Annotated in this window: 52 protein-coding genes (2 of these 52 only partly in view); 18 read left to right on the top strand and 34 right to left on the bottom strand. The window is 68.2% G+C overall.

What is annotated here, in order from left to right; all coding sequences use genetic code 11:
- Both ACFVWL_RS14410 and ACFVWL_RS14405 read left to right on the top strand, forming a co-directional pair.
- On the top strand, positions 1-714 hold the 3' portion of the coding sequence (locus ACFVWL_RS14410; protein WP_387184053.1) for an acyltransferase family protein. Its footprint begins 417 nt before the window's first position; the window shows 714 of its 1131 coding nt (coding positions 418-1131); its start codon lies beyond the left edge, outside the window; its stop codon occupies positions 712-714.
- Between the two features lie 23 nt (positions 715-737).
- The gene (locus tag ACFVWL_RS14405; protein WP_387184050.1) at positions 738-1613 is read left to right on the top strand and encodes a serine hydrolase domain-containing protein; all 876 of its coding nucleotides are present in this window, start codon (positions 738-740) and stop codon (positions 1611-1613) included.
- A 4-nt stretch (positions 1614-1617) separates the two neighbouring features.
- On the opposite strand, the gene efeB is transcribed toward ACFVWL_RS14405, so the two are convergent.
- Genes efeB through efeU form a run of 3 tightly spaced genes read right to left on the bottom strand, consistent with a single transcriptional unit; the run spans position 1618 to position 5134 of the window.
- Complete coding sequence (efeB, locus tag ACFVWL_RS14400; RefSeq protein ID WP_387184048.1) at positions 1618-2922, bottom strand: iron uptake transporter deferrochelatase/peroxidase subunit; 1305 nt, start codon at positions 2920-2922, stop codon at positions 1618-1620.
- A gap of 38 nt (positions 2923-2960) precedes the next feature.
- Complete coding sequence (efeO, locus tag ACFVWL_RS14395) at positions 2961-4193, bottom strand: iron uptake system protein EfeO (RefSeq protein WP_387184046.1); 1233 nt, start codon at positions 4191-4193, stop codon at positions 2961-2963.
- A complete protein-coding gene (gene efeU, locus ACFVWL_RS14390; RefSeq protein ID WP_387184043.1) occupies positions 4190-5134 on the bottom strand; it encodes an iron uptake transporter permease EfeU in 945 nt (314 codons plus the stop codon). Before efeU ends, efeO begins: the two co-directional genes overlap by 4 nt.
- A 151-nt stretch (positions 5135-5285) precedes the next feature.
- Between efeU and ACFVWL_RS14385 the strand changes: the two genes are divergently transcribed.
- Complete coding sequence (locus tag ACFVWL_RS14385) at positions 5286-6290, top strand: isopenicillin N synthase family dioxygenase (protein WP_387184040.1); 1005 nt, start codon at positions 5286-5288, stop codon at positions 6288-6290.
- An 8-nt stretch (positions 6291-6298) separates the two neighbouring features.
- On the opposite strand, the gene ACFVWL_RS14380 is transcribed toward ACFVWL_RS14385, so the two are convergent.
- The 3 genes from ACFVWL_RS14380 to rpsO all read right to left on the bottom strand — a co-directional run bounded on the left by ACFVWL_RS14380 (position 6299) and on the right by rpsO (position 7918).
- Entirely contained in the window at positions 6299-6628 is a 330-nt protein-coding gene (locus ACFVWL_RS14380) for a transcriptional regulator (protein WP_387184037.1), read from the bottom strand.
- Positions 6621-7490 (bottom strand): hypothetical protein, encoded by an 870-nt coding sequence (locus tag ACFVWL_RS14375; RefSeq protein ID WP_387184034.1) that lies wholly within the window; start codon positions 7488-7490, stop codon positions 6621-6623. Before ACFVWL_RS14375 ends, ACFVWL_RS14380 begins: the two co-directional genes overlap by 8 nt.
- Positions 7491-7648: 158 nt before the next feature.
- Complete coding sequence (gene rpsO, locus ACFVWL_RS14370) at positions 7649-7918, bottom strand: 30S ribosomal protein S15 (protein ID WP_387184032.1); 270 nt, start codon at positions 7916-7918, stop codon at positions 7649-7651.
- 184 nt (positions 7919-8102) lie between these two features.
- On the opposite strand from rpsO, the gene ACFVWL_RS14365 reads away from it, so the two are divergent.
- The gene (locus ACFVWL_RS14365; protein WP_387184029.1) at positions 8103-9395 is read left to right on the top strand and encodes an MFS transporter; all 1293 of its coding nucleotides are present in this window, start codon (positions 8103-8105) and stop codon (positions 9393-9395) included.
- A gap of 33 nt (positions 9396-9428) precedes the next feature.
- Here the strand turns inward: ACFVWL_RS14365 and ACFVWL_RS14360 are convergent, their stop codons facing one another.
- The 4 genes from ACFVWL_RS14360 to ACFVWL_RS14345 all read right to left on the bottom strand — a co-directional run bounded on the left by ACFVWL_RS14360 (position 9429) and on the right by ACFVWL_RS14345 (position 12870).
- Positions 9429-9983: a YceI family protein gene (locus ACFVWL_RS14360; RefSeq protein WP_387184026.1), complete on the bottom strand. Its 555-nt coding sequence runs from the start codon at positions 9981-9983 to the stop codon at positions 9429-9431.
- A 181-nt stretch (positions 9984-10164) separates the two neighbouring features.
- Complete coding sequence (locus tag ACFVWL_RS14355) at positions 10165-10533, bottom strand: FKBP-type peptidyl-prolyl cis-trans isomerase (RefSeq protein WP_387184023.1); 369 nt, start codon at positions 10531-10533, stop codon at positions 10165-10167.
- A 260-nt stretch (positions 10534-10793) separates the two neighbouring features.
- Positions 10794-11474, bottom strand: coding sequence for an alpha/beta fold hydrolase (locus ACFVWL_RS14350; protein WP_387184020.1), 681 nt, complete (start codon positions 11472-11474; stop codon positions 10794-10796).
- A 64-nt stretch (positions 11475-11538) separates the two neighbouring features.
- Positions 11539-12870 carry a PrsW family intramembrane metalloprotease gene (locus ACFVWL_RS14345; RefSeq protein WP_387184018.1) on the bottom strand — a complete coding sequence of 444 codons (1332 nt, stop codon included), beginning with the start codon at positions 12868-12870 and terminating at the stop codon, positions 11539-11541.
- Positions 12871-12958: 88 nt separating this feature from the next.
- Here ACFVWL_RS14345 and ACFVWL_RS14340 point away from each other — a divergent pair, with 88 nt between their 5' ends.
- Entirely contained in the window at positions 12959-13828 is an 870-nt protein-coding gene (locus tag ACFVWL_RS14340; RefSeq protein WP_387184015.1) for a fumarylacetoacetate hydrolase family protein, read from the top strand.
- 63 nt (positions 13829-13891) lie between these two features.
- On the opposite strand, the gene ACFVWL_RS14335 is transcribed toward ACFVWL_RS14340, so the two are convergent.
- The 4 genes from ACFVWL_RS14335 to ACFVWL_RS14320 all read right to left on the bottom strand — a co-directional run bounded on the left by ACFVWL_RS14335 (position 13892) and on the right by ACFVWL_RS14320 (position 18120).
- Positions 13892-15352 carry an aspartate ammonia-lyase gene (locus tag ACFVWL_RS14335; protein ID WP_387184012.1) on the bottom strand — a complete coding sequence of 487 codons (1461 nt, stop codon included), beginning with the start codon at positions 15350-15352 and terminating at the stop codon, positions 13892-13894.
- Positions 15353-15413: 61 nt separating this feature from the next.
- The gene (locus ACFVWL_RS14330; protein ID WP_387184010.1) at positions 15414-16334 is read right to left on the bottom strand and encodes a phosphodiesterase; all 921 of its coding nucleotides are present in this window, start codon (positions 16332-16334) and stop codon (positions 15414-15416) included.
- 56 nt (positions 16335-16390) lie between these two features.
- On the bottom strand, positions 16391-16726 hold the full coding sequence (locus tag ACFVWL_RS14325) for a peptidase (RefSeq protein WP_387184008.1): 336 nt from the start codon (positions 16724-16726) through the stop codon (positions 16391-16393).
- Entirely contained in the window at positions 16723-18120 is a 1398-nt protein-coding gene (locus ACFVWL_RS14320; RefSeq protein ID WP_387184005.1) for an anion permease, read from the bottom strand. Before ACFVWL_RS14320 ends, ACFVWL_RS14325 begins: the two co-directional genes overlap by 4 nt.
- Positions 18121-18276: 156 nt before the next feature.
- Here ACFVWL_RS14320 and ACFVWL_RS14315 point away from each other — a divergent pair, with 156 nt between their 5' ends.
- Positions 18277-20376 (top strand): S9 family peptidase, encoded by a 2100-nt coding sequence (locus ACFVWL_RS14315; protein WP_387184003.1) that lies wholly within the window; start codon positions 18277-18279, stop codon positions 20374-20376.
- Between the two features lie 65 nt (positions 20377-20441).
- On the opposite strand, the gene ACFVWL_RS14310 is transcribed toward ACFVWL_RS14315, so the two are convergent.
- From ACFVWL_RS14310 to truB, 6 genes are all read right to left on the bottom strand, one after another.
- Entirely contained in the window at positions 20442-21470 is a 1029-nt protein-coding gene (locus tag ACFVWL_RS14310; RefSeq protein WP_387184001.1) for a 6-phosphofructokinase, read from the bottom strand.
- Between the two features lie 202 nt (positions 21471-21672).
- Positions 21673-23817: a DEAD/DEAH box helicase gene (locus ACFVWL_RS14305; protein ID WP_387183998.1), complete on the bottom strand. Its 2145-nt coding sequence runs from the start codon at positions 23815-23817 to the stop codon at positions 21673-21675.
- A gap of 237 nt (positions 23818-24054) precedes the next feature.
- Positions 24055-25005: a bifunctional riboflavin kinase/FAD synthetase gene (locus ACFVWL_RS14300; protein WP_387183995.1), complete on the bottom strand. Its 951-nt coding sequence runs from the start codon at positions 25003-25005 to the stop codon at positions 24055-24057.
- Positions 25002-25439, bottom strand: coding sequence for a hypothetical protein (locus tag ACFVWL_RS14295; protein ID WP_387183992.1), 438 nt, complete (start codon positions 25437-25439; stop codon positions 25002-25004). Before ACFVWL_RS14295 ends, ACFVWL_RS14300 begins: the two co-directional genes overlap by 4 nt.
- A 57-nt stretch (positions 25440-25496) precedes the next feature.
- A complete protein-coding gene (locus ACFVWL_RS14290; protein WP_387183990.1) occupies positions 25497-25865 on the bottom strand; it encodes a hypothetical protein in 369 nt (122 codons plus the stop codon).
- Positions 25862-26755 (bottom strand): tRNA pseudouridine(55) synthase TruB, encoded by an 894-nt coding sequence (gene truB, locus ACFVWL_RS14285; protein WP_387183988.1) that lies wholly within the window; start codon positions 26753-26755, stop codon positions 25862-25864. Before truB ends, ACFVWL_RS14290 begins: the two co-directional genes overlap by 4 nt.
- A 128-nt stretch (positions 26756-26883) precedes the next feature.
- Between truB and ACFVWL_RS14280 the strand changes: the two genes are divergently transcribed.
- The gene (locus ACFVWL_RS14280) at positions 26884-27750 is read left to right on the top strand and encodes an A/G-specific adenine glycosylase (protein ID WP_387185313.1); all 867 of its coding nucleotides are present in this window, start codon (positions 26884-26886) and stop codon (positions 27748-27750) included.
- 58 nt (positions 27751-27808) lie between these two features.
- Here the strand turns inward: ACFVWL_RS14280 and ACFVWL_RS14275 are convergent, their stop codons facing one another.
- The 5 genes from ACFVWL_RS14275 to nusA all read right to left on the bottom strand — a co-directional run bounded on the left by ACFVWL_RS14275 (position 27809) and on the right by nusA (position 34736).
- Positions 27809-29887: a LuxR C-terminal-related transcriptional regulator gene (locus ACFVWL_RS14275; RefSeq protein ID WP_387183985.1), complete on the bottom strand. Its 2079-nt coding sequence runs from the start codon at positions 29885-29887 to the stop codon at positions 27809-27811.
- A gap of 162 nt (positions 29888-30049) precedes the next feature.
- A complete protein-coding gene (gene rbfA, locus ACFVWL_RS14270; RefSeq protein WP_387183982.1) occupies positions 30050-30475 on the bottom strand; it encodes a 30S ribosome-binding factor RbfA in 426 nt (141 codons plus the stop codon).
- Positions 30476-30570: 95 nt separating this feature from the next.
- Complete coding sequence (infB, locus tag ACFVWL_RS14265) at positions 30571-33342, bottom strand: translation initiation factor IF-2 (RefSeq protein ID WP_387183979.1); 2772 nt, start codon at positions 33340-33342, stop codon at positions 30571-30573.
- Positions 33343-33436: 94 nt separating this feature from the next.
- Positions 33437-33691, bottom strand: a complete 255-nt coding sequence (locus tag ACFVWL_RS14260) for a YlxR family protein (RefSeq protein WP_105668474.1) — start codon at positions 33689-33691, stop codon at positions 33437-33439.
- A gap of 61 nt (positions 33692-33752) precedes the next feature.
- Positions 33753-34736: a transcription termination factor NusA gene (nusA, locus tag ACFVWL_RS14255; protein ID WP_387183977.1), complete on the bottom strand. Its 984-nt coding sequence runs from the start codon at positions 34734-34736 to the stop codon at positions 33753-33755.
- 131 nt (positions 34737-34867) lie between these two features.
- Between nusA and ACFVWL_RS14250 the strand changes: the two genes are divergently transcribed.
- A complete protein-coding gene (locus ACFVWL_RS14250; protein ID WP_387183975.1) occupies positions 34868-36223 on the top strand; it encodes a flavin monoamine oxidase family protein in 1356 nt (451 codons plus the stop codon).
- Here the strand turns inward: ACFVWL_RS14250 and ACFVWL_RS14245 are convergent.
- Positions 36192-37232: a TIGR00730 family Rossman fold protein gene (locus ACFVWL_RS14245; RefSeq protein ID WP_387183973.1), complete on the bottom strand. Its 1041-nt coding sequence runs from the start codon at positions 37230-37232 to the stop codon at positions 36192-36194. The two genes, ACFVWL_RS14250 and ACFVWL_RS14245, sit on opposite strands and share 32 nt — an antisense overlap.
- Positions 37233-37285: 53 nt before the next feature.
- Entirely contained in the window at positions 37286-38443 is a 1158-nt protein-coding gene (locus ACFVWL_RS14240) for a P1 family peptidase (RefSeq protein ID WP_387183970.1), read from the bottom strand.
- Between the two features lie 158 nt (positions 38444-38601).
- Here ACFVWL_RS14240 and ACFVWL_RS14235 point away from each other — a divergent pair, with 158 nt between their 5' ends.
- From ACFVWL_RS14235 to ACFVWL_RS14225, 3 genes are all read left to right on the top strand, one after another.
- Complete coding sequence (locus tag ACFVWL_RS14235; protein WP_387183967.1) at positions 38602-40062, top strand: APC family permease; 1461 nt, start codon at positions 38602-38604, stop codon at positions 40060-40062.
- A gap of 21 nt (positions 40063-40083) precedes the next feature.
- On the top strand, positions 40084-40683 hold the full coding sequence (locus ACFVWL_RS14230; protein ID WP_387183964.1) for a TetR family transcriptional regulator: 600 nt from the start codon (positions 40084-40086) through the stop codon (positions 40681-40683).
- 121 nt (positions 40684-40804) lie between these two features.
- Positions 40805-41308 (top strand): pyridoxamine 5'-phosphate oxidase family protein, encoded by a 504-nt coding sequence (locus ACFVWL_RS14225; protein ID WP_387183962.1) that lies wholly within the window; start codon positions 40805-40807, stop codon positions 41306-41308.
- 18 nt (positions 41309-41326) lie between these two features.
- Here ACFVWL_RS14225 and ACFVWL_RS14220 read toward each other — a convergent pair whose 3' ends face one another.
- Both ACFVWL_RS14220 and ACFVWL_RS14215 read right to left on the bottom strand, forming a co-directional pair.
- Positions 41327-43087, bottom strand: coding sequence for a proline--tRNA ligase (locus tag ACFVWL_RS14220; protein ID WP_387183959.1), 1761 nt, complete (start codon positions 43085-43087; stop codon positions 41327-41329).
- Between the two features lie 42 nt (positions 43088-43129).
- The gene (locus ACFVWL_RS14215) at positions 43130-43900 is read right to left on the bottom strand and encodes an isocitrate lyase/phosphoenolpyruvate mutase family protein (RefSeq protein ID WP_387183956.1); all 771 of its coding nucleotides are present in this window, start codon (positions 43898-43900) and stop codon (positions 43130-43132) included.
- Positions 43901-43981: 81 nt separating this feature from the next.
- Here ACFVWL_RS14215 and ACFVWL_RS14210 point away from each other — a divergent pair, with 81 nt between their 5' ends.
- Positions 43982-45397: an RNB domain-containing ribonuclease gene (locus tag ACFVWL_RS14210; RefSeq protein WP_387183953.1), complete on the top strand. Its 1416-nt coding sequence runs from the start codon at positions 43982-43984 to the stop codon at positions 45395-45397.
- Positions 45398-45425: 28 nt separating this feature from the next.
- A complete protein-coding gene (locus tag ACFVWL_RS14205) occupies positions 45426-46118 on the top strand; it encodes a nucleotidyltransferase domain-containing protein (RefSeq protein ID WP_387183951.1) in 693 nt (230 codons plus the stop codon).
- Positions 46119-46120: 2 nt separating this feature from the next.
- On the opposite strand, the gene ACFVWL_RS14200 is transcribed toward ACFVWL_RS14205, so the two are convergent.
- The 3 genes from ACFVWL_RS14200 to ispG all read right to left on the bottom strand — a co-directional run bounded on the left by ACFVWL_RS14200 (position 46121) and on the right by ispG (position 48551).
- On the bottom strand, positions 46121-46987 hold the full coding sequence (locus tag ACFVWL_RS14200; RefSeq protein ID WP_387183949.1) for a hypothetical protein: 867 nt from the start codon (positions 46985-46987) through the stop codon (positions 46121-46123).
- Between the two features lie 62 nt (positions 46988-47049).
- Complete coding sequence (locus ACFVWL_RS14195) at positions 47050-47382, bottom strand: nuclear transport factor 2 family protein (RefSeq protein WP_387183946.1); 333 nt, start codon at positions 47380-47382, stop codon at positions 47050-47052.
- 17 nt (positions 47383-47399) lie between these two features.
- The gene (ispG, locus tag ACFVWL_RS14190; RefSeq protein WP_387183943.1) at positions 47400-48551 is read right to left on the bottom strand and encodes a flavodoxin-dependent (E)-4-hydroxy-3-methylbut-2-enyl-diphosphate synthase; all 1152 of its coding nucleotides are present in this window, start codon (positions 48549-48551) and stop codon (positions 47400-47402) included.
- Positions 48552-48611: 60 nt separating this feature from the next.
- Between ispG and ACFVWL_RS14185 the strand changes: the two genes are divergently transcribed.
- On the top strand, positions 48612-49238 hold the full coding sequence (locus ACFVWL_RS14185) for a pyroglutamyl-peptidase I (RefSeq protein ID WP_387183940.1): 627 nt from the start codon (positions 48612-48614) through the stop codon (positions 49236-49238).
- A gap of 171 nt (positions 49239-49409) precedes the next feature.
- Positions 49410-51293 carry a chorismate-binding protein gene (locus ACFVWL_RS14180; RefSeq protein WP_387183938.1) on the top strand — a complete coding sequence of 628 codons (1884 nt, stop codon included), beginning with the start codon at positions 49410-49412 and terminating at the stop codon, positions 51291-51293.
- A 40-nt stretch (positions 51294-51333) separates the two neighbouring features.
- Here ACFVWL_RS14180 and ACFVWL_RS14175 read toward each other — a convergent pair whose 3' ends face one another.
- Positions 51334-52647 (bottom strand): M50 family metallopeptidase, encoded by a 1314-nt coding sequence (locus ACFVWL_RS14175; protein ID WP_387183936.1) that lies wholly within the window; start codon positions 52645-52647, stop codon positions 51334-51336.
- A gap of 64 nt (positions 52648-52711) precedes the next feature.
- Between ACFVWL_RS14175 and ACFVWL_RS14170 the strand changes: the two genes are divergently transcribed.
- From ACFVWL_RS14170 to ACFVWL_RS14160, 3 genes are all read left to right on the top strand, one after another.
- Entirely contained in the window at positions 52712-53299 is a 588-nt protein-coding gene (locus ACFVWL_RS14170; protein ID WP_387183933.1) for a hypothetical protein, read from the top strand.
- Between the two features lie 101 nt (positions 53300-53400).
- Positions 53401-54075, top strand: a complete 675-nt coding sequence (locus ACFVWL_RS14165) for a YcnI family protein (RefSeq protein ID WP_387183930.1) — start codon at positions 53401-53403, stop codon at positions 54073-54075.
- Between the two features lie 94 nt (positions 54076-54169).
- Positions 54170-55792, top strand: a complete 1623-nt coding sequence (locus ACFVWL_RS14160; protein WP_387183928.1) for a Mur ligase family protein — start codon at positions 54170-54172, stop codon at positions 55790-55792.
- Between the two features lie 56 nt (positions 55793-55848).
- Here the strand turns inward: ACFVWL_RS14160 and dxr are convergent, their stop codons facing one another.
- A protein-coding gene (dxr, locus tag ACFVWL_RS14155) for a 1-deoxy-D-xylulose-5-phosphate reductoisomerase (RefSeq protein ID WP_387183925.1) crosses the window boundary here: on the bottom strand, positions 55849-56833 show its 3' portion. 98 nt of this gene lie beyond the right edge of the window; the window shows 985 of its 1083 coding nt (coding positions 99-1083); its start codon lies off the right edge, out of view — the gene reads right to left on this strand; it ends in the stop codon at positions 55849-55851.

Genomic DNA, 56833 nt, shown 5'->3' with positions numbered 1-56833 from the left:
CCCTACCTCGCCCTGCTGCGCTGGCCCTTGCTGTGGACCGTCGCGATCTCGGTCGGCGTGGGTTACCTGCCGAACGTGGACAGCACGTTCTCGCTCTCGCGCACCCTGGGGCTGCTGCCGTTCTTCACCCTGGGCTGGTGGCTGCGCGAGCATGACGTCGTCGATCGGTTCCGGCTCCTCGACTTCCGCCCGTGGTGGCTGCGCGCCGGAGCCGTCGCGATCTTCGCGGGCGTCGGCTGGGCCGCGTGGAACTGGCTTCCCGTGTGGCAGGCGACCGATCTGCGCCACTGGCTCTTCTACGAAGACTCCTACGCCGACCTCGGTGGCGAGCAGTGGTGGGCCGGCGGCACCCGCGTCGTCCTGATGCTGCTCGCCGTCGTGCTCAGCGCCGCGTTCTTCGCCCTCATCCCGCGGGGCGCGCATTGGTGGACGACGTTCGGCCAGTACACGATGTACGTGTTCCTGCTGCACTCGTTCGTCCTGTACCCGTTCCGGGAGAGCGGAATCCTGCGCGATCTGGAGCCGACGTGGATCTGGTTGCCGCTCGTGACCGTCCTGTCGGTGCTGGTCGCCCTCGCCCTCGCCACGAAGCCGATCAGACGGGTGTTCCGGCCGCTGGTCGAACCCCGACCTGGCTGGCTGTTCGCCGATCCGACGCTGGCCTCCAAAGAGGGCCGCCGGAACGACCCGACAGGGTCTCGGCGTCCGCGCTAGAGGCAGACGATAGCCTCGGGAGGGTGACCCGAGCGCAGACCGTCCGAGACCGCATCGTCGATCAGGTGGAGACGTCGGGGTTCGTCGCCCACGGCCTGCATGTGCGCGTGGCGTCCGACACGGCGGAGCACCGGTGGACCGAAGACGTGCGCGAGGACATCCATTCCGTCGCGAAGGGCGTATGCGTTCTGGCCGCGGGGATGGCAGCAGACGAGGGCGCGGTGTCGCTCGACGAACCCGTGTCGACGTATCTTCCCGACTTCCAGCTCGGAGACGGCGCCGACGAGGTGACTCTGCGGCATCTGCTCACGATGACGAGCGGCATCGATCTGCCGTGGTCCGAGACTCTGATGACCGACTGGCCCGACCTCGCCCGAGAGTTCCTGCGACGCCCGTCGAGTGGACGGACCTTCCAGTATTCGAACGCGAGCACATACACCGCGATGACCGCGCTGGCCGCACGTGTCGGCGACATCGGCGACTACCTCGCACCCCGTCTGTTCGGCCCGCTCGGCATCGACGACGTGGAGTGGGAGCGTAGCCCCCAGGGGCGCATCGCGGCCGGAGGCGGCCTCTCTCTGCGCACCGAAGAGCTCGCCCGGCTCGGACTCCTGATCAGAGATCGCGGGGTGTGGAAGGACCGACGGGTGATCACTTCCGGGTGGGTCGATGCGATGCATACGAATTGGGTCGTCGCCGGGGAGAGCCCCACCTATGACCGCTACGCGCTCGCGGGCTGGGGCGGACCTGGACCTGCGTGGCGCCTGCACGGCGCTCACGGTCAGCTGCTCATATTCCTCGACGATGCCGTGGTCACGATCACCGCCGACGACCACTTCGGCGCCGACGACGTCGCCACCTTCGCCGTCGAGACGCTCATCGCCGCCCGCGAGTCCTGACGGGTCAGGCGAACAGCGCGGCTCCCACATAGGATCCGGGCTTCGCCCCCGCCGGCACCGCCCAGATGCCTGAGCCGACGTGTCGGATGTACTCGTTCATCAGGTCGGTCGACAGCCGACGCTGCAGCGAGATGAACTGCGCAGGGTCGCGCTGGTACGACAGGAAGAAGAGTCCGGCGTCGAGGCGTCCGAGGGCGTTGTTCCCGTCGACGTAGTTGTACCCGCGGCGGAGGATGCGGATGCCGTCGTTCTGCTCGGGATGGGCGAGACTCACGTGGCTGTTCTCATCGATCTTCTTGCCGTGGAAGTCCGGTGCCGTGAACTCGTCTCCGCCGGAGAGCGGCGCCCCCTCCCCCTTGTCGCGGCCGATGATCGTGTCCTGCTCCGACAGCCGCACGCGATCCCAGGTCTCGATCAGCATCGCGATCTTCCTGGCCACGAGATACGACCCTCCGCTCAGCCAGACCGGCTCATCCGTCGCGGACACCCACACATGGTCACGGAGAGCCTCCGTGTCGTCGGCCAGGATGTTCGCGGTGCCGTCCTTGAACCCGAAGAGGTTGCGCGGCGTCGCCTGCGCCGCCGTGGTGCGCGACGTCTTGCCGAATCCGAGCTGCGACCAGCGCAGACGCGCCCGTCCGAAAGCGATGCGGCTGAGGTTGCGGATGGCATGAACCGCGACCTGCGGGTCGTCGGCGCAGGCCTGGATGCACAGATCGCCGTGGGAGGTCTGCGGATCGAGGTCGTCGCCGAGGAAGGCCGGCAGGCGTTCCAGCCCTGCGGGCCGCTGCGCGGCGATGCCGTAGCGGTCGCCGTCCTCGTTCTCGAAGAGTCCCGGCCCGAAGCCGAACGTGATCGTGAGGCCGGCGGCGGGGAGACCCAAGGCCTCTCCCGTATCGTCCGGTGGCGCCTCCGCCGGCCCGCCGACGGCGCCGGTGGCGCTGACTTCGAGGCCCTGAACCATGCGCGAGGCCGCATACGACCAGTCCTGCAGCAGCGAGATCAGGTCTTCCCGATCGGTGCGCGGCATCATGTCGAAACTGGCGAAGTGCAGATGATCCTGTACCGGCGTGGTGATGCCCGCCTGATGCTCTCCGAAGAACTCGTATGCGGAGTGCGCGTCCTCGGCCGCCCGTGCGCGCCCGAGGGCCACGCCGCCGGCGAGGCCCGCCCCCGTCCCGACGGCGAGTCCCGCGACGCCCCCGCCGATGGCCAGTCCGAGGAGGCCGCGCCTGCTCAAACCGGCAGGAGCGGATGCCCCGCCCGTCGATGGTTCGTCGGGTAAGGCATCCGCTTCTGGTTCGTTCACGTCCGTGATGGTATCGGGTCAGTGCAGCACGAGGCTGATCAGTCGAGCACCGTGCTGGTGAGCTGCGACAGCGGCTCGGCCAGGGCGTTGATCAAGTCGGTGAACTCCCGCTTGTCGGCCTCGGTGAGCTCGGAGTAGCCCACGAACCCGCCGGCCAGCGAGCCGTGCGCGGCGAGAGACTGCTCGAGTGCCGTGTAGCCCGACTCGATCTCGGCGACCAGAGCCTTGCCGTCGTCTCCCTGCGCGACGGCGAAGTCCTGCACGAGCGAGAACGCCATCTTCGACCCCTCGACGTTCGCGGCGAAGTCGTAGAGGTCGGTGCCCGACCACCAGTCCTCCTCGCCGGAGATCTTGCCGGTTGCGACCTCGTCGAGCAGCGCGATCGCTCCGTTGGAGATGCCGCCGATGCCCTGGTCGTCGAGCGCGGTGGTGAAGTCGTCGGAGTGCACGTAGTCGTAGAGCTCCTGCACGTCGGCGAGCAGGAGGTCGCCGTAGTCGGCGCGCTCCTCCGGCGTCGAGGGCGCCCAGTCCTGCCAGGCCGGGCTCTCGCCGTCGGCGTTCAGCGCGTCCTGAGCCGGGACCCACAGGTCCTTCTCGATGCGATGGAAGCCCGTCCAATCCAGCCCCTCGGCCACGGCGTCGACCTCGCGGTAGTCGATGCGCGGGTCGAGGTCGCCCAGTGCCTCGGCCACAGGCTCGATGCGCTCGTAGAACGCGCGGGTCTGAGGGAAGAGCGTGCGCGCGGTCGCGTCATCACCCGACTCGTAGGCGGCGACGAAGTCCTCGACCGCGGGCACGAGCTGTCCTACCTGGTCCTTCACGAACGCACCGTAGAGGTCGACGGCCTTCTGCTTCTGCTCAGCGTCGGGGCCATCGACCTCGACACGATCTCCGGTGACGGTGAACGCCGTCTTGCCGACGCCATCGCCGATCATGCCCGGCTTGCAGAGCGTGAAGTAGTCGCCCGGCTGTGCGACCACGGTGAGCGTGCGCGATGCAGCGGGCGCGATGTTCTCGACCTCGCCGACGATGCGTAGTCCGTCGTCGGCCAGCAGATAGAACTCGGAGACCTGGTCGGTGTCGTTCTTGACGTTGAATGTCAGGGTCCCGCTCTTCGCGGTCGCCGCGGAGACCGTGCAGTCGCTGTCGGTCGACGAGACATCGAAGGCCGCAGCGGCCTGGGCGTCGCTCTTCGCGACACAGCCGCTCAGGACGAGGGCGGCGGCACCTGCCGCGGCCAGCGCCCCCAGAAGACGGTGCGAGGTGGTCATGCTGCTCCTTGTGGTGAGAGAGAGGGGGAATCAGGAGAGGGTTCCGTCTGGCCACGTGGCTTCGACGGACGCCTCGAACGGAGACCGCGGACGTAGAGCCATCCGACGATCGACATGTAGAGCGCCCAGGCGACCACCTGCAGCCAGGTCATCGCGGGCATGAATCCGATGGTCGCCTGCAGGATCGAGGCCAGGGGCCCGCCCGGGGCGATCGTCGTCGAGACGTCGAACGCCCAGCCGAAGGGAAAGGCGGCCCACCCCACGGCCACGCTGCCGGTCACGGAGTCGATGGGCGCCAGCGCCGTGAACGGCCCGGGAAGGGCCCCCGCCTCTTGCAGGTCCATCAACGCGTAGGCGAGGACGCCGGCTGCGACGATCACGAGGAACCCGCCCGTCCAGGCGAAGAAACGGCGCAGGTCGAGACGCAGCGCGCCCCGCGAGATCAGCCAGCCGACGATCACGGCCACGATGAGTCCGAGCAGAGCGCCCAGGAGTGCTGACGGCGCATCGCCGAACGACTGCACCATCGACCACAGCAGCAGCGTCGTCTCGATACCCTCACGGGCGACGGAGACGAAGCCGATGGCGATGAGCGCCCACAGCCCGCCCGCGGTGAGAGCGCGATCGATACCGCCCTCCAGCGTCGCCTTCATCGTGCGGCCGGCCCGCTGCATCCAGAAGATCATCCAGGTGACCATCGCCACCGCGAGCAGCGACAGCCCGCCGCCGATCAGCTCCTGGGCCTGGAACGTGAGCTCGTAGGCGCCGAAGGTGAGCACCGCGCCGATGCCGAGCGCCAGGGCGATCGCGAGGCCGACACCCGCCCACATCTTCGGAAGAGCGTCCTGCCGTCCGAGGCGGCGGAGGTAGGCGACGAGGATGCCCACGACGAGTGCGGCTTCGAGCCCCTCGCGGAGACCGATGAGAAAAGTGGCGAGCACGGAAGAACACTCTCTGGCGATGACTGAGGTAAGGCAGCCCTTACCGAAGGAGACTTTAGCACCGTGATCGACGCGCTCCGAACATGCGGGTCGGAAGTAATGGAGCGCAACACAAGATCCCCCCTTTTGCCGTGCGACGTAGCCTCGGTCCATGGCTGACCTCTCGCTCCCCATCCTCGACCTCTCCCAGCTCGACGAAGGCCCCGACGCCGCGGCACGATTCCGCGACGAACTCCGGGCGGCGACGCACGACGTCGGCTTCTTCTATCTCACGGGCACGGGCATCTCCCCCGAGCTCGAGAGGCGGCTCCACCAGGCCGCCCTGGACTTTTTCGCACTTCCCGAAGAGGACAAGCTGGCGATCGAGAACGTGAACAGTCCGCACTTCCGCGGCTACACCCGCATCGGTGGCGAACGGACGCAGGGAAAGGTCGACTGGCGCGAGCAGATCGACATCGGCCCCGAGCGCGCGCCCGTCGACGACGGTCCCGCCTTCAACCGCCTCATCGGACCGAACCTCTGGCCGCAGGCCCAGCCCGAGCTGCAGGATGTCGTCGCCGAGTGGCACGAGACCCTGTCCGAGGTGGCCCGCAAGCTGCTGCGCGCCTGGGCGCAGACCCTCGGCGCGGACCAGTCCTACTTCGACGAGCACTTCGGTGAGCCGTCGACACTCATCAAGATCGTCCGCTACCCCGGAACGCACGAGCCGGAGCCGCAGCAGGGCGTGGGCGCGCACAAGGACTCCGGCGTGCTCACCCTTCTCTGGGTGGAGCCGGGCAAGGGCGGTCTGCAGGTCGAACGCGACGGCGCCTGGGTCGACGCTCCCCCGGTGCCCGGAGCATTCGTCGTGAACATCGGCGAGCTGCTCGAGTACGCGACGGGCGGCTACCTCAAGGCGACGAACCACCGCGTGGTGTCGCCGCAGGCACCGGACGAGCGGATCTCCATCCCGTTCTTCTTCAACCCCGCGCTCGACAAGCGCCTCCCGTTGATCGAGCTGCCGGAGGAACTAGCGGCGGAGGCGAAAGGGGTGACGGACGACCCGAGCAACCCCATCCACGCGCTCTACGGCGAGAACGCGCTCAAGTCACGCCTGCGCGCCCACCCGGATGTCGCGGCGATCCACCACGCGGATCTGGTGGGAGCCTCCGCCTGATCGGAAGGTCACAGCGATCGTCCGCCCCCGAGGGCGACGATCTCTCGCAGCGCCTGCAGGTGAGCGGCGAAGGCGTCACGGCCCGTCTTCGTCGATCGCACCCAGGTGCGCGAACGTCCCCCGACGACACCTTTTCGCGCCAACACGTAGTCGGCCGCCTGCAGGTGGGTGATGGCCTTGCTCAGAGGCGAGTCGCCGCACTGGAGGATGTCGCGCAGGGCGGGGAAGTCGAGCTCCATGCCATCGCCCAGCGCCGCCATGAGCGAGAAACGGATGGGGGACGCGAAGTTGTCGTCCAGCTGCGTCCGTGGATGAGGCCTGGCGGCTGACTCAGCCACGGCTCTGCCGCCCCGGGACGAACGAGATGGCGGCGAAGAGCACGACGATGGTCGCGCCCCCGACGACGCCCGAGAGGCCACGGTCGCCGAGAACGTCTCCCCCGGATACGAGCCCCACGGGGATGCAGGCCGTTGCGAGGAAGGTGGCGACATGCGGCCAGCGCCACGAGGCTCCGACGGCGGGGAGGCCCACCGGGGTGCTGAACGCCACGATCCAGGCGAGGAGCGCCATCATCACCAGGAGCGTGATCACGCTCCTCAGTACGCCGTCGGGTGCTCCGGCGAGCATGGTCAGCACACCGAGCGCGAGGCCGACGAGCAGGGTCCCCCACCGGGCCGAGGCCGGCAGCGAGATCCGTGAAGGTCGCGCGGGTCGCGGATCACCGGAGGCACGGATGAGCTGAACGACCCCGTGCCCTCCGATCCCCAGCAGGACCATACCCGCCGGGATCAGCACCATGCCGACGGGGAGCGTCGTGTCCAACCCCACGAGTCCGAACACGACGACGGCACCGACGAGCACGACGCCACCGCCGAGAAGGAGAGGCCACCGCGAAGAGCTCCAGCGCCACTGCATCCCGTTACGCTGAGCCATCCCACTCGCCAGCTGCCCCCACACCAGGAAGGTGAACAGGATCACCTGCGAGGCCAGGACGTCGCTCTGTCGCAAGACGAGGGCGAAAGCAACGAGATATCCGGCCGTGATCGCCGCATTCAGGATCTGGAGCCGGGCCAGCGCCCGTCGGTCGATAGCGCGGACGCGGCGCCCCACGACCGCATCCGCCGCATCCAGATACCGGCGCGCGACGTCGGCATCGGGCGGGACGAGGGCATCCTGACCGGCAATCGGCTTGTGCTCCATGTCGGACCTCCTTCACTTTCCAGGCGGAAAGCTTTCTACTTTCCTATCGGAAAGTGGGAGACGGGTCAACCCCTCGCGGACATGACGAAGGCCGCCCCACACCGTGGGACGGCCTTCTCAAGAATGTTCTGCGCGATTGAACGCAGGATCGCAGTGCCTTAGCGGCGGAGTCCGAGACGCTCGATCAGCGCGCGGTAGCGCGCGATGTCGATGTCCTGGAGGTAGCCGAGCAGACGACGGCGCTGACCGACGAGCAGGAACAGCCCACGACGCGAGTGGTGGTCGTGCTTGTGCTCCTTGAGGTGCTCGGTGAGGTCCTTGATGCGCTGCGTCAGCATTGCGACCTGCACCTCGGGGGATCCGGTGTCACCGGGGTGCGTCGCGTACTCTTCGATGATCGCCTTCTTGACGTCTGCTTCCAGTGCCATAGATTCGATCCCCTCTCTGCTTGTTGCGCGGCGCCCGACGCCTGATACGTGGGCTCTCTTTATCCGCGGCCGATCAAACGGCAACCTGACGAGTCTACCAGCCGGCGACCCCCTCCGGTGACACCGGCTGCGGGGGCCCCGTGCGGTTGAACTAGTCTCGAAAGGTGCAGAAGAAGTCCGACGAGTGAGCGCGCGCCGCGGTCATCTGATCGACCTCTCCCCCCTGAAGTCCAGTCCGGCGTTCGCCCGGATGTGGATCGGCTCGACCCTCGCCGGCATCGGCGGTCAGCTCACCATCGTCACGGTGATGCTGCACGTGTTCGCGCTGACGCAGAACACCTTCGCCGTCTCCATGATCGCGGTCGCCGGACTCGTGCCGATGATCCTGGCAGGGCTGTACGGCGGCATGCTCGCCGATGCGTTCGACCGACGCCGAGTGGCCCTGATCGCGGCGACCATCACCTTCGCGTCCACCGCCCTGCTCGCCGCCCTCACCTGGACCGGCATGGAGACGATCTGGTGGCTGTACGCCCTGAGCATGATCAACTCAGCCGCCAATTCCGTGGGCATGGCCACACGCACGGCCATCGTCCCTCGCCTCATCCCTCGCGAGAAGCTCGCGGCCGCATCCGCACTGAACGGCGTGGCCTTCGGCTTGACGGTGATGGCAGGCCCGGCACTGGCGGGCCTGCTCGTCGCCCTCACCGGCTACGGCTGGACCTACACGATCGACGTCGTCCTGATGCTGTCGATGTTCCTGGGACTGTGGACGCTCCCGGCGCTGCGCCCGGAGGGGGAGGTCGTCCGCCCCGGCCTCGAGTCGCTGGTCGACGGCTGGCGCTTCCTCCGCAGAGCGGGCAACATCCGGATGCAGTACATCATCGACATCATCGCGATGACGTTCGGACAGCCTCTCGTCCTCTTCCCCGCCCTCGGCACGGTGCTCCTCGGCGGCGGTGCACTCACCACCGGCATCCTCACTGCTGCCGTGGCCGTCGGGACTTTCGCGTCGAGTCTCTTCTCGGGCCGCGTCGTGCAGTACCGCTGGCACGGCCGCGGCATCGCTCGAGCAGTGGAGGCGTACGGCGCGTCGATCCTGCTGTTCGGGCTCGTGCTCCTCATCGGCGCCTTCTCGGCGCCCGCGAGCGAATCCGCTCCGCACGTGGGACTGATCGTCGCCGCGTGCATCGCGCTCGCCCTGTCGGGAGCCTCCGACAACGTCAGCTCGATCTACCGCAACACCATGATGCAGGCCGCGGTCCCGGACGCGATGCGCGGACGCCTCCAAGGACTGTTCATCGTCGTGGTCGCCGGCGGCCCGCGCGTCGGAGCGCTGTACGCAGGAACCCTCGCGACCCTGACCAGCCTCTGGTTCCCTCCCCTGCTCGGCGGGGTGCTGGTCATCGCGCTCGTCGCGATGCTCGCCCGCCGCAACCGCCGGTTCCGCGACTACGACGCAGAGAACCCCGAGCCCTGACGGGCCCGGGGTTCCGGTGACTGTCCGACGACGTCAGTCCTGCTGCAGGGCACCCTGCAGGTCGAGGCTGATCGTGATGTCCTTGCCCACGAGCACGCCACCGGTCTCGAGCGCCGCGTTCCAGGTGAGGCCGAAGTCCTCGCGGTTGATGACCGCCTTCGCAGAAGCGCCGGCCTTGTAGTTGCCGTACGGGTCGGTGCCGAAACCACCGAAGTCGAGCTCGAAACTGACCGGCTTGGTGACGCCGCGGATGGTGAGATCTCCGTCGACGAACAGCTCGTCGCCCTTGACGCGCGCGCCGGTGGACACGAACTCCATGGTCGGGAAGTTCTCGGTGTCGAAGAAGTCGGCCGAGCGCAGGTGCGCGTCGCGGCCCTCGTCATTGGTGTCGACCGAGGTCACGTCGACGGTTGCTTCGACCTTCGCCTCGAGCGGGTTCTCGGGAGCGATCAGGGTCGCGTTCTTGACACCGAAGGTGCCGCGCACCTTCGAGATCATCATGTGACGCACGCTGAAGGTGACCTCGCTGTGCGAAGGGTCCAGAACCCAGGTGCCAGGACGGTAACCGGGGATTTCGATAGTGGTCATTGCTTCTCCTCTGAAGACTTCAGCCGCTGCTGCGGCAAGGGACAGGGGCCGCGTTACCACGACCACTGTGACAACTTACATTCATTCGCATGTATTCCCCTGAATGAAAGATCTTTTCCCGGACAGCACGAGGCGCCCCTCTCCCGAAGGAGAGAGGCGCCTCAGGGAAGCGAGACCGAAGTCAGCCGACGGCGACCAGATCGATGATGAAGATCAGCGTCTTGCCGGAGAGGAAGTGGCCTCCGCCGACCGGACCGTAGGCAAGGTGCGGGGGGATGATCAGCTCACGACGCCCGCCGACCTTCATGCCGGGGATGCCGTCCTGCCAGCCCTGGATCAGGCCGCGCAGCGGAAACTGGATGGTCTCGCCGCGACCCCAGGAGGAGTCGAACTCCTCGCCGGAGTCGAACTCGACGCCGGCGTAGTGGACCGTCACCGTGTCGCCGGGCTTCGCCTCGGCGCCGTCGCCCTCGATGATGTCGCGGACGACGAGGTCGACCGGAGCGGGGATGCTGGGGGCGTCGAACTCAGGCTTTGTGCGTTCAGTCATGCTTCCATCAAACCCGAGGTCGACGGACGGGGTCAACGCGCACGCACCTGCTCACAGCGAACACCTCACAGCGAACCCCCACGACGTCTCCGCCCGGGCTTCGCCCCGGAGCCTCATCCCGCACGCTCACCAAGAGGCTCTTGACACTCACGCGGGGCCGGGTGCACCCTGTTTACAGATCAACTCAGCGCCCGGGAGACTCGCAGGCATCGCCGCAGCACCGGGCGCTGAGTCTTGCCACGGGCGAGTCCCTGGCATGCTCAGCCGACGTAACCGGACAGCAGTTGTGCGACCTCGGCCGGGTGGCTCAACATCGCGCAGTGACCGCCGGGGAGCTCATCCGCGGTCACCCCCAGACGCGTCGCGGCGAGATCGCGCAGAAACGCGGCGGGGAAGAATCGATCATCGATGAACACCACGAACCTCGTCGACACCTCAGGCCACGCGGCGAGCGGCCACGGCGTCTCCATCGCGGCCTGCGACGGGTGCGCGCGCTCCCGCCGCAGCGCCTCCTGCGCCAACTTCTGCGGGACACCGTTGTAGAAGCTGACGTAGGGGTCGTCGTTGCCCGTGAGACCGTCGTCGCGCGCGGACTGGTCGGCAGACGCGACGACATATCCCGAGTTCGCCCACCACAGATCAGGCGACTCTCCCGGCAACGGGATCATGCCGGCCATCAGCACGAGCATGTCGGCGGAGAGGCGTTCGGCGACCAGCGGCGCGGTGAAGGCACCGAAGGAGTGGCCGACGACGACCACGCCCGTCCGCGCACCGACATGCTCCACGACGGCTGCGGCATAGTCATCGAGCGTGAGCGCGTCGTCGTCGGCGGGAAGATCGGGCGTGAACACCTCGTGCCCGCGCGCTCGCAACTCGGCGGCCACCAGATGCCACGACCATCCGACATCACCGCCACCGTGGATCACGACGAAGGTGCTCATCCGCCCACCCGCCTTCCTTCCGAGAAGGGTACGCCGTCGGGCGCCGCGTCCGCAGGCCAGAAGATCAGTAGGCCAGAAGAGCGGCCCTGGTCGCCCTGGTCCGGATCAGGAGGGCACGCTCGTCGTTCACGGCCATGGGGTCGCGGCCGGTGATCGCACGCTGTCGCACGGCGGCGAGCTCGGTCGCGTCCTTGATGAACGCCCGCATCAGGGGGCGTCGGTCCCCGCGCAGCTGCGACGCCCAGGCGAGTCCCACCTTGCGTCCGGCGGGGGTCGCCAGCATCGTGACCTCCTCCGGCGTGAACCACCCCGCCGCGGCGTAGTCCTCCAGGCGCGCTCTCGTGAGTCTGGCTTCCTCGCGACGAAGCGCCACGATGCACAGGATGAACCCGATGAACAGCGGCACCTGGAGCGTGAAGTAGAGCCCGAAGAAGTCCGCGAACGTCGCTGACCCGTTCCAGAGGGCGTGGAGCAGGATCGCTCCGATCAGCCCCACACCTCCGGCGCCGAACGCCGCCCGGGCCGAGCCGTGCCGGCGGGCGACCAGGCCGATCGCGAACCCGGTGATCGCGGTGAACATGGCGTGCGCGAACGGCGAGAGGAGCCCACGCACCACGAACGTGACGGTCAGCTGCTCTCCGCCGCCCTCGATCAGACTCACCCCGAAGTACTGGATGTTCTCGGTGAAGGCGAAGCCCGCTCCGACCAGTGCGCCGTAGACGATGCCGTCGACCGGTCCGTCGAAGGCCCGTCGAGCGAGCAGGAAGATGAGGAAGACACCGAGCCCCTTCCAGAGCTCCTCGACGATAGGGGCCTGCACCACGGCGGTGAAGTCCTCCGAGCGGATGTCGAGCAGGAGCGTCAGCGCGGTGTCGACGAGCAGGGTGAGCCCGACCGCCGCAACGGCACCCCAGGCGATCGCGAACGCCACGAGCCGCTTGGGTTCGGGCTCCCACCGATCGATGAGTCGCACGCCGAGGAACACGATCGTCAACGGGATGAGAGCGAGGACCAGACCGACGACCGACGCGAACGATCCGAGCGCCCAGACGAAGTAGCCCACGAGCGCGATCAGCAGGAAGCCGAGCACCCCGAAGAGCCAGAGCGACACCGTGCGCCCTTTCCTGGTGGGCACGGGCAGCGCCGGAAGCGACTCCGCCGGCGAAGGTGCCACCGGAGCCGGTGGGGTGTACGGAGTCGGCTGTGCGAGCGAGGATGCGTACCCCGTGACGGAGGGGCGCGCCGCAGGCGACGAGAGCGGGCTCGAGTACTGGGGCGGGACGTAGGGCGACGGCATCTGCTGCGCAGGCGTCTGCTGCGGAGGTATCTGCACCGGCGCGGGCGGAGGAGCGTACGGCGAGGGCTGCTGCGGCTGGGACGGTCCTCCGGAACTCATAGGCAAAGCTTATGGGCACAACGCAGACAGTCCGGATCTGGCGACGCCCTCCACCCGGCGACAGTCACCCACCCGGTAGCGTAGAACCATGCGGTTCGCTCACCTGCGCCGTCCTGACTCCCCCCTCGCGGTTCTCGCCGTGGTCGAGGGCTCGGACGCCATCCTCGTCTCTGATCTCCTGACCGACCCTCCTGCCACGCTGCAGCAGCTGATCGAGCGAGGGGACGACGCTCTCGCGGCTCTGCGCGCAGCGCTGGCTGACAGCGCTGCTCCGCGACACCCGCTCGGTGAGTGGGCCTTCGCCTCGGCCGTGCTCGCTCCCCCGGCCGTGCTGGCCGTCGGGCTCAACTACGCCGCGCACTCGAGCGAGCTGGGCCTGAAGACGGACGCAGCGCCCACGGTCTTCACGCTCTGGCCGAACTCGCTCACCGGACATGACCAGACCACGTCGTGGCCGCGGGCGCTGAGCGAGGCCGTCGACTACGAGGCGGAGCTCGGCGTCCTCATCGGCTCCCCCGCGAAGGATGTCCCCGAGGCCGAGGCGCTGTCGCACGTCTGGGGCTACACGGTGGTCAACGACATCACCGCCAGGAACATCCAGTTCTCCGAGGCGCAGTGGTCCCGCTGCAAGTCCTTCGACGGCTTCACCCCGACGGGACCCTTCGCCGTCACGGCGGACGAGATCGGCGACCCGCAGGACCTGCACATCTGGACCGTCGTCGACGGCCACACCGTGCAGGACGCGAGCACCGATCAGATGGTGCGCTCGGTGGCGAAGCTGATCGCGCACCTCTCGCAGTCGCTCACGCTGCTCCCCGGCACACTCATCTCGACCGGCAGCCCCGGCGGCGCCGGCTACTCGCGCGATCCGCAGATCTTCCTCCGTGACCACTCCACGGTCACAGTGGGGATCGACGGCATCGGCGAGCTCACCACCCACTGCCGCATCACCGACTGACCTCACCCCAGACAGAGAGGGACGGATGCCACCGCATCCGTCCCTCTCTTCGTGTCCGTGCGATCAGATCTCGATCAGGTCCTCCGGCGAGATCACCGGGATCGCCGCTGTGATGGTCTCGAGGCCGGACAGACGCGCGGGCGACAGCTGCTTGACGACCTCTTCGCGAGACATCAGACCGGCTTCGACCACGAGGTCGGCCACGCTGCGGTTGGTCAGCAGCGCGGTCTTCGCGAGGGCGGCAGCGGCCGCGTAGCCGATGAAGGGCGTCAGCGCGGTGATGACGCCCACCGAGGCGCCCACCATCGCACCCAGTCGGTCGCGATTGGCGGTGATGCCGTCGACGCAGTTCACACGCAGGGTCCACATGGCCTGACGCATCCAGGTGATCGACTGGAAGATCGAGTGCGCGATGACGGGCTCGAAGGCGTTCAGCTGCAGCTGTCCGGCTTCCGCTGCCATCGTCACCGTCATGTCGGCACCGGCGACGGCGAACGCCACCTGGTTCACGACTTCGGGGATGACCGGGTTGACCTTGCCGGGCATGATGCTGGAGCCCGCCTGCATGGCCGGCAGGTTGATCTCCCCGAGCCCCGCCTGCGGCCCGGACGAGAGAAGACGGAGATCGTTGCAGATCTTCGACAGCTTCATCGCGTTGCGCTTGAGCGTCGAGGAGAACGACATGAACGAGCCGGTGTCGCTGGTGGCTTCGACGAGGTCGCCGGCCGTGCGCAGGTCGAGCTCGGTGATCTGACGCAGGTGCTTGAGCACAGCCGGCGCGTAGCCGGGGTGCGTGGTGATCCCCGTGCCGATCGCGGTGGCGCCCATGTTGATCTCGAACATCAGCGAGGCGTTCTCGGTCAGGCGGGTGTGGTCGTAGCCGAGCGTGGTGGCGAAGCCGTTGAACTCCTGGCCCAGCGTCATGGGTACGGCGTCCTGCAGCTGCGTGCGCCCGACCTTCAGCACATCGTGGAACTCGCGCGACTTGCCCAGGAACGACAGTCGCAGCAGGTCGAGCTCCTCGAGCAGCGAGCGCAGCGTCAGCGAGAGGCCGATCTTCACCGCTGTCGGGTAGACGTCGTTCGTGGACTGGCTGCGGTTGGTGTGGTCGATCGGCGACAGGAAGGCGTAGTCGCCCTTCTCGCGGCCGGCCATCTCGAGCGCGATGTTGGTGATGACCTCGTTCGCGTTCATGTTGGTCGAGGTCCCGGCACCGCCCTGGATCACGCCGACCGTGAACTGCTCGTGGAACTCGCCGTCGATCACGCGCTGAGCAGCACGGTCGATCAGGTCCGCCCGCTCGGGGTCGAGGACGCCGATCTCACGGTTCGCCCGGGCGCTCGCCTGCTTGACCATCGCGAGGCCGACGACCAGGTCGGGGTAGACCGAGATGGGCCGCTTCGTGATCGGGAAGTTCGCGTCGGCGCGGGCGGTATGGATCCCCCAGTACGCGTCGACGGGAATCTCCATGCTCCCGAGCGAATCGGTCTCGGTGCGGGTCAGGGTAGGCGCGGCAGAAGCCATGTCACATCCTCGTGGGTCGTGGCGGGTGAGAAGGGTGGGGGATGCCTTCAGTCTACGCCGCTCAGCGCCCGGGTTTGCGGGAGAAGGCCTCGAGTCGCCCTTCCGGGCCGAGCTTCGCCATCCGCTCCAGCCATGCCTCGGAGAAGTAGTTCCCGGTCTCGGCCCCGGTCACGGGGACCACGGTGTGGGTGATGGTGTCGGGGTAGACATGGACGAGCTGGAACGCCTGCGCGGCGTCCATCCCGTTGACGTCGCCCGACGGTCGCGCGACATTCATCGTGTAGCAGGTCGCCGACGCGACGCTCACCGGGACTCCGGTGAAGGCCCCGTGAGACGAGTAGTGCAGATGCCCCGCGAGGATGCCACGGACATCGCTTCCGCGGAGGATGTCGGCGAGCTCGTCCTGATGCCGCAGCTCCAGGATGTCGAACAGCGGCAGATGACTCGGGAGCGGCGGGTGATGCATGGCCAGCAGTGTGCCGTGAGGGGCGGGTTCGGCGAGGACCTCGGCCAGCCACGAGAGCTGACCGTCATCGAGATCTCCGTGGTGCCAACCGGGGACGCTGGTGTCCAGCGCGATGAGGCGGAGGCCTTCGAGATCCCATACGCCCGTCACCGGCTCCTCTGTCGGCTCCAGGTCGAGCAGCCCGGCGCGCAGCGCCGGACGCTCATCGTGATTGCCTGCCACCCAGATGACCGGCGCCTCCAGCTCCTCGGCCACCGGTTCCACCGCCGCGCGGAGACGACGATACGCATCGGGTTCACCCAGATCGGCCAGATCACCCGTGACGATGATCGCTGTCGGGTGCGGATGCACCGCGCGGATCGCCTCCAGTGTCCTGGCGAAGTTCTCCTCGACGTCGTAGCGTCCGCCCAGCCGCACTCCTCCCGCGAGGAAATGCGGGTCGCTGACATGGATGAGCACGTGCGATGCGGGCTCGTGCGTGCCGAAGACGTACGGAGTGCCGGTTCCTGCGGACATGACGTCAGCCTATTCGCGGACACCGACCTCGAAGGTGCGGAATCCCCGTGTCCTCATCAGTGGCCGATGACGAGGAGCAGGATGCCGCTCACCACCGCGGCGGCGCAGAGCGCGAAGCAGGCATAGGCCCCGACCAGGGCCAGCGACTTCTGCCCTTCGGTCAACGGACTCTTGCGTGCCGCTTTCGCGGCCTGCTTCTCGGCGCGTCTGAGTTCCTTCTCGGTGATCACGGTGATGGCATCCGTGAATTCCGCAGGGCTCACCACCGGTGCGCGGCCGCTGCGGACGAGCAGCCGGAGACCCAGCGCGTAGAACGTGACGATGGCCGCGGCTCCGATGAGGGCTGCCGCGAACACCTGCAGGAACGCGAGCCAGTCGATCACGACGTTCATTCCGAGTCCCCGTTCCGGTCGGCGTCGGCCTTCTTCGTCGAGACCGCAGGCTTCGACGCGCCGGCGCTCGCCTTGGCCTTCTTCTCGGCCTTCTTCTCCGCCTTCTTCTCTGCTTCCTTCCTCGCCTGGGCCTTCGCCTGGCTCTTCGCCTTCTCCCGCGCCTCGGCGCGGGCCCTGGCCTCGGCCTTGGCCTGCTCGATGCGCTGCTGGCGACGCGTCGGCGGGGGCGTATCGGGAAGCTCGATGGCCCGGCCGGACTCGGCGACATCGCTCATGGCGTTCGCGGGCGTGACGGCGTTGCGACGCGAACGCATGAAGAGGCCGAGGATGATCAGGACCGCGATGACGGCATCGATCGCGACGCCCCAGTTACCCAACCAGACTACGAGCAGCGCAGCGAGGGCTCCCACTCCACCGGCGGCGGGGAGCGTCAGCAGCCAGCCGATGCCGATGCGGCCGGCCGTCCGCCAGCGGACGGTGGAGCCGCGGCGGCCGAGACCGGAGCCGATGACCGAGCCGGAGGCGACCTGTGTCGTGGAGAGCGCGAAGCCGAGGGCGCTGGAGGCGAGGATGGTGGCGGCCGTCGAGCTCTCGGCTGCGAAGCCCTGCGCGGGCTTGACGTCGGTGAGTCCCTTGCCGAGGGTGCGGATGATGCGCCAGCCGCCGAGGTACGTGCCGAGCGCGATCGTGAACGCACACGCGATGATGACCCACAGCTCGGGCTCGTGGTGAGCGCCCGACTGCCAGCCGATCGTGATCATCGCGAGGGTGATCACACCCATCGTCTTCTGCGCGTCGTTGGTGCCGTGCGCGAGTGCGACGAGGGAAGACGTGAAGATCTGCCCCCACCGGAAGCCGTCGCGGCCGTCGGGCTTGCCGTCGTAGCGACGGGTGATCGAGTAGGCGATCTTCGTTGCAGCGAAGGCGATCAGACCGGCGGTGACGGGCGCGATCAGTGCCGGGAGCACGATCTTCGAGAGCACCATGCCGAAGTCGATACCGCCGATCCCGGCGCCGACCAGCGTCGCACCGATGAGTCCGCCGAACAACGCGTGCGACGAGCTCGACGGGAGGCCCAGGAGCCAGGTGAGCATGTTCCAGGTGATGGCACCGATCAGACCGGCGAAGATCAACGACAGGAACAGGTCGGCCCCGGCGTCGATGATCGCATCCTCACGGATGATGCCCCCGGAGATGGTCTTCGAGACCTCGGTGGACAGGAATGCGCCGACGAGGTTCAGCACCGCGGCGAGGAGGACGGCGGTCTTGGGCTTCAGCGCGCCGGTGGCGATCGGCGTCGCCATGGCATTCGCGGTGTCGTGAAAGCCGTTGGTGAAGTCGAAGAAGAGTGCCAGCGCGATGACAAGCACGACGATGAGGGCTGCGGTTTCCACCGTTCGCTTTCGGTCGTTTGAGGAAGAAGGAGATGTCGACGAGATCGACGTGACGAACGAAGAGTTCACCGTGGGTTTGACTTCCGTTAACCGGCCCCGGTGAATTCTCCCACCCTCCCCCGTGCCGGTCAACTCGACCTGGGATAGCGTGAGACGGTGACTGACGCTCCTGCCGCCGACCGCCGCTCCTCGCTCCGCACCCACCACGGTGACACCTTCGACGATCCCTACGAGTGGCTTCGCGCCAAGGATTCCACTGAGGTCATCACCCACCTCGAGGCGGAGAACGCCCACACCGAGGCCGAGACGGCGCACCTCGCCGCTCTGCGCGAGCAACTCTTCGAGGAGATCAAGGGCCGAGTGCAGGAGACGGACCTGTCCGTCCCCACCCGTCGTGGCGACTGGTGGTACTACAGCCGGACCGAGGAGGGCGCGCAGTACGGCATCCACTGCCGCGCCGCCGCCGAGCCCGACGATTGGACTCCCCCGCGCCTCGAACCCGGGGTCCCGGTGCCCGGCGAAGTCGTGCTCCTCGACGGCAACGTCGAAGCCGAAGGTCACGAGTTCTTCTCGCTCGGGGCATTCGACACCTCCGACGATGCGACGAAGCTGCTCTGGTCCACCGATTTCGAGGGCGATGAGCTCTACACCGTGCACGTGCGCGACCTCGCCACGGGCGCCACGCTCGACGACGAGATCCCGAACACCGGCGGCGCCTTCTTCACCCCCGACGGCACGGGAGTGCTGTACACGACCCGCGACGAGGCCTGGCGCCCCGACACCCTGTGGCTGCACCGCCTGGGCACACCCGTGTCGGACGACGTGAAGCTCTTCCACGAGCCGGATGAGAAGTTCTGGCTCGGGGCCGGGATCACCCGCAGCCGCCGCTATCTTGTCATCGCGGTCGGTTCAAGCATCACCAGCGAGGAGTACCTCGTCGATCTCACCGGCGATCTCACCGCCGAGCCGCAGCTCATCTGGCCGCGTCGTGAGGGCGTCGAGTACTCGGTCGAGCATGCGGTCGTCGAAGGCGAGGATCGGCTGCTCGTGCTGCACAATGACGAGGCACTCGACTTCGAGCTCGTCTCGGTGGCGACCTCAGACCCGCAGGGCGAGCGCCACGTCGTGCTCGCGCACGAGCAGGGTAGGCGCCTCCTCGGTGTCGAGGCGTTCCGCGACTTCGCCACCGTCGAGTACCGCAGCGAGGGACTCGAGCGCGTCGGGCTGCTCGACTACGCGACGGATGCGGTCGACGAGCTGGCGTTCGACGAACCCCTCTACTCGGCGGGTGTCAGCGGGAACCCGGAGTGGCACTCCCCGTTCCTGCGGCTCGGCTACACGTCTTTCGTGACGCCGGGCACCGTGTACGACCTCGACCTGGCGACCCGGGAGCTGGTGCTGCGCAAGCAGGTACCCGTGCTGGGCGGCTACGACCCCGCCCACTACGGCCAGCGGCGCGAATGGGCGACCGCATCGGACGGCGTGCGCGTGCCGATCTCGCTCGTCTGGAAGCGGTCGTTCGGCGAGCCCGGCGTGGAGGCCCGCCCTCTGCACCTCTACGGCTACGGCTCATACGAACACTCGATCGACCCCGGCTTCTCGGTCGCGCGCCTCTCCGAGCTGGACCGGGGGGTGATCTTCGCGGTCGCCCACGTGCGCGGCGGCGGCGAGATGGGTCGGCAGTGGTACGAGGACGGAAAACTCCTCCACAAGCGCAACACCTTCACGGATTTCGTCTCCTGCGGTGAACACCTGGTCGAGACCGGTGTGACCACGCCGAGCCGGATGGTGGCCGAGGGCGGCAGCGCCGGCGGTCTGCTGATGGGTGCCGTCACCAACCTCGCCCCCGAGCTCTTCGCCGGAATCCTCGCCGGGGTCCCGTTCGTGGATGCCCTGACGACGATCCTCGACCCCTCGCTGCCCCTGACCGTGATCGAGTGGGACGAGTGGGGGGACCCGCTCCACGACCCTGACGTGTATGCCTACATGAAGTCATACAGCCCTTACGAGAACGTCCGCGACGGCATCGTGTATCCGCGGATCCTCGCCGTGACGTCACTGAACGACACCCGCGTGCTCTACGTGGAACCCGCGAAGTGGGTCGCCCGTCTGCGCGAGGCCGGGGCGACCGACGTGCTCCTCAAGTGCGAGATGGTCGCCGGGCACGGCGGCGTGAGCGGACGCTACAACTCGTGGAAGGAGCGAGCGTTCGAACTCGCCTGGCTGCTCGACACGCTCGGCCTCGCCGAAGCGTGAGCCGCAGAGGCTGAGCTCGTCCTCCCGGGCGGGCTCAGCCTCTCACGGACTCACCTCTCGCGAACTCAGCCGAAGAGCGCGGCGGCCTCGTCGTAGCGGTAGCGCGGAACCGTGTTCAGCTCGCCGAGCGCATCGGCGAAGGGCACCCGGACGATATCAGTGCCCTGCATGGCGACCATCTGGCCCCAGGCGCCGTCGACGATCGCATCAGCCGCATGCAGACCGAGTCGCGTCGCCAGCACGCGGTCGAACGCCGAGGGCGACCCACCTCGCTGGATGTGACCGAGGATCGTCGCGCGCGTCTCGATTCCGGTGATCCGCTCGATCTCGGGAGCGAGCAGGTCGCCGATGCCGCCGAGGCGGGGACGGTTGAAGGCATCGAGGCCCTTGTCGCTGTACGCCTCGTCCATTCCGAGGAGCTTGAAGCCCTCGGAGACGACGACCAGAGGCGCGCGGCCGCGGTCATGGGCGCTGGTCACGAGCTCGGTGATGTCGTCGATCGACATCGGCACCTCGGGGATGCAGATGACGTGGGCGCCGGCGGCCATGCCCGCATGCAGCGCGATCCAGCCGACGTGGCGGCCCATGACCTCGGCGACCATGCAGCGCTGGTGCGAGTCGCCGGTGGTGCGCAGGCGATCCATCGCATCCGTGGCGATGTTCACCGCCGTGTCGAAGCCGAACGAGTAGTCGGTTGCCTGCAGGTCGTTGTCGATCGTCTTGGGAACGCCGATGACCTTGATGCCGTCCTTGGCGAGGCGGTCGGCGGCGGCGAGCGTGCCTTCGCCGCCGATCGCGATGATGCCGTCGATCTTGTGCCCGTAGAGGGTCTTGGCGATGTTCTCGGCGCCCCCGCGCTCACCCTCGTACGGGTTGGTGCGGCTGGTACCGAGAATCGTGCCGCCCACTTTGGAGAGACCCTTCACCTCGTGCCGGGTCAGGGGCATGAAGTCGCCGTCCACCAGCCCGCGCCATCCGTCGCGGATGCCGACGAACTCGAGGTCGTATGAGGTGGTGCCCTTGAGCACGATGCCGCGGATGACCGCGTTGAGGCCGGGGCAGTCGCCGCCGCTCGTCAGGATGCCGATCTTCATGCTGGTGCCTTCAGACGTTCGGGAGATGGGGGGAAAGGCGACGCTGCCTTCGATCGACACTAGCGCCCCGGTACGCTCGGGCGCCATTCGGGATCGACGAAAAACGTCGATCTTGACGAGCCGAATCACCGATATCGACGAACTTCCCGATCACACACGTTCTCGCGGCAGATCGTACGTTAAGAACGAGAGTTCTTGACGCCTATGCCCCACCCAGCGCCTGTCGAAGCAGATGCATGAGCGCCGCCAGCTGCACCGGCTCGCCCGCCGACTCCTCGACCGCTTCACCGTCGAGGGCGCGCGCCGCGAGTCCCTGCTTCTGGTCGATCAGCTCGGCGATCTTCGTGTCGATCGTGTGAGCGGCGATAATGCGCCACGCCGTGACCGGCTCGTCCTGACCGATGCGGTGCACGCGGTCGATCGCCTGGGTCTGCTCAGCTGCCGTCCACGACAGCTCAGCGAGAACGACGTTCGAAGCGGCCTGCAAGTTGAGTCCGACGCCGGCTGCGGTGAGCGAGCAGACGGCGATGCCGACCTCGGGATCTCCGTTGAAGTCGTCGATCGCCTGCTGGCGGGTGATGGACGTCTGGTCTCCACGGATGGACACCGAGCGGATGCCCGCGGCCGCGAAGTGCGCCTCGGCCTGGTCCATGACGTCGATGTGCTTCGCGAAGAACACGACCTTTCCGACCGAGCGCTGGAGCTGAGCGGCATAGTCTGCAGCCAGCGGCGCCTTGGCCTGACCGATGCGACGGACCATGGTGAAGACGTTGTCTCCCCCGGTGCCGGCGGCCTTGGACTCCTCGAGCTCGTTCTGAGCGACCAGACGCACGATGTCGTCGTCGATCTCCCCTGGTGCGAGCCCCCGGTCCCCACGGGCCTCGATGATGCGACGGTAGCGAGCGGCGAGCCGCTCCCCCAGCTCACGCTCGGCCTGACGGATGCTGCGCCCGAACTCGTCGTCGAGCTGCACCGGGAGGTCGGCGATCAGCTTGTCCGGCAGGTCGGCGGCGACGTCCTTCTTCTTGCGACGGACGATGCCCATCGAGATCACCGCATCGCGTGCTTCCGGGTAGAACGCCTTGTCCGCCGGTGTGAAGCCGGTCGCGTCGAGCTTCTCCATGAGCTCGGGGCCCGGCTTCTCACCTGTCGTCCAGCCGAGGAAGCGCCAGATCGCGTCGAAGTCCTCGACGTCGTTGATCAGCGGCGTCCCCGTGAGGGCGAGCATCAGCGGATCATGGCCCGGGGTGCGCTCACGCACCTGAGCCGCCAACGACAACACGTTCTGCGACCGCTGCGACGAGAGGTTCTTGATGAAGTGCGCCTCGTCGACGACCATCCCGCGCAGACCGATCGAGGCCAGCCACGACATGTGCCGGTCGAGGATCTCGTAGTTCACGATGAACACGTCGGCGAACGCGTCGATGTCATCGCCGTCGCCCTGGATGACCGTCGCACGACGCTGCGGCGTCCAGCGCTCGACCTCGCGCGCCCAGTTCATCTTCACGACGTTGGGCACGACGACCAGCAACGGGTATGCGCCCGCCACGGAGGCTGCGAGCACAGACTGCGCGGTCTTGCCGAGACCGGGCTCATCGGCGAGGAGGAAGCTGCGGTGCCCCGCCTTCACGGCTTCGAGGAACCGGGACTGATGGACCATGACCTCGAGGCCCTTGGGCGAGATGTGGTCGAACTCCGGCGCCGGCGGCAGATCCATGGATGCGGCAGACCCGCCAGCACCCGTCTCGAAGGCCTTGTACAGCGGGCCCATGAGTTCCCAGCCGTCGAGACGGCGGCGTGGCGTCGCGGTCGAACGCGGCGTCAGGTCGGGAGCGAGGAAGGGGTTGGCCAACTGGCGCGCCTCGACCGAGGGCGGGGTGACCTGCCGCTCGGCGATCGCGGCCGGGACCGTGGAGATCTGCACCGGGGCCGCGTCGGCGATGATGAGCTCTTCCGGGGCGAGTTCGGCGCCGGATTCGAGCAGCCAGTCGCGACGCATGCGCTTCGCCACCGGCGAGGTCGCCTGATCAGCCTCCAGGAGCTGGATGAGCGAGGTGTCGCGCGCAGCCGTCTTCGCGAGGATCGTGGCCACGCCGTCGAGGCGCTTCAGCAGTTCGGCGCGCGCGGGGTCGCCGATCTCGGCGTCGGCCTTCACTCTGGCGCGCTCCTCGCGTACGAGGAAGGCGATCACCTGGAACTTCACCCGATTCGTGGGTCCGAGCTTCCCTCGCTGCGACTTCGCCTCGATCTCACGCACCTTGCGCGCGAGGATCGGGATGAGGGGTGCCTCGTCGTCACGACGGGACGTCTTCTTGCGCCGCGTGGCGGCGGTTGCCGTGGTCGGCATGCTCCTCCTGAGCGTGAAGGCTCCGGCTTCCCCAGGAAGCCATGGGCCGTTCTCGTTGTCCGCGTGTGGCGTGAGCCAGGACCGTACGAACAGTGGATCTTCTTCCCGTCGGGGTACGCGAGATTCGCGAAGTTCGGCGGGAGCCGATGTCCATTCTATGCCATGGCGCTCGTGCGGATGCGATCGCCCACGCCGAGCCGCCGATCCGGTCTGCCCGAACCGACGAGCAGCAGTCTGCTACAACGCCGACCCGAGAGCGCGCGCCGCATCGGTCACGTCGGCGCTCATCTGCTCCATCAGCTTGTCGATTCCCTCGAAAGCCACCATGCCTCGCAGCCGCTCGACGAACTCGACCGTGACGTCGTGCCCGTAGAGGTCGAGGCCGGTCTCTCCCAGCACATGAGCCTCGACCTGTCGCACGAGGACGTCGTCGAAGGTGGGGTTGGTACCGACCGAGATCGCCGCTGGATGCCGGATCCCGGTGTCGTGGTCGACCAGCCATCCCGCGTACACGCCGTCGGCGGGCACGAAGGCATCGACGATGGTCGAGAGGTTCGCTGTGGGAAAGCCCAGCTCCCGCCCGCGCTTGAGTCCGTGCACGACCTCTCCGCGCACATCGGGGTAGCGACCGAGGACGGTCGCTGCCGCCGCGACATCGCCTTCCATCAGCAGCTCGCGGATCCAGCTCGACGACACACGCCGCGCGGATCCGGGGAGATAGACGTCGTCGACGACCTCTACGGAGAAGCCGTATCGGGGGCCGAGCTCGCGCAGCAGCTCCGGCGTGCCCGCTCCCCTGTTCCCGAAACGGAAATCCTGACCCACCAGCACCGTCGAGACCCGGAGGGCGCCCACGAGGATGTCGATGACGAAGTCCTCCGCGCTACGGGCCGCGAGCTCCTCGTCGAAGGTGAGAACCAGGGTCGCGTCGAGGCCGAGCTCCCCGAGGAGCTCGAGCTTGCGCTCCACCGTCACCACGTTCTCGGGGCAGCGGTCCGGACGGATGACGGCGAGCGGGTTGCGGTCGAAGGTGACCGCGACCGACCGGCTTCCCATGGCGGCAGCCGCCGCCTCGAGCCGCTCGATCACGACGCGGTGACCGGAGTGGACTCCGTCGAACTTGCCGATGGCGACCGCGCTCGGACCGAAGTCGTCCGGCACCTCCTCCGGGCTGCGGAAGACGATCACGCGCCGACCTCGACCGGACGAACGACATCGGCAGGGCGGTGCGTGCGCAACCACCAGATACCGAAGACCGGGAGGACCAGAGGGATGAACAGGTACCCGCGCCCGAACAGCGACCACACGGTCTCGTGCTGGAACAGATCGGGAATCAGGATGCTGAGCAACCCCACGACGAGGACTCCGGTGAGCTCGAAGACGATGGCGACCCAGGCGACCGTGTACCAGCCGCGTCGACGAGCCAGGACGAGGGCGAGGGTGGCGAGGATGTACACGACAGCGGCGAGTGCGGAGAGCGAGTACGCCAGCGGCGCTTCGTCGAATCGCCGGACGATCTGCACGAAGCTGCGCCCGGTGGCCGCCAGCGCCATGACGGCATAGACGATGACGAGGACGCGACCGATTCCGGTCATCCGAGAGGAGGGGGCGGTGGAGCTCATAGCGCATTCCATCCTAGAGCCGCGGGAGACGACCGGTCTCCGCGCCGAGCTCTCGCGTCACGCGATCTGGATCGTCCAGATGACCTGCATCCGCCACAGCATGATCGCGATCGCGAGCGCAGCGACCCCCAGGATCACCGTGCTCCAACGACTGCGCTCCATGAGCGCCCAGAGCACCGCACCGACGGGCAGCAGCACCGCCGAGACGAGGTAGACCCAGTACTCGAGCAGGTCCCCGGTCGGCGGATTCCCGGCCAGCGGCGCGATGATCGCGACGACCACCTGCACGACGAGCAGCGCCTCGACGAGGGCGAGCGCTCCCACGCTGAAGTCACTCGGCCGTCGGCCGATCAGACCTGCGACGACGCAGAAGACGCCAGCGGCGACCGCGATGATGATCTGCGCGATCGTGAACCACAGGATCATCGGTCGCCCTCCGGCATGTTCATCGCGCTCTTCAAATCCGTGCCGCGCTTCTCCACGATGCCGACCAGGAGACCGTCCGGATCGATCGCCGCGCCGAGAGCGTCCTCGAGGCGGACGGCCTGCCCTCCCAGTCGCTTGCCGTGTCGGAGGTCTCGCGCCTCCTCCCCCGACATCTCGAGCACGGGAAGGATTCGGCCCGCTGCTTCGCCCGGAGTCAGCGTCGGCGCGCCTTCGAGCGCATCGATACCGACGGCGTCCGTCACCTCGAACGGCCCGACGCGAGTACGTCGCAGCGCGGTGAGGTGACCGCCCACGCCGAGAGCTGCCCCGAGATCGCGAGCGAGCGAGCGGATGTAGGTTCCGGACGAGCAGTCGACGACGACATCGAGATCGAGATGCCCCGCGCCCCGACGGCCGGCGAGCAGGTCGAACCGCGAGACGACGACGTCCCGTGCGGCGAGCACGACCTCCTCACCTGCGCGGACGCGGTCGTACGCGCGGCGACCGTCCACCTTGATGGCGGAGACCGCACTGGGGACCTGCGAGATCTCACCCGTGAGTTCCGCGATGCCGGCCGCGACCGCATCATCGGTCACGGAGTCCCATGCCTCGGGTGCCGCGGTGGTGAGGATTTCCCCCTCCGCATCGTCCGTGCCGGTCGTCTGCCCGAGACGGATGGTCGCCGTGTAGGTCTTGTCCGCACCGACGATGTACGTCAGAAGCCTGGTCGCTCCTTCGATGCCGATCACCAGCAGCCCGGTCGCCATCGGATCGAGCGTTCCGGCGTGCCCCACCTTGCGGGTGCCGAACGCCCGTCGCGTGCGGGCGACGACATCATGACTGGTGAGTCCTGCGGGCTTGTCGACGAGGAGGATGCCGGGCGAGACCATCCCCCCAGCCTACCGAGCGCGCGACGGGTGACCTGCGCGCACGGTCGTCCGGATCGCTCCCGGTCCGCGCCGTGCATCCGCTCGCTTAGGCTGGATGAGTGCCTCTCCCGCCGGCCCCGCTCGATCTGATGTCGCCATTGCCGACGTGGTATCGGGCAACCGCACGCGACCTGCCGTGGCGCCGCTCCGATTTCCACGAAGAGTTCGGCGCGTGGGGCGTTCTCGTGAGCGAGTTCATGTTGCAGCAGACGCCGGTCGCGAGAGTGATTCCGCACCTCGAGGCCTGGTTGGAGCGGTGGCCGACGCCGGCCAGGATGGCTACGGCCTCCACCGCGGACGTCGTGCAGCAGTGGGCGAACCTCGGCTATCCCCGGCGCGCACTCTGGCTGCACCGTGCCGCCGTCGAGATCACCGATCGACATGGCGGGATCGTTCCGCGTGACGTCGACGCGCTGCTGGCTCTCTCCGGCATCGGGGACTACACGGCTCGCGCCGTCGCCGTGTTCGCCTACGGCGACCGGCACCCCGTGGTCGACACCAACACCCGACGAGTTCTGGCCCGAGCCGTCGAGGGCCGTGCGCAGCCGGGGGCCGCATCGCGCCGGGATCTCGATCTGATGGCCTCCCTGCTGCCGGACGACGTCGATGAGGCCGCGGTCTTCAATGCGGCGGCGATGGAACTCGGCGCCACGGTATGCACGTCGCGTGCCCCCCGATGCGAGCTGTGCCCTCTGGCCGGCAGCTGCGCCTGGCTGGCGGCAGGCAGACCCGACACGGGGGACGAACGCCGGCGCCAAGCCGCATACGAAGGGTCGGACCGCCAGGCACGTGGCGCGGTGCTGCGGCTGCTACGGAGCCTGGATCCCGACCCCGTACCCCTCGCGGCTGTGCTGCCGGAGTGGCCCGACGCCGGGCAGCGCGATCGAGCCGTCGATTCGCTCATCGCGGACGGCCTGGCCGAAGCCGACGGAGTCTCCCTGTTCCTGCCGCGCTGACCACCGCTCAGGTTCGGTGACGGCTCAGGGTCGGTGACGGCTCAGGTTCGGTGACGGCTCAGAGATGTTGATCGGTGCGATGTGCGAGCACCGTCAATTCGACCCGGCTCCGCACATCGAGCTTGGTGAACACGCGGCCGAGGTGGACTTCGACGGTGCGGACGGAGACGCTCAACGCCGCGCCGATCTCGCGGTTCGCGGCGCCGCGCACCGCGCGCATGGCCACATCCAGCTCGCGCGCGGTCAGCCGGAGCGACCATGCGGAGCGACACGCAGAGAGCGGGTCCAGCGCCGGGACGATACTCCCCTCCCTGGCGTCGAGGCGGTCCAGTCGACGTCGGATCGCCCGCGCCCAGGCCGTCGCTCCGGAGAGTTCGAAGAGTCGCTCGGCGTACTGGAGATGGATCCTCGCCGAGGAATGATCATCGCGGATCGCATCCCGTGTTCCGAGCATCGCCTCCACTCGTGCCCTGGCGAACGGCGAGCTCAACGTACGGGCGGCCTCACGGATCTCTTCGCTCTCCGTACGCCAGCGCCCGTCGCCCGCCGTCGCGATGCGTACCTGCAGGTGCCGAGCGCGTGTGAGCTCGGGGGGCTCGATGGAGGCGACAGGCGCGGGGCCGTCCGCGCCGATGAGAACCAGCTCATCCAGCCCGGGCACCGCCATCGCGGCCTGCGGTGAACCCAGATCGGACCAGAGCCGGATCGTGGCTGCAGCATCGTCGAAGGAGCCCGCGAGGAAGGAGTGGATGCCACGATCCACCAGGAGATCGATCTTCACCCCCGCAGGGAGCGCGATCGTGAGCGACCGCGCGAACGGACCGAGTTCGCCCAGCACCGCCAGGTCGAGGCGTCGGGCGAGGACCACGCCCAATCCGGCGAAGGGCAGCGCGATCGGAAGACGCAGCGCCGCCTGGATCAGCCGATCCCGAGCGATGCCGATGTCGCCCCGCCACATGAGCAGCAGAGCCTCGACCACCGCCCGGTATGCCCGGACGACAGGGCTGAGCTCGTACCCCGGCACGAAAGGATCGGGGCCACCGGAGAACGTCGAGTCGTCCGTCGCGACCAGCCGCAACGCGAGATCGATGTCGCCCTCCACTGCAGCGCGCAGAGTACGGAGCATCCCGCCGCTCACCGGCCCGGGGCCCGTCACCCCGTCGACCTCGCGGTCGCCCGCGAGGAGCCAGCTCAACGCCACGACGGGATCCCTCAGCTCACGCTCGGCGTCGATCCGCGTGGCGCCGTCGCGGAGGGCATCGAGCCACGTGCGCATGCCCTGTCTGTCACCCCGTTCGGCGCAGAGGATCGCGGCGAGGGCAGCTGCTCTGGTCCAATGACGCCAGTCCGCATCGTCAGCCGTACCGGGCCGCACGGCCGTCGGATCGACTTCGGGAACTGCACCCTGCATGAGGGTCTGCGCGACCAGCAGTGCCCCGAGGCCTGCCAGGCGGCACCGCTCGCTGCCATGTGGGTAGAGCGTCCCCAACCAGGCAGCAGCCTCCGCGGCGAATCCGGCGCCGACGGCCGACGCTCCCGCGACGAGACGCGCTTCGTCCCGAGCGTCGCCCACTGCATGCTCTGAGGCCTCCCTCGCGAGCAGCAACGCACGATCCGGATACCCCGCCTCGGTGAGCTGACGTGCGATCAGGGTGAGTTCCGGTGCCGTGGCCGGATCCCCCACGAGGGATGCCCGCGCCCGATGCCAGTCCGCGCTCACCCGGTCACCTCGACGCCGGAAGACCGCACTCAGGCGCCCATGGACCATCGCGGTTCCCGCAGCGCAGGTCGTGGCTCGTACCCAGATGGCCAGTCGTGTATCGGCGAACCGCGCACGACCGGCGTGCATGAGGAGGTGGTCGCCGACGGATGCGGCCGCGATCTCAGCCGCCGAGCGTCCATCGAACTCGAGAAGCGGATCGAGGACGTCGTCCAGGCAAACCGCCAACGCGAGGAGCAGCTCGCGATCACGGCCGTCGAGATGCAACCCATCGAACGTCTGCGCGATCGATGGAACGAGGGGCAAGGGCGTCGGCAGCGGACGGAATCCGTGGCGTTGAGCCGGTGTCAGGCGCTCGACGACTCCGCGAATCGTCGCCGCGTCTGCATTCAGGTCGTCGGAGAGCCGGGAGAGCACATGCGGCGCACAGCCGAGGCCCCGTTCGAGGAGATCGTCCAGAATGATTCCGACGGCGGCGGGCGCGATGAACGGCCCCCCGGACGTGCCCGTACCCTCGATGCCGATCCCCCTCAGCTTCGCGGGAACGTGTCCCGCGAAGCCGAGCGTATCAAACGGCGATCACTCCGCGTCGTCGTCCGAGCGGTAGGGGTCTGCGTCGCCGGCGTGAGAAGCCGAGGACGCGAGCTTGGCGACGTCGGCATCACGCTGCTGAGCCTCACGGAGCAGCGCGCCGATGTGGTCGGCGTTCTCCGGAAGCGCATCCGGGATGAATTCGAGCGTCGGCACGAGTCTCGTGCTCAGCTGTCGTCCGACCTCGGTGCGCAGCATTCCGGTCGCCGAGGTGAGCGCGGCACCGCTGGAGATGCGCTCCTCCTCCGTGCCCAACACCGTGTAGAACACGGATGCGTGCTGGAGGTCGCCGCTCACGCGGACGTCGGTGATGGTGACGAAGCCGAGGCGCGGATCGCGCAGCCCCTTCTCCAGCCGTTCGGCGAGGATCACGCGGATTCTATCCGCGAGACGGGCCTGTCGTTCGCCTGCCATTGGTCTCTCCCTGTCCAGGAACCCTCAGGGCGCCCCTCGTCTCCGTGCTCCGGGAGGAGCAGGAGCGAAGGACGCCCGAAGGTGTTTCGAATTGATCAGCCGCGAGGCTTCTCGACGAGCTCAGTCGTCTCGATCTCATCACCGATCTGAATGTCGTTGTACTTTCCGAGTCCGATACCGGCCTCGTAGTCCGTGCGGACCTCGGTGACATCGTCCTTGAAGCGACGCAGCGACTCGATGGCGAGGCCATCGGCCAGCACGACACCGTCGCGGATGACGCGTGCCTTGGCGTTTCGCGTGATCGTTCCCGATCGCACGATGACACCGGCGATGTTGCCGAACTTCGAGGAGCGGAACACCTCGCGGATCTCGGCCACACCCGACTGGACCTCTTCGTACTCCGGCTTGAGCATGCCCTTGAGCGAGCTCTCGATCTCGTCGATCGCGTTGTAGATGACGGAGTAGAAACGGATGTCCACGCCTTCACGGGCGGCACGCTCGCGCGCCTTCGTGTCGGGACGCACGTTGAAGCCCACGATGATCGCGTTGTCGATCGTCGCCAGGTTCACGTCGGACTCGGTGATCGCACCGACACCGCGGTGGATGATGCGCAGCTGCACCGAGTCGTCGACCTCGATCTTGAGGAGCGACTCCTCGAGTGCCTCGACGGCACCGGAGACGTCACCCTTGATGATGAGGTTGAGCGACTCGACCTTGCCCTCTTCGAGAGCTCGGGTGAAGTCCTCGAGCGAGATGCGCTTGCGAGCCTTGGCCAGCTGGGCGTTGCGCTCGACCGCTTCACGCTTCTCAGCGATCTGGCGAGCCATGCGGTCTTCCTCGGTGACGATGAACACGTCGCCGGCGCGCGGCACGGAGTTCAGACCCTGCACCTGCACCGGGCGCGACGGGTAGGCCTCGAGGACCTGCTCGCCGTTCTCGTCCGCCATCGCACGCACACGGCCGTACGCCGTGCCCGCGACGATCGCGTCACCGATCCGAAGCGTTCCGGACTGGATGAGCACCGTGGCGACCGAACCGCGGCCCTTGTCGAGCTTCGCCTCGATGGCGACACCGCGAGCGGCCTTGTTCGGGTTGGCGGTCAGGTCGAGGCCGGCGTCGGCTGTGAGCAGCACGGCGTCCAGAAGCTCCTGGATACCCGTGTTGGCACGAGCGGACACATCGACGAACATCACGTCGCCACCGAACTCCTCGGCGACCAGACCGTACTCGGTCAGCTGCTGACGCACCTTGGAGGGGTTGGCGTCGGGCTTGTCGACCTTGTTCACTGCGACCACGATCGGCACGTTCGCCGCCTGCGCGTGGTTCAACGCCTCGACCGTCTGCGGCATGATGCCGTCGTCGGCTGCGACCACGAGGATCGCGAGGTCGGTGACCTGCGCACCACGGGCACGCATGGCGGTGAACGCCTCGTGACCGGGGGTGTCGATGAAGGTGATGGCTCGCTCGATGCCCTCGTGCTCGGTCCAGACCTGGTAGGCACCGATGTGCTGGGTGATGCCGCCGGCTTCGCCCTCGATGACGTTGGTCTGACGGATCGCGTCGAGCAGTCGCGTCTTACCGTGGTCGACGTGACCCATGACGGTGACGACAGGGGGACGGATCTCGAGGTCGTCTTCGCTCTCCGCCTCCAGCTCGGCCTCGAGGTCGAGACCGAAGCCCTCGAGGAGCTCCTTGTCCTCGTCCTCGGGCGAGACCATCTGGATCTTGTAGCCGAGCTCGGCGCCCAGGACCTCGAACGTCGCCTCATCGAGGGACTCCGTGGCCGTGGCCATCTCACCCAGGTTGAAGAGGATGGTGACGAGGGTTCCGGGCTGGACCGTGTAACCGGTCAGCGTCTCGATCTTGTCGGCGAAGTCCGCGATGGATGCGCCGCGGCGCATGCGTATGATCTCTCCGTTGCCGCGGGTGACGTTGACGCCACCGACGACCGGAGCACTCCGCATCTCGAACTCTTGCCGCTTCGCCCGCCGCGACTTGCGCTGCTTGCTCTTGCCGCCGCCCTTGCCGAAGGCACCCGCGGTACCACCGCCGGGACCACGGCCACGACCGCCACCGCCGCCGGGACGACCGGCGAAGCCGCCGCCACCACCGGGACGTGCTCCGGGACCACCGGCACCGCCGGGTCCACCGGCGCCACCGGGACGGCCGGGGCCGCCGGGACGCTGCTGGAACGGAGCGCCGGGACGACCGCCCTGGCCACCGCGAGGTGCACCGGGACGCGGCGAGCCGGGACGAGGTGCACCCGGTCGGGGCGCACCCGGGCGCGGTGCCTGCGGGCGCGGGATGTTGCCGGGCGTCGGGCTGGGACGCTGCCCCATTCCCTGTGCCGAGGCGAAGGGGTTGTTGCCGGGGCGAGGACCTGCGGGACGCTGGCCCATGCCCTGTGCCGTCGAGAAGGGGTTGTTGCCGGGGCGAGGAGCGCCCGGCTTGGGAGCTGCGCCGTCAGCCGACTTCGCGTCAGCAGAAGCCTCGGGGGCCTCCGCTGCGGGAGCCTTCTCGACCGGTGTGGCCTCGACGGGAGCGGCCTCGACCGGTGCCGGCTCAGCGGGAGCCGGTGCGGGCTTCGGACCCGGCTTAGGTCCGGGAGTCGGTGCCGACGAGGCTCCAGGCTTGGGAGCCGACGTGGTCGACTTCGCAGCAGGCTTTGCTGCAGGCGCTGCCGGAGCCGCGGCCTTGAGCGAGCTGTCGGCCTCGATCGCCGCGCGCAGCTTGCGCGCCACCGGCGGCTCGATGGTGGAAGACGGGCTCTTCACGAACTCGCCGAGTTCCTTGAGCTTTGCAAGTGCGATCTTGCTGTCGACGCCGAGCTCGGCGGCGATCTCATGTACGCGTGGTTTACCAGCCACAATTCTCCTGTCTGAGTTGGTCTACCCAGACAGGGCAGACCACTAGTCGCGGACGGGTCTCATTTCGAGCCGTTCACTTTGTTTCCATAGCTGTTCAGCCTTTGTTTCTTGGTGGGTGCTGTTCGAAGGTCCGTGTGTCCAGCTGAGTGGTCACACGCAGTGCTCGTCCGAAAGCTCGTCGCCGCAGAGCGGCCTCCATGCATTCAGGTGTCGGATGCACCCACGCGCCGCGCCCCGGCAGGACAGCACGCTCATCAGGGATGAGGGTGTCGTTCTGGGCCACCACCCTGAGAAGGGCGGAGCGGGGAGCACGCGTGCGACAACCGACGCACGTTCGTACGGGTTCCATCTTACACCTGCGTTTCACCCCGCCTCGCCCGCTCCCGGGCGCGGCGGGAGGCCGGAGCCGGTCAGTCGAGGACGCTGTCCGGCTGGATGTCGATCTTGGCGCCGGTGAGCTTGGCAGCGAGACGCGCGTTCTGGCCTTCCTTGCCGATCGCGAGCGACAGCTGGTAGTCGGGCACCAGGGCCCGGACGGCCTTGGTATTGGCGTCGAGCACGAACGAGCTCGTGACCTTCGCCGGTGAGAGGGCGTGAGCCACGAAGGTCGGCAGATCAGCGTCGTAGTCGACGATGTCGATCTTCTCCCCCGCGAGCTCCTCTGTCACCGCGCGCACACGACGTCCCATCTCGCCGATACAGGCGCCCTTGGCGTTGATCGACGGGTCGTTCGCCTTGACCGCGATCTTCGTGCGGTGGCCGGCCTCGCGAGCGAGCGCGACGATCTCGACCAGACCTGCCGCGATCTCCGGCACCTCGAGGGCGAAGAGCTTGCGGACGAGACCGGGATGCGTGCGCGAGACCGTGATCTGCGGGCCCTTGAGTCCCTTGGCGACGCTCGTGACGTACACGCGCAGACGCGAACCGTGGGTGTACTCCTCGCCCGGCACCTGCTCTTCGGGCGGGAGGATCGCTTCGACGGCTCCGAGATCGACGTGGATCATGCGGGGGTTCGGGCCCTGCTGGATCACGCCGGCGACGATGTCGCCCTCTTTGTCCTTGAAGTCGCCGAGCACGACGTCGTCCGCGATATCGCGGAGACGCTGGCTGATGACCTGCTTGGCGGCGAAAGCCGCGATACGCCCGAAGTCATCCGGCGTCGCGTCCTCTTCACCGATGATCGCGCCCTCTTCGTCCTTGACGACCTGCAGCACGGCGACGTGACCGGTCTTGCGATCGAGGTCGACGCGGACGCCCTCAGGTGTCACACCGTCGGCGGCGACGTGCTTGGAGTACGCGGTCAGGATCGCCTGCTCGATGATCGCGACAAGCTCATCGAAGGGGATCGCCTTCTCCTTCTCGATCCCTCGCAGCAGACTCAGTTCGATGTCCATGACGGCCTCTCTATTCAGCTCTCGTCGCGCCTGTTCGCACGCGCGACATCCGTACCACGATACCCTGTGCCCACCGGCTCCCGCACGGCGGCAGGGGCGTCGGAGTCCGGGAGCCGCTCAAGGAGGAGCACGTGAGCACATTCGACACGATCGTGATCGGCGCGGGGATGTCAGGGCTCACGAGCGCCCGGATGCTCGTCGACGCCGGCCAGCGCGTCGTCGTCCTCGAAGGACGCGACCGCATCGGCGGCCGGATGCACACCGATCGCAGCGCCGGATTCCCGGTGGATCTCGGCGCTTCGTGGATCCACGGGATCGAGGACTCACCGCTGTGGAATCTCGTCCACGCCCTCCGCATTCCGGCGATCGAGTACACGGTGGGCAGCTTCCAGGTCGGCGGTCGCCCGATCGAGAACTTCGACGGCGAGGGACGCCCGCTGGACGACGCGGCCACCGCGCAGTGGATCTCCGACGTCGACCTGGCCGACCGCCTCCTCGTGGAGGAGATCGTCGCGTCCTCCCCCGGCGACACCTACCTGGATGTGACCGAGCGAGCTCTCGACAGGTCAGGGCTCACTCCCGAACGCATCGACGACATCCGCGAGTTCTTCCGCCACCGGGTCGAGGAGCAGTGCGGCGCATGGATCGGCGACCTCGACGCGCACGGCCTCGATGAGGACGCGATCGACGGCGATGAGGTGATCTTCCCCCGCGGCTACGACGAGCTGCCACGTCGCATCGGGGCAGGCCTCGACGTGCGCCTCGCGACCGTGGTGACCCGGGTGAGCCGCTCGTCCGACGGCGTCATCGTGCAGGCGGGCGGGACGGAGTACCGGGCGGATCGGGCGGTCGTCACCGTGCCCCTCGGCGTCCTCAAGGCGGGGACGATCACCTTCGACCCCGAGCTCCCGGATGCAGTCGCGGGCCCCGTATCACGGCTCGGGATGGGGGTCTTCAACAAGGTGTTCGTGCAGTTCCCCGAGCGCTTCTGGAACGAGGAGACCTACGTCATCCGCGCCCTCGGAGAGGCCGGTGAGCACTGGCACTCCTGGTACGACGTCTCCGCTGTCAGCGGCATCCCCACGTTGCTGACCTTCGCCGCCGGCCCGTTCGGTCGCCGGATGCAGGAGCGTGCGGATGCGGACATCGTCGCCGACGCCGTCAGCGCACTGCGCCGCCTCTACGGTGACGCCGTCGGGGAGCCGCTCGCCCACTGGGTCACCCGGTGGGGCGAGGACGATTTCTCGCGCGGCTCCTACTCGCACCTCGCGCTGGGTTCGACGCACCACGACCACGATGCGCTCGCGGGGCCCGTCGATGGCGTCTTGCACTTCGCCGGCGAGGCCACCTGGGGCGATGAGCCGGCGACCGTCGGTGCGGCCTTATCCTCGGGGCACCGGGCCGCGGAGCGCATCCTCGATCGCCCTGTCGACCTGGGGGACTTCGCCGCCCGCATCACCGCTCGGGAGCGGACGGAAGTGCGTTGATCGCACCGATCAGCCGGAACAGGTTGCCCACCTGCCGCTGATCCAGGTGAAGGATCAGGCGCGGCAGATCGAGGTTGTCCTGGTCGGCGACTTCGGGCTGGCGCGGTGCCGTCCGCTCGATCCTCCCCGACGACAGCATCGAGGCGAACTGCTCGTTGAGCTCGTCGATCTCGGCATCCGTCGGCTCGGCCTTCAACCGCAGCACGAGCGCGTCGCCCACCCAGCGCAACGAATGGTAGTTGTGCCAGAACCCGGTGATCTCGGCCCGAGCGGCCTCGACCGAATCGGTGATCACGACGCGGTCGAAGTCGCCCTCCGAGATCACCCCCGTCGGCGCGAGATGGTCATCGATGAAGCTGCGGAGGCCCTGCCAGAAAGTACCGCCCGGTTCGTCCAGGAGCACGATGGGCGTCGGCTCAGCCTTCCCCGTCTGCTGCAGGGTGAGCAGCTCGAACATCTCGTCGAGGGTGCCGAATCCGCCGGGCAGGCAGATGAACCCGAGCGATTCCTTGATGAGCATGAGCTTGCGGGTGAAGAAGTACTTCATCGCGACGACGTGGTCCTGACCCGTCACGAGGCCGTTGGGCTTCTCCTCGAAGGGCAGCCGGATGGAGACCCCCAGCGAGAGAGCGGGTCCGGCTCCCTCCGAAGCCGCCTGCATGATGCCGGGGCCGGCACCCGTCACGACCATCCAGCCGTCGCCCGCCAGCGCTGCGGCCACATCGCGAGCGGTGAGATACAGCGGATCGTCGTGTCGGGTGCGGGCCGAGCCGAAAACCGTCACCTTGGGGACACCGCGGAACGGCGCGAACAGTCGGAATGCGTCGCGCATCTCAGCCAAGGCCGCCGACGCGATCTTGAGGTCGAGACGGTCGGCGCCGTCCTCGCCGAGCAGGATCGCGGTGCGCAGCATCCGCATCACCAGTCGCCGGTCGGTATGCACTCCCGCGTCGTCGAGGACGGCGTTGATCTCGGAGCTGAGGGCTTCGGGGAGTGGTTCATCGATCATGACACCAGGGTGTCATGCAGCGATGCGAGCACGGGCGTATGCCACACCGCTTGTCAAAGACCGTTCATCTCGGCGACCGCCGCCCGGATCTGGTCGTGCGGGAGGGCCAGGCTCGTGTGTCCGTCTCGACCGGTCATGTCTCGCGCCGCCACCAGGGCGTTCCACACGGCCTCGTCGACGGCCTGGACGGCGGCGGTGAGGAACGGATCGATCCGGCCCCACGGGATCAGCCGCAGCGTCTCATACTCGGCACGCGCCCCATCAGGGAACGTGGAGGTCAAGGCCCCCTCGTTCGCCGTGGAGAAGACGAGCACGATGTCTCCCGAGAAATGGCTTCCTGCCGTACCGCTGCGCCCGAGGCCGAGTGCGCCGCGCCGGGCCAGGGCAGCGCACTGACCGGGGAGCAGAGGCGCATCAGTCGCGATGACGACGATCGCCGACCCCGCGCCCCCGGGAGCCCGCAGATCCCTCTCCCGAGAGAGCCAGTCGTCCTCGGCCATCGGATTCGGCGTCGACGAGCGCGCACCGATCCGGACCCCGCCGAGACGGAGCTCCTCCCTGGCGCCGAAGTTCGCCTGGATGAGCACGCCGATCGTGTACTCATCGTCGCCGTACGTCACGGTCCTCGAGGCCGTGCCCGTGCCGCCCTTGAACCCGTAACAGTTCATGCCGGTGCCGCCGCCGACGTTCCCTTCCTCCGGCGCGTCCCGGGAGGCCGCCTCCAGCGCCGCCCGGGCGTCCTCCGGCCTCACGTGGGCTCCGTTGATGTCGTTGAGGTAGCCGTCCCACGTCTCCCCCACCACCGGCAGCATCCATTGCGCGGCGACATGCGGAGCGTTCTCGGCGACCCAGGCGTCGATGCCTGTGTGCACGGCTCCCACCGCGTGGGAGCTGGTGATGCCGATCGGCATGGAGAGCGACCCCGACTCGTCGATCCAGGAGCGACCGGTCAGCTCACCGTTTCCGTTGAACGAATGCACGGCGGCCGCACACGGCACGCCGACCCCCGCCCGCCCCCGAGGCAGGATCGCCGTCACGCCGGTGCGCGCGGCACGTGGGCCTTCACCGGCGATCAGGGTCCGGTAGCCGACAGTCACGCCGGGGACGTCCGTGATCGCCCCCGCGACCCCGCTCCGACCGTCGAACGGTATTCCCAGGTCGCGCGCCCTGGTGTGGCCGTACGACGATCCCGATTGCAGCGATGCACTCATCCGATACTCCGATTCGACATGAACGTGTGTTCAGAGAATAGATGATTAATTCCTATTTTGCTTGACTTGTCGACCGACAGGCCCTTGAATCACTGTTCAAAGCGAACATGATCGCCCTCGTACCCCATCACCCGACAGTGCAGATTCCGGAGCCACAGATGTCTCAGCCGAATCCCCCCTCCGTCCCGACCACGACGACAACGCTCGCGCAGCGTCGCCTCGGCGTCTGGGCGATCGTCTTCTTCGTCGTCTCCGCCGCCGCGCCCCTCACCGTCGTCGCGAGCGCCGCCGCCACCGACTTCCGCCTCGCGGGTATCGGCGGGCCCGGAGCGATGCTCGCCAGCGGCGTGGTGCTGATGCTCTTCGCCGTCGGGTTCACCGCCATGTCGAGGTACGTGCGGAACACCGGAGCGTTCTACGTCTACGGGGCACGGGGGCTCGGCAGGCCCATCGGGATCGGGATCGTCTTCGTCACGGTCTTCTCGTACACCGCGCTGTGCATCTGCTTCTACGGCTTCGTCGGTTTCTTCGGCGAGATGACCTTCTCTGCGCTGTTCGGCATAGACCTCCCCTGGACCGTGTACGCCGTGCTGGCGCTGGTCATCGTCGGGCTTCTCGGTTACCGCAAGATCGATGTGGGGGCGAAGGTCCTCGGGGTGCTGCTCACCGCGGAGGTCGCGATCCTGCTGGTCCTCGCCATCGCCGTCCTGGCGAAGGGCGGGCCGGAGCCCGTCTCCTTCGCCTCGTTCGCGCCGGAGAACGTCTTCTTCGCCGCCGGGAGCGGGGCACTCTTCGTGTTCGGATTCGGTGCCTATCTCGGGTTCGAGAGCACGGCGATCTACACGGAAGAGGCGAAGGACCCTTCCCGTACCGTGCCGATGGCGACCTACATCTCGATCGCCTTCCTCGGAGTCTTCTACGCCTTCACCTTCTGGGTTCTCACGGTCGCGTTCGGCGTGGAGGGCGTGCTGAAGCTCGCGATGCAGGACGACTTCCAGGACATGGTGTTCCACGCCGGTGACGCCTACCTCGGCGAATGGGCATCCGTCACCATGCGCGTCCTCATCGTGACGAGCTTCTTCGCCTGCCTCCTCGCTTTCCACAACGCCAGCTCACGCTACCTCTTCTCGCTCGGGCGCGAGCGGCTCCTTCCCCCCTGGCTCTCGCAGACGGAACCGTCGACACAGGCGCCGCACCACGCCAGCCTCGTGATCTCGATCGTCTCGCTCGTGGCCATCGTCGTGACGATCATCAGCGGAGCGGACCCGTTCCTCGGTTTCGCTCTCCCGGTCTATTCGATCGGCGTCGCCGGGCTGGTGTTCGCGCAGGCTGTGGCCGCGATCGCGGTCGTCGGGTTCTTCCTCCGTGGACGCCGTGGACACAGCGTCTGGCGAGTCCTGGTCGCTCCCGCTCTCGGTGCGATCGGCCTGCTCATCGGATTCACACTCATCGCCCTGAACTTCGATCTCGTGACCGGCCTGGAAGGTCCGATCAACCTCGTCCTCCTCGCCCCCACACCCATCCTGTTCGTCGCGGGAACAGTCGCGGGTCTCGTTCTGAAGAAGCGTCGCCCCCAGCACTATGCTGAACTCACCACGCTCGTTCCCGACGACGAGTAGCGCCAGGCACGAGGAGGTCACGTGGCCGAGCAGCGCAAGCATGCCGCACGACGTGCGGAACTGATCTCCGCAACCAGACGCGTCGCGGGGCGCAGCGGAATCCGGGGGACGAACGTCCGAGCCGTCGCCGCCGAGGCATCGGTCAGCGCCGGAAGCGTCCTGTACTACTTCCCGAGCTTCGATGAGCTGATGTACGCGACCGTCGAGGGGGTGCTCGAGGAGATGTACGAGAGACGACGCACGATCGCCGAGCGCGAGACGGATCCCGCGAAGCGGCTGGTCTCCCTCATCGTCGCCGGTGTTCCCGACGAGATCAGCGATCACCTGCGGATGGCGTACGAGAGCATCCCGCTTCTTCGCGAGCAGCCCGAGTACCGACCCCTGCACCGATCGATCGTGGAGCGTCAGGTGGCGCTCTACCGCTCGACGATCGAGATCGGCACCGCCCTCGGGGCGTTCCGGCCGACCGCAGACCTCACCGTCATCGCACGGAACATCGTGGCCCTCGAGGATGCCTACGACCTCTACCCACTGATCGGTCTGGAATTGGGTGCGGAAACCTACCGCGCCAACATCCTCTCCTACGCGCGCACGGCGCTCGACTGCGCACTCGATCCCTGAGCCCCGGCCGCTGGCGCAGATCGGACGCTCCACCCGACCGACGAGGCACCCGATACGATCACGCGGCGACCCTGCTGTCAACGCCCGTGCGCGCTCCCGCCCTGCCGCGCATCCTGGAGTGATGACGGAGATCACAGGACCCGAAGCCCTCGCCCGCGTCGCCGAGCTCGTGGAGGACATCGACATCACGATGCTCACCACCACCGATAACGACGGCAACCTCGTGAGTCGGCCGATGTCGACCCGGCAGATGGACGACGCCGGCGACATCTGGTTCTTCACCGCCGAGGACACCGAGAAGGTCGATGAGGCGCGCAAGCACCACGACGTGGGCCTCGCTTACTGCGATGCCAAGGGGATGCGATATGTGTCGGTCGCAGGAACCGCAGAGGTGGTGCACGACCGCGCGAAGATGGAGGAGCTCTACTCCGCGTCGCTGGAGATCTGGTTTGCAGACGGCCTCGAGACCCCCGGCATCGCCCTCCTCAAGGTGACGCCGAAGGTGACGGAGTTCTGGGAGCCGTCGAAGGGCAAGCTGGCGCTCGCTGCAGGGGCACTCAAGTCCCTCGTCACCCGTGACACCCCGGATGACGACATCATGAACCACGGCCGCGTCGTCTGCTGACGACGCGGCCGCAGAGGCTCAGTGGGCGGCGGAGAGCCGCTGGACGACCTCATCGACGGAGACGGCGTCACGCTCACCCGTGGCGCGGTCCCACAGCTCGACCTGGCCTTCAGCGGCCCCGCGTCCGACGATGACGATCTTCGGCACGCCGACGAGCTCGGCGTCGCCGAACTTCACACCGGGCGAGACCTTGGGGCGATCGTCGTAGAGCACGTCGAGACCGGCGGCTTCAAGCTGTGCGGAGATGCCCTCCGCCACCTCGAACGCGACCTGGTCGCGACCGGCTGCGACGACCTGAACGTCGAACGGCGCCACGGAGGCCGGCCAGATGAGGCCCTTGTCGTCGTTGTTGAGTTCGGCGATGATCGCCAGGATACGGGTCACGCCGATGCCGTACGAACCCATCGTGACGGTGACGAGCTTGCCGTTCTCGTTCAGCACCTTGAGCCCCAAGGCCTCGGCGTACTTGCGGCCGAGCTGGAAGACGTGTCCGATCTCCATGCCGCGCGCGAGCTCCACCGGGCCCGAGCCGTCGGGCGCGGGGTCTCCTGCGCGGACGTTCGCGATCTCCACGATGCCGTCCGCGGCGAAGTCACGGCCCGCGACCACGGAGTGCGCATGCTTCTCGTCGATGTTCGCTCCGGTGATCCAGCTGGTGCCTTCGCTGACTCGCGGGTCGACCAGGTAGCGGATGCCGGTGGCCGACTCCTCGCCGAGCACCGCGCCCGTGGTCGACCAGGGGCCGATGTAGCCCTTCACCAGCAGCGGGTTGTTCTCGAAGTCGTCGGCGGTGGCCGTCTCGACCTCGGCGGGGGCGAACGCGACCTCGGCACGCTTCTCGTCGACCTCGCGGTCGCCCGGGATGCCGACGATGACGAGCTCGCGCGTGCCGTCGAGGTGGGTGAGCGCGAGCACGACGTTCTTGAGCGTGTCGGCCGCGGTGTACGCGCCGTCCAGCTCGCGGTTGGCGTGCGCGACCAGTGTCTCGATGGTCGGCGTCTCGGGAGAATCGAAGATCACCGGGGACGCGTCGGCGTCGTAGGCGATCGCGTCGGGAACCGCGGTGGTGAACGCCTCGACGTTGGCCGCATAGCCACCGGCGCTGCGCACGAAGGTGTCTTCACCGACCGGTGTCGGGTGCAGGAATTCCTCGCTCCGAGACCCGCCCATCGCACCGGCATCCGCCTGCACGATGACGTACTCGAGGCCGAGCCGCTGGAAGATGCGCTCGTACGCGTCCCGCTGCGCCTGGTAGCTGACATCGAGGCCCTCGTCGGAGGAGTCGAAGGAGTAGGCATCCTTCATCGTGAACTCGCGGCCGCGGAGCAGGCCGGCGCGAGGACGCGCCTCATCGCGGTACTTGTCCTGGATCTGGAAGATCGTGAGCGGCAGGTCCTTGTACGACGAGTACAGATCCTTCACGAGCAGCGTGAACGCCTCCTCGTGGGTGGGGGCGAGCAGGTAGTCGCCGCCCTTGCGATCCTGCAGGCGGAAGAGCAGGTCGCCGTACTCGTCCCAGCGACCGGTGGCCTCATAGGCCTCGCGCGGCATGAGCGCCGGGAAGTGCACCTCCTGTGCGCCGGCCGCAGCCATCTCCTCACGCACGACGGTCTCGATCTTCGACTTGACGCGCAACCCCAGTGGCAGCCACGCGAAGATGCCGGCGGCCTGCGGGCGGATGTATCCGGCCCGGATCAGCAGCCGGTGGCTGGCGACCTCTGCGCCTGCAGGGTCTTCACGGAGCGTGCGGAGGAAGAAGTTCGAAAGACGAGTGACCACGGAGCAAGTCTAGTGAGCCGCGGCCACCCGTCTTCGACCCCGTCAGTTGAGAGCCGGAAGGTTCGCCGGGACGACGCCGCCCGCGTAGAGATCGGCGGCCAGCTCCTGCAGCGCGGTGAGCGCGACCCGCTGCGGGAGCGGACCGTAGGAGATGCGCGCGACACCGAGCTTCTCGTACTCGGAAGCGGCGAGAGCACCGGGAATCCCGATCACGCTGACCTTGCGCTCTCCGATGCCCTCGACGAGCTGGCGGGTGACGTTCATGTCGAGGATGCCGGGGACGAAGACGGCCGTCGCTCCGGCGTCGAGGTAGGCACGACCGCGCTGGATCGCGTCGGCGATGCTCTCCGGGACGGGGCGTCCTCCGGCGCGGACGAACGCGTCAGTACGGGCGTTGAGGGCGAACGGCACGCCCTCGGCCTCCGCCGCCTTCACGATCGCCTCCACCGCCGCGACGGACTCGTCGAGCGGCTTGAGACGGTCCTCGACGTTCGCGCCGACGACGCCGACGCCGATGGCGAGCCGCGTGGTCTCCCCCGCCTCCCCGTATCCGTCATCGAGGTCGGCGGTGACGGGCACCTGGACGGCGGCCGCGATGCGGCCCACCATGTCGATCATGATCTCGCGCGGGGTGGCGCCGTCGTCGTAGCCGAAAGATGCGGCGATGCCGTGTCCGGCCGTGGCGATCGCCTTCGTCTCGGGGAGGGCGGCGACCGCCCGTGCGGAGACGACGTCCCACACATTCACGACGCGGAGGATCTCCGGCGCGTCATAGAGTCCGACAAGGGTCTGGGCCTTGGCTGCAGTGGTCATGACTCCACGCTAACGCGGGATGGCGTCTGCGGGGCCGGTTCACCCCGGCTCCGCGCGATCACTCCCACCTAGGGTGGAACCATGCCCCAGCGCCGATCACACGTCGCCCCTTCCGCTGCGCAGACCGAACTGGCCGCGGTGCTCGCCGCCCTGCGCGAGTCATCGGATGCTCCGCTCGATTTCCCGGACGACGTCATCGCCGAGGCGGAAGCGGCGACGGCGACCATGCCGGAGCTCGACCTTCGGGACATCCCCTTCGCGACCCTGGATCCGGAGGGGTCTCGCGACCTCGATCAGGCGTTCCACCTGGAGCGCGACGGAACCGGGTACACGGTTCGCTATGCGATAGCCGATGTCCCGGGGTTCGTGATCCCCGGTGGCACGGTGGACGCCGAAGCTCGGCGTCGTGGACAGACGCTGTACGCGGCGGACGGCACGGTTCCCCTGCATCCACCCGTCCTGAGCGAAGACCGTGCTTCGTTGCTCGCCGACGTCGACCGACCGGCGCTGGTGTGGACCTTCACCCTCGACTCCGCGGGCGTCGTCTCGACCTTCCGACTGGAGCGCGCGCTGATCCGCTCCCGCGCGCAGCTCGACTATGCGACGACCCAGCTGTCGATCGACCGCGGCGAGGCTGGGCCGGCCGCGCTGCTCCCTGAGATCGGCGCGCTGCGGCTCGAGCAGGAGCGCCTGCGCGGCGGAGCGAGCCTGAACCTTCCGGACGAAGAAGTCGTACGCGCCGACGACGGCACCTACGCGATCGAACGTCGCAGCCCGCTCCCCGTGGAGGAGTGGAACGCCCAGCTCTCGCTCATGACCGGGATGGCGGCGGCCTCGCTGATGCTCGACGCCGGGGTGGGCATCCTCCGCACGATGCCGGAGCCGGATGACGCCGCGTTCGAGACGTTCCGGCATCAGACGGAAGCCCTCGGTCGCCCGTGGACGAGCGGCACCTACGGTGAGTACCTTCGAGACCTCGACCGGGCCGATCCGATCACTCTTCCCGTGCTGGAAGCCGCATCATCCCTCTTCCGTGGAGCGGGGTATCTGGTGTTCGACGGAGAGGCCCCGGACGACGCCGTGCAGGCCGCCATCGCTGCTCCCTACGCGCACGCGACGGCTCCCCTGCGCCGGCTGGTCGACAGGTGGACCCTCGCGATCTGCCTCGCTGTCTCGAACGGCGATCCGGCCCCCGAGTGGGCCCGCAGCTCGTTGGCGGAGCTGCCCGCCCTCATGCAGGAATCCGGCCAACGGGCGTCGAGGATGAATGCCGCCACGATCAACAGCGTGGAAGCCGCACTTCTCACTCCGCTGGTGGGCTCGACGATCGAGGCGACCGTGATCGAGCTTCGCGGTGAGCGCGCGGCCATCCAGCTCGCCGATCCCGCCGTCACCGCCACGGCGCCGCTGCCTGCGGACGCGGAACCGGGCGATGTCGTGCGGCTCCGCGTCGTGCGTGCGGACATCGCCAAGGGAGAGGTCGAGTTCGCGGTCTGAGCATCCTGCCGGCGACTACCCTGACGAGATGGATCATGTCGACCTCGCCGAGCGCTTCGTCGCCTCCGCTTACCCGAACGCCGGGATCGCGATCGTCGCGGGAAGCACAGCACGGGGCGAGCGGACCGCGACGAGTGACGTCGATCTTCTGCTGATCGGCGACTCCCTCTTCGACGATGCCTCGAAATCCAGCGAGGCCGCCACTCACGAGTTCGAAGGGGAGATCTTCGAGGTGTTCGCGTACACACCGCAGGGCTTCGACGAATGGGCGAATCGGGGAATCGACCGGCGGCGCCCTGTGATCGTGCACATGCTCGCTGAGGGGGTGCCGGTCCGCACACACGCCTCGTTCGTCGAACTTCGGTCGAGGTGGAGCGCGATCCTCGCTGCCGGTCCGGCTCTCGATGCCGCGGACTCACGGTTCCGGCGTTACATGATCACCGACCTGCTCGACGATCTGCGGGACGCGACGGACCATCTCGAGCAGCGTGTGATCGCCGGCACGCTGTTCGAGCGGATCGCGGAGCTGATGCTGCTGAACGACCGACGCTGGATTGCGACCGGCAAGTGGCTTCCGCGGCGACTACGCGCTCTGAACGCGGAGCGCGCCGAGATGCTGAGTGCGCCGCTGCTCGCGGGCAACTACGCGGCTTTCGCCGATCGCGTCGAAGAGGAACTCGCGCGCGCGGGCGGGCGGGTGCAGGCGGGATTCGTGCGCTGACGTCAGCCTGCGGGCGTCGCCACGGTCGTCATGACCAGGAGCTGCGGATCGCTCAGGTCGAGCGACACCGTGATCGAGGCGAACGCGGCGAGCGAATCGACGTGGGTTCCTCCACAGAGGATCACGGCCTCTCCCTGCGGAAGCTCGCAGTGCCAGCGCCGCCGGTCGACGATGGTCGGGCCTTCGGTCTCAATGCTGCTGGGGGCGCTCGAGGCAACCCACGCAGCGAGCTGGTCGTTGACCTGCGACTCACGGTCGGCGAGTGTCGCAGCGAACGTCTCGGTGTCGAAACCCGCTCTGCGCAGACTCTTGCCGAGGCGGTACTCGTCGACGGCCCCGTCCTCGTGGATGCGACTCGACTGATTCGCACGGCCCTCGAAGTCGGGGCTGCCGAGCGCGTCCGCACCCGGATCCTTCCGCCAGAGGTCGGCGAGAGCGAGGTCGAGCGCCAGGGAGGCGAGATGACAGGCCGTGTGACCGCGGCTGAGGCCCGCACGACGCTCACCGTCGACCGACAGGGTCACCCGTGCGCCCTCGGCGAGTGACGTCGGGACGGCACCGTCGATGCGATGCCCGACGAGCCATGTCCAGCCATCGGCACCGCGCTTGACGGGGATGTCACTTCCGACGGCGAACTCGCCCTCATCCGAGACAGCGGCCATGAGCGCCTCGGCCACCTGGACCGTGTCATCCCCGAGGGAGATGGCTCCTGCGTCGCCGGGCTGATCCGGCCAGGTGTGGTCGACGGGATGGAAGGGGGTCGAGTCGACGACGATCACCGTGCCGTCGAGATGGCTCTCGACGCGGGTGATGACGCCGTCTCCGGCGACGGCCCCGTCTGCGAAGGTCACGATGGTGGGCGTCGACATGGATCTCCTCGGATTCGACGGTGACGCGGTCGTTTGACCGGGGCGGACCTCGGTCTGACGCGTCAGTGGGACGGCGGGATGGTGAAGCTGGCGAGCTTGTCACCCTCGACGACGAAGATGCCGTCGGATTCACCGTTGAAGACCCGGCTCGCCCATCCGAAGCGGATGCGCGTGGTGCTGCCCTCGGTCTCGGCGGAGAGCACGGTCATCTGTGCGCCCGCGCCGATCGCGTCGCTGCCCGCCCATCCGCGCACCCCGTCAGGACCCGCCTTGACCGTGCCCCAGTCGCTGACGAAGCCGTCGGGCGTGAATACGTCGACGAACGCCTCGGTGTCGGCGGCGTTAATCGCGTCGACCATCGCCTGGACCGGAGCGGGCAGGGTGACATCGGACATCTCGGGCTCCTCCGGGTTCAGACCGTGACGACCTGGGCGGTACCGAGCGGGGCTTCCGGCCCCATGTCTGCGGCGATCCGGTTGGCCTCTTCGATGAGCGTCGCGACGATGTCTGCTTCCGGCACGGTCTTGATGACCTCGCCCTTCACGAAGATCTGTCCCTTGCCGTTGCCCGAGGCCACACCGAGATCGGCCTCGCGAGCCTCGCCCGGGCCGTTGACGACACAACCCATCACGGCGACGCGCAGCGGGACGGTCATGTCCTTGAGCCCCTCGGTGACGTTCTCCGCCAGCGTGTAGACGTCGACCTGAGCGCGACCGCACGACGGGCAGGAGACGATCTCGAGCTTGCGCTCACGCAGGTTGAGGGACTGCAGGATCTGGTGGCCGACCTTGACCTCTTCCGCCGGCGGCGCCGACAGGGACACACGGATCGTGTCACCGATGCCTTCACCGAGCAGGATGCCGAAGGCCGTGGCGCTCTTGATCGTTCCCTGGAATGCGGGGCCCGCCTCGGTCACACCGAGGTGCAGCGGCCAGTCGCCCCGCTCGGCCAGCAGACGGTACGCCTTGACCATCACGATCGGATCGTTGTGCTTGACCGAGATCTTGAAGTCGTGGAAGTCGTGCTCCTCGAAAAGCGACGCCTCCCAGACGGCGCTCTCCACCAGGGCTTCCGCCGTCGCCTTGCCGTACTTGGTGAGGATGCGGCGGTCCAGCGATCCGGCGTTGACACCGATGCGCAGGGAGACGCCGGCGGCCTTCGCGGCCTCTGCGATCTTGCCGACGTTGCCGTCGAACTCGCGGATGTTGCCCGGGTTGACCCGAACCGCTCCGCATCCCGCGTCGATGGCCGTGTAGATGTAGCGGGGCTGGAAATGGATGTCGGCGATCACGGGGATCTGACTCTTCATCGCGATGATCTTCAGCGCGTCGGCATCGTCCTGATGCGGCACAGCGACGCGAACGATCTCACAACCCGAGGCCGTCAACTCGGCGATCTGCTGGAGCGTCCCGTTGATGTCGGTCGTCTTCGTGGTCGTCATCGACTGCACGCTGACGGGAGCGTCACCGCCCACGAGCACCTTGCCCACTTTGATCTGCCGGGACTTACGGCGCGGGGCGAGGACTTCGGGGATCTTCGGCATTCCGAGGTTCACTGCTGGCACCCCCCAAGCCTACGCCGCCAGGATGCAAGTGGGCTGGACGGACGCACCTACGCTGGACACATGGCAGTCGTCCTCCTCACCGGCTTCGAACCCTTCGACGGCGCCGACCGCAACCCGTCGGCAGATGCCGTGCATGCTGTCGCAGCGGGGTATGACGGCCCGCACGACCTCATCGTCGCGACGCTTCCGGTCGCGTTCGAGGCCTCCGCTCACCGCATCCGCGCGTTGATCGCGCACCACTCCCCCGACGTCGTCATCGCCACCGGACTCGCGGGAGGAAGCTCACATGTCGCGGTCGAGCGCATCGGTGTGAATCTGATCGACGCGCGCATCCCCGACAACGACGGCGCCCAGCCCGTCGATGCGCCCAGTGAGGTGGGCGGTCCCGCAGCGCGGTTCTCGACCCTTCCGGCCAAGCGCCTGGTCCGGGAGCTGGCCGCCGAGGAACTGCCGGCCCGGCTCTCGCTCTCTGCCGGCACCTACGTGTGCAACCACGTGCTGTACACGGCGCTGGGTGCCGTTCGGCAGGATGCAGTCGCCGGGTTCGTGCACCTTCCCTGGTCGACCGGCACGGCGCCGATAGGCACTCCGCATCTCGCCGAGGAGCGCCTGGAGCGCGCCATACGCCTCGTCGTCGATCACGCGCTGGACACCGAGACGAGGGAGCCCGGCGGCAGTACCTGGTGACGTCATGGCGCTCGGGCCGCCACCCCCGATGTGGTAGTTTCGGCCCCATGCTCGCGAACTTCACCTGGTGGCCCGCCTTCTAGGCGGTGTGTTCGCGTTCCCACGAATTCAGACCGCCTCCGGGGCGGTCTTTTCGTTGCGCCGAGCCGGAGCACTGCACAGGAGACATCGATGACCCTCTCACGACTCGCCGAGCTCACCGCCGACCCGACGGCATCCTTCGTGCTGATCGCACGCGACGGCACCGACACCGTCGAGCTGCTCAGCGGCGACGTCGTCGACGTCGACCTGCTCGCCGACATCCCGCTGACGATCGACGGCACGCCTCGCGAAGTCTTCTCGATGGTCCCTTATCGCCAGGTGCGCGAACGCGGTTTCGTCGCACAGGACGACGGCGCACCGTTGCGCTGTCTGGTCGTCGACGAGCACCTTCACCTCCCGACCGCTGAACTCCTCGCCGCGCTCCCGAGCGCACCCGTCGCGTTGCATGACGATGGCTTCGACATCGCCGACGACGAATACGCGGCCATCGTCGAGAAGGTCATCGCCGACGAGATCGGTCGCGGCGAGGGCGCGAACTTCGTCATCCGACGTGACTTCACCGCGGACATCGAGGTCGATGATCGTACGGCGGCTCTCACCTGGTTCCGTGCCCTGCTCACGCACGAGCGCGGGGCCTATTGGACCTTCGCGGTCTTCACGCCCGGCCACATCGCCGTCGGCGCCAGCCCCGAGGCCCACGTGGTCGCTCAAGGCGGCGTCGTCACCATGAACCCCATCTCCGGAACCTTCCGTCACCCGGCCGGCGGAGCGACGAAGGAGACGCTGGTCGACTTCCTCGCCTCGACCAAGGAGACCGAGGAGCTCTTCATGGTGGTGGACGAGGAGCTCAAGATGATGAGCGCCGTCTGCTCCGACGGAGGACGGATCACGGGCCCGCACCTCAAGGAGATGTCGCGGCTCACGCACACCGAGTACATGCTTCGCGGACGCAGCGCCCTCGACCCGCGCGACATCCTGCGCGAGACCATGTTCGCCCCCACCGTCACCGGGTCACCCATGCAGAACGCGTGCGCGGTGATCCGTCGACACGAGCAGAAGCCTCGCGGCTACTACTCCGGTGTCGCGGCGCTGTTCACCCCGAATGCGGATGGCGGTCACGACCTCGATGCACCGATCCTCATCCGCACCGTGTACCTCCAGGACGGCGCCCTCCGCGTACCGGTCGGCGCGACACTGGTCCGACACTCCGACCCGATGGGCGAGGTGTCAGAGACGCACGGCAAGGCCGCGGGAGTGTTGGGGGCCATCGGGGCGATCGACCGGGATCGGGTGGCCGAGGCACGCAGCGATGCGGATGCCCCGGGTGCCGCGCGTGCCCTCGCCGACGATCCGGCCATCGCCGAGCTCCTGTCCTCACGCAACGCCCGCCTGGCCGAGTTCTGGCTCAACCCGCAGGGCGAGGAGTTCACAGGCCCGTTCGCCGGACGGTCCGCTCTCGTCGTGGATGCGGAGGACCGGTTCACGACCATGCTCGCCCATCAGCTTCGCCACCTCGGCCTCGCCGTGACGATCGCTCCTTGGAGCGAAGTCGAGAACGCCGTTCTGGATGCGGCCGACCTGGTCGTCGCGGGGCCCGGTCCCGGTGACCCGCGGGATGCGCAGAACGCGCGCATCGCGCGGATGCGCGAGGTGGTCGCCCGTCGCCTCGATTCCGACGCACCACTGCTCGCCGTGTGCCTGAGCCACCAGATACTCGCCGACCGGATGGGCATTGCTCTGACTCCGCTCGACGCCCCGCACCAAGGCCTGCAGAAGTCCGTCCCGGTGTTCGGGGAGAACGCATCGATCGGCTTCTACAACACCTTCACTGCGCGCGTCGCGCCCGGTACGGCAGCTGTCGGTGCCGCCGAGGTGTCGGCGGATCCCGACTCGGGCGATGTCTATGCCCTCCGTGGCACGCATTTCGCGTCCGTGCAGGGGCATCTCGAGTCGATCCTCTCGCGCGATGGTATCCGCACGCTCGAACGCCTCGTATCGCACGCGCTCGCCTGAGGCGGAGGGGCCCTCCCGCCAGCGGTGGACCGCGCCGATCTCAGCCCAGAAGATTCACCGGGTTGAAGAGGTCGGCGATCAGAAGCAGGGCGCCCATCGCGATCAGGACCACCGCGACGACCACGGTCAGAGGCACGAGCTTGGTCGCATCGACGGGCGCGGGCGGAGGCCTGCGGAACAGCTTCGCCCATGCACGCTTGATGCCGTCCCACAGGGCGACGACGATGTGACCGCCGTCGAGCGGGAGCAGCGGGATGAGGTTGAACACGAAGAGAGCGATGTTCAGCGAACCCAGCAGTCCGAGCAGGAACGCGAATCTGTTGAGGATCGGCGCATCGGTCGCGGCCACCTCGCCGGCGAGGCGCCCGACGCCGACCACGCTCAGTGGTCCGTTCGGGTCGCGTTCCCCACCGGTCACGAGCGACACCCCCACGTCCCAGAGACGCACCGGGAGCGTGACGATCATCGAGGCAACCCGAGCAGTGCTGTCGGCCGCCATCTCGGGGCCCGCGGTCAACGGCTGCTGCACGTAGCCCATCTGCGCGCCCATCCCCACGTAGCCGACCTCCTTGACGACGGGCTCTCCCGCCTCGTCCAGGACCGGCTGTCCGCTGGCGTCGGTGATCGTGCGCTCCGCGGCGATCGGCGTGAGGCGCAGCGACTTCTCCGCCCCGTCGCGTCGCACCACCATGTCGAGCGTCTCGCCCGGTGCCGCCTGCACGATCGCCGTGGCCTCGGCGAACGTCGACACGGGCTGGTCGTCGACCGACACGATCACATCGCCCGGCTTGATCCCGGCTTCCGCTGCAGGTGACGCCGGATCGTCGGGGGTGCACTCGGTCGCCGTCGAACCGGCGGGGACCACGCATTCGTTGACGGACGCGATCGTCGTCGTTCCCTGCTGCAGGCCGATGCCCGAAAGCAGCACGGTGAAGATCACCGTCGCGAGAAGAAGATTCATCACCGGGCCGCCCAGCATGACGACCACGCGCTTCCACACGGGCAGGCGGTAGAAGACGCGGTCTTCGGCACCTTCCGCGATCGTCTCGTCGTTGGCGCTGCGCGCATCCTGGATCAACGAGCGGAAGACACCGGACGCCGGACCGGAGTTCTTCGACGCCGGGTACATGCCCGACATGGAGATGAAGCCGCCTAGAGGGAGCAGCTTGAACCCGTACTCCGTCTCGCCGATGCGCTTCGACCACAGCCGCGGCCCGAAGCCGATCATGTACTGCCCGACGCGCACGCCGAAGAGCTTCGCGGGGACGAGGTGCCCGACCTCATGCAGGCCGATCGAGAGCCCGAGGCCGATCAACATGAAGAGGATGCCGGCCAGATAGAGCAGGATTTCCACGTGCCAACGTTAGTGCCCCCAGCTAGGAATCCGCCCGGTGGCTCGGCGCGGCTAGGCTGTGAGCGTGAATGACCGGCAGCTGCGACTCGTGCGCGCTGCCGCCGTCTCCTCGGTGGCGACTTTGCTCGCAGCCCTGTCCCATACGCTCGGCGGTGGTGCAGCCCCGCATGTGCTGTTGATCCTGGCAGTCGCGACCCTGCTCACGCCGCTGTCCGCTCTCCTGGTCGGCGTCCGAGAGTCGCGCACCCGCGTGGCCGTGGCTGTCTTCCTCGGGCAGGCCGCTTTCCACCTCCTGTTCCAGGCGCTGGGCTCGCCCACCGGCACGACGCCGACCGCCGGCGGCGGCGGACACTCCCACCACCTCGACCTGGCACTCCTCGGGTCCGCGTCCCCTACAGCTGCCCCCGGCACGCTGATGCTGTTCGCACACGTCGTCGCGGCCGTGCTCACCACGCTCCTGGTGTGGCACGGCGAAGCCCTCGTGCAGGTCGTCGCCCGCTGGGTCGATGCGCTTTTCCGACGCGCATCCACGGTGGCGCCCACCATGCATCGCCGGCCGCGCCGCCTGCGCTCGATCACCATCGCCATCTTCGATGCCTCCGTCTCGGTCGCTGTGCCGAGACGCGGTCCTCCTGCACTCATCCGCGACTGATCCGTCGCACCGGAATCCGCCGCCCCGACGCGGGCGGCATCCCTTTTCGCGGAGACGCACCATCGTGGCGCGCCCGCACTTCGAGCACCAGGAGAACTCTCATGACCCGCAACACCCGTACCCGCCGTCTCCGCATCGCCGCCGCCGGCGTCCTCGGCGGAGCCGCTCTCGCCCTCGCCGTCCCCGTCATGGCCGGTGCCCACGTGGGCGTCAGTCCCGACGAACTCGCCGCGGGGGACCACGGCGTCCTCACCTTCTCGTTCTCGCACGGCTGCGAGAACTCGCCCACCACCGCGCTGCGCATCACGATGCCCGAGGGGCTGGCCTCGGTCGCACCGACCATGGACAGCGATTGGAACATCCAGGTCGAACGCGGCGATGACGGCCTCGTCAGCGCCGTGACCTACACCGCCGTCACCCCCGTGCCCACCGATCTCCGCGGCGCGGTGAGCATGGGAGTCGGCCTCGACGAGAGCACGCCGGCCACCCTCGCCTTCCCCGTCGTGCAGGAGTGCGTCGAAGGCTCGACCGAGTGGACGCAGCTCGCCGAGAACGGCGAAGATCCGCACAGCCTCGACGCACCTGCACCGGTCGTCTCCGTGACGGCGGCTGCTGCGGCCGGGCACGGGGAGCACGCCGAGACGAACGCTGCAGAGGACGGAACGGCCGCAGCCGCGGTCTCCGATCCCCTGGGTGTGGCGCTCGGTGCCGGAGGGCTCATCGCAGGATTCGCCGCGCTGGTCGTCGCGATCCTCGCCTACCGGCGTCGCGCCTGACGATGTGAGTGGCCCTTCGCGCTTCGTCCTCCGTCGCGCGAGGGGCCACTCCGCGAAGGGTTTCTCACCGCGGTCGTGAGATCATTGATGCGTCATGTCGATTGAACAACAACCGAGCCTGCCTCCCGTGCTCCGCCCCGCGAACCCGCCCCGGCGTGAGCTGTCCGAACTCGCTTCCCGCTTCGCCCGCACCGTACACGGTGATGTCGACGGGATCGCCCTCTCCGGCATCACCCTCGCGACGGCAGATCTCCGCCCCGGCGAGGCGTTCGTCGCGATCAGGGGCGTCAACCGGCACGGTGCGGAGTTCGCCGTCACTGCAGCCGAGAAGGGCGCCGTCGCGGTCATCACCGATGAGGCGGGCGCAGAGATCGCCCAGGCGGCGGGGCTCCCCATCCTCGTGGTCGACGACCCTCGTGCGGTGCTGGGTGACCTCAGCGCCTGGGTGTACGGCACCGGCGCCGGTGACCCGCTCCCTCTGCTCTTCGCGACGACGGGAACCAACGGCAAGACCAGCGTGTCGCACCTGCTCGAAGGCATCCTCGATCAGATCGGCGTCGTCACCGGGCTCTCCTCCACGGCCGAACGCCACATCGCCGGTGAGGTCATCGTCTCGCGTCTCACCACCCCCGAGGCCTCCGAGATGCATGCGCTCCTCGCCCTCATGCGTGAGCGCGCGGTAGAAGCGGTCGCCGTCGAGGTCAGCGCGCAGGCGCTGTCGCGTCACCGCGTCGACGGCATCCGATTCGACGTCGCCGGATTCACCAACCTGAGCCACGACCACCTCGACGACTATGCCGACATGGACGAGTACTTCGAGGCCAAGCTGCCGCTTTTCCGCCCCGACCGGGCCGAGCGGGGCGTCATCTGCCTGGACTCGCCGTCCGGAGCGATCGTCGTCGAGCGCGCCGAGATCCCCGTCGTCACGGTCGGCACCCCGTCGATCGCCGCCGACCGTGCGGCCGCGGCCGCCTCTGACTGGGTGGTCGTCATCGATGAGGAGAGGGCAGCCGGCACCACGTTCACGATGACCGGTCCCGCGGGTTCCCTCACCACGACGGTCCCGGTGATCGGCCGGCACATGGCCGCCAACGCCGCTCTGGCGATCGTGATGCTCCTCGAGGGCGGCTACGCCTGGGATCGCATCGTCGACGCGCTCACGCGCGACGGCGGCATCCGCGCCTACCTGCCCGGTCGCACGCAGCTCGTGTCGGGCGACACCGGCCCCGCCGTGTTCGTCGACTTCGGACATTCCCCCGATGCGTTCGAGAAGACGCTCGCCGCCGTCCGACGCGTGACGCCGGGCAAGGTTCTGATGCTGTTCGGCGCCGACGGCGACCGCGACGCGAGCAAGCGCTTCGACATGGCGCGCACGGCTGTCGAGGGCAGCGACATCCTCGTCGTCACGGACCACCACCCGCGTTTCGAGGACCCCGCGTCCATCCGGGCGACGCTGATCGACGGCGCTCGCACGGCGCGTCCGGATGCCGAGATCCACGAGGCCTCGCCGCCCGAGAACGCCATCGTCACCGCGGTCGGCCTGGTCGGCGACGGCGACGCCATCCTCTGGGCAGGCCCCGGACACCAGGACTACCGGGACATCCGCGGAGTGCGCACGCCGTACTCCGCGCGCGAGCTCGCCCGACGAGCGCTGCGCGCTGCAGGCTGGCCCGTGCCGGACTCGCGTTGGCCTGTCCCCTACCCCGACGAAGACTGAACCGCGGTGTGCCGGGGCGGGAGAACGCCCCGGCGCCGACGCAACGACTCGGACTCTCAGACGGCGGCGATCAGCCGATCGGCAGTGGCGCGCGCCCAGGACTCTGCCGCGGCAAGCGTCTCGACCGTGAGCACGTCGGGCGCATCGTGCGCGTCGATGACCCGGGCGATGGTGTCGACGATACCGAGGAACGAGAGCCGCCCCTCATGGAACGCATCGACCGCCTGCTCGTTCGCCGCGTTGTAGACGGCGGGGAACGTCCCGCCCGCGCGTCCGACCGCCTTCGCGAGCGCGACCGACGGAAAGGCCTCCCCGTCGAGCGGCTCGAACGTCCAGGACGTGGCGGATGACCAGTCGAGCGGTCGGCCGACGCCACCGACGCGGTGCGGCCAGTCCAGGCCGAGGGAGATCGGCAGACGCATATCGGGCGGCGAGGCCTGCGCGATCGTGGAGCCGTCGATGAATTCGACCATCGAGTGCACGATCGACTGCGGGTGCACGACGACCTCGATGTCGTCGTAGGCGACGTCGAACAGCAGATGCGCCTCGATCACCTCGAGTCCCTTGTTGACCAGGGTCGCGGAGTTGGTCGTGACCATCCGGCCCATGTCCCACGTCGGATGCGCGAGCGCCTCGGCCGGAGTGACCTCGGTCAGTTGCGCACGGTTGCGTCCGCGGAACGGTCCGCCGGACGCCGTCACCACGAGGCGGCGCACCTCGGCGTGGGTGCCGGCGAGGAGCGCTTGCGCGAGTGCCGAGTGCTCGGAGTCCACCGGGACGATCTGCCCGGGGGCAGCGGCGGCGAGTACCAGGTCGCCGCCGACGATGAGGGATTCCTTGTTCGCGAGGGCGAGGGTGCGACCCGCCTTCAACGCCGCGAGAGTCGAACCGAGGCCGATCGAGCCGGTGATCGCGTTGAGCACCACATCGGCCTCGACGTCACGGACGAGCTGCTCGGCCTCGACCGCGCCGAGCGCCGTCGACTCGACCTGGAACTGCGCGGCCTGCGCCTCCAGCATCTCGGCATTGGAACCGGCAGCG

Origin of the sequence: Microbacterium sp. NPDC058269, assembly GCF_042881445.1 — a bacterium.
Taxonomy (GTDB): domain Bacteria; phylum Actinomycetota; class Actinomycetes; order Actinomycetales; family Microbacteriaceae; genus Microbacterium.
Note: the sequence above shows the minus strand (reverse complement) of the source record. Positions and strands in the feature narration are given on the sequence as shown.

Bases quoted from the DNA above. Each gene is read 5' to 3' on its own strand.
- ACFVWL_RS14210 (WP_387183953.1), top strand. From the start codon at position 43,982: ATGCCCCAGCGCCGATCACACGTCGCCCCTTCCGCTGCGCAGACCGAA.
- ACFVWL_RS14195 (WP_387183946.1), bottom strand. From the start codon at position 47,382: ATGTCCGATGTCACCCTGCCCGCTCCGGTCCAGGCGATGGTCGACGCG.
- ACFVWL_RS14205 (WP_387183951.1), top strand. From the start codon at position 45,426: ATGGATCATGTCGACCTCGCCGAGCGCTTCGTCGCCTCCGCTTACCCG.
- rpsO (WP_387184032.1), bottom strand. From the start codon at position 7,918: ATGGCACTGGAAGCAGACGTCAAGAAGGCGATCATCGAAGAGTACGCG.
- ACFVWL_RS14340 (WP_387184015.1), top strand. From the start codon at position 12,959: ATGCGGTTCGCTCACCTGCGCCGTCCTGACTCCCCCCTCGCGGTTCTC.
- ACFVWL_RS14290 (WP_387183990.1), bottom strand. From the start codon at position 25,865: ATGATCCTGTGGTTCACGATCGCGCAGATCATCATCGCGGTCGCCGCT.
- ACFVWL_RS14330 (WP_387184010.1), bottom strand. From the start codon at position 16,334: ATGTCCGCAGGAACCGGCACTCCGTACGTCTTCGGCACGCACGAGCCC.
- efeO (WP_387184046.1), bottom strand. From the start codon at position 4,193: ATGACCACCTCGCACCGTCTTCTGGGGGCGCTGGCCGCGGCAGGTGCC.
- ACFVWL_RS14240 (WP_387183970.1), bottom strand. From the start codon at position 38,443: ATGAGTGCATCGCTGCAATCGGGATCGTCGTACGGCCACACCAGGGCG.
- ACFVWL_RS14180 (WP_387183938.1), top strand. From the start codon at position 49,410: ATGACCCTCTCACGACTCGCCGAGCTCACCGCCGACCCGACGGCATCC.
- ACFVWL_RS14385 (WP_387184040.1), top strand. From the start codon at position 5,286: ATGGCTGACCTCTCGCTCCCCATCCTCGACCTCTCCCAGCTCGACGAA.
- ACFVWL_RS14295 (WP_387183992.1), bottom strand. From the start codon at position 25,439: ATGAGCTCCACCGCCCCCTCCTCTCGGATGACCGGAATCGGTCGCGTC.
- ACFVWL_RS14360 (WP_387184026.1), bottom strand. From the start codon at position 9,983: ATGACCACTATCGAAATCCCCGGTTACCGTCCTGGCACCTGGGTTCTG.
- ACFVWL_RS14375 (WP_387184034.1), bottom strand. From the start codon at position 7,490: ATGGAGCACAAGCCGATTGCCGGTCAGGATGCCCTCGTCCCGCCCGAT.
- ACFVWL_RS14160 (WP_387183928.1), top strand. From the start codon at position 54,170: ATGTCGATTGAACAACAACCGAGCCTGCCTCCCGTGCTCCGCCCCGCG.
- ACFVWL_RS14325 (WP_387184008.1), bottom strand. From the start codon at position 16,726: ATGAACGTCGTGATCGACTGGCTCGCGTTCCTGCAGGTGTTCGCGGCA.
- ACFVWL_RS14260 (WP_105668474.1), bottom strand. From the start codon at position 33,691: ATGGAACCCGTACGAACGTGCGTCGGTTGTCGCACGCGTGCTCCCCGC.
- ACFVWL_RS14305 (WP_387183998.1), bottom strand. From the start codon at position 23,817: ATGCCGACCACGGCAACCGCCGCCACGCGGCGCAAGAAGACGTCCCGT.
- ACFVWL_RS14235 (WP_387183967.1), top strand. From the start codon at position 38,602: ATGTCTCAGCCGAATCCCCCCTCCGTCCCGACCACGACGACAACGCTC.
- ACFVWL_RS14350 (WP_387184020.1), bottom strand. From the start codon at position 11,474: ATGAGCACCTTCGTCGTGATCCACGGTGGCGGTGATGTCGGATGGTCG.
- ACFVWL_RS14280 (WP_387185313.1), top strand. From the start codon at position 26,884: ATGTCGCCATTGCCGACGTGGTATCGGGCAACCGCACGCGACCTGCCG.
- truB (WP_387183988.1), bottom strand. From the start codon at position 26,755: ATGGTCTCGCCCGGCATCCTCCTCGTCGACAAGCCCGCAGGACTCACC.
- ACFVWL_RS14355 (WP_387184023.1), bottom strand. From the start codon at position 10,533: ATGACTGAACGCACAAAGCCTGAGTTCGACGCCCCCAGCATCCCCGCT.
- rbfA (WP_387183982.1), bottom strand. From the start codon at position 30,475: ATGGCAGGCGAACGACAGGCCCGTCTCGCGGATAGAATCCGCGTGATC.
- ACFVWL_RS14165 (WP_387183930.1), top strand. From the start codon at position 53,401: ATGACCCGCAACACCCGTACCCGCCGTCTCCGCATCGCCGCCGCCGGC.
- ACFVWL_RS14335 (WP_387184012.1), bottom strand. From the start codon at position 15,352: ATGGCTTCTGCCGCGCCTACCCTGACCCGCACCGAGACCGATTCGCTC.
- nusA (WP_387183977.1), bottom strand. From the start codon at position 34,736: ATGGACATCGAACTGAGTCTGCTGCGAGGGATCGAGAAGGAGAAGGCG.
- ACFVWL_RS14200 (WP_387183949.1), bottom strand. From the start codon at position 46,987: ATGTCGACGCCCACCATCGTGACCTTCGCAGACGGGGCCGTCGCCGGA.
- ACFVWL_RS14345 (WP_387184018.1), bottom strand. From the start codon at position 12,870: ATGAGTTCCGGAGGACCGTCCCAGCCGCAGCAGCCCTCGCCGTACGCT.
- ACFVWL_RS14185 (WP_387183940.1), top strand. From the start codon at position 48,612: ATGGCAGTCGTCCTCCTCACCGGCTTCGAACCCTTCGACGGCGCCGAC.
- ACFVWL_RS14245 (WP_387183973.1), bottom strand. From the start codon at position 37,232: ATGATCGATGAACCACTCCCCGAAGCCCTCAGCTCCGAGATCAACGCC.
- ACFVWL_RS14215 (WP_387183956.1), bottom strand. From the start codon at position 43,900: ATGACCACTGCAGCCAAGGCCCAGACCCTTGTCGGACTCTATGACGCG.
- ACFVWL_RS14310 (WP_387184001.1), bottom strand. From the start codon at position 21,470: ATGAAGATCGGCATCCTGACGAGCGGCGGCGACTGCCCCGGCCTCAAC.
- ACFVWL_RS14225 (WP_387183962.1), top strand. From the start codon at position 40,805: ATGACGGAGATCACAGGACCCGAAGCCCTCGCCCGCGTCGCCGAGCTC.